The 57,671-nt window shown below is 70.0% G+C and carries 45 protein-coding genes and 12 pseudogenes (1 of these 57 running past the window's edge); 37 read left to right on the top strand and 20 right to left on the bottom strand.

Annotated elements, in window-relative coordinates:
- From ACFF45_RS08730 to ACFF45_RS08715, 4 genes and pseudogenes are all read left to right on the top strand, one after another.
- Positions 1–396 carry the 3' end of an LLM class flavin-dependent oxidoreductase gene (locus ACFF45_RS08730; protein WP_381344187.1) on the top strand. The gene continues 630 nt to the left of window position 1, outside the view, so 396 of the gene's 1,026 nt are visible here — the last part of the coding sequence; its start codon lies beyond the left edge, outside the window; it ends in the stop codon at positions 394–396.
- Between the two features lie 94 nt (positions 397–490).
- A complete protein-coding gene (locus ACFF45_RS08725) occupies positions 491–2,107 on the top strand; it encodes an AMP-binding protein (protein ID WP_381344185.1) in 1,617 nt (538 codons plus the stop codon).
- 148 nt (positions 2,108–2,255) lie between these two features.
- Positions 2,256–3,197, top strand: coding sequence for a hydroxymethylglutaryl-CoA lyase-like TIM-barrel protein (locus tag ACFF45_RS08720; protein ID WP_381344183.1), 942 nt, complete (start codon positions 2,256–2,258; stop codon positions 3,195–3,197).
- 154 nt (positions 3,198–3,351) lie between these two features.
- Positions 3,352–3,444 (top strand): annotated as a pseudogene (locus ACFF45_RS08715) (transposase family protein); the annotation flags it as partial.
- 62 nt (positions 3,445–3,506) lie between these two features.
- Here ACFF45_RS08715 and ACFF45_RS08710 read toward each other — a convergent pair.
- The 3 genes and pseudogenes from ACFF45_RS08710 to ACFF45_RS08700 form a co-directional block, all read right to left on the bottom strand.
- Positions 3,507–3,667, bottom strand: a pseudogene (locus ACFF45_RS08710) (IS630 family transposase); the annotation flags it as partial.
- A gap of 36 nt (positions 3,668–3,703) precedes the next feature.
- Positions 3,704–4,036: a glyoxalase superfamily protein gene (locus ACFF45_RS08705; protein WP_381344180.1), complete on the bottom strand. Its 333-nt coding sequence runs from the start codon at positions 4,034–4,036 to the stop codon at positions 3,704–3,706.
- Between the two features lie 120 nt (positions 4,037–4,156).
- Positions 4,157–4,987, bottom strand: coding sequence for a TetR/AcrR family transcriptional regulator (locus tag ACFF45_RS08700; RefSeq protein WP_381344178.1), 831 nt, complete (start codon positions 4,985–4,987; stop codon positions 4,157–4,159).
- A 294-nt stretch (positions 4,988–5,281) separates the two neighbouring features.
- Here ACFF45_RS08700 and ACFF45_RS08695 point away from each other — a divergent pair, with 294 nt between their 5' ends.
- The 5 genes from ACFF45_RS08695 (at position 5,282) to ACFF45_RS08675 (ending at position 12,810) form a co-directional block, all read left to right on the top strand.
- Positions 5,282–7,555, top strand: coding sequence for a CocE/NonD family hydrolase (locus ACFF45_RS08695; RefSeq protein ID WP_381344176.1), 2,274 nt, complete (start codon positions 5,282–5,284; stop codon positions 7,553–7,555).
- A 59-nt stretch (positions 7,556–7,614) separates the two neighbouring features.
- The gene (locus ACFF45_RS08690) at positions 7,615–8,172 is read left to right on the top strand and encodes a nuclear transport factor 2 family protein (RefSeq protein WP_381344174.1); all 558 of its coding nucleotides are present in this window, start codon (positions 7,615–7,617) and stop codon (positions 8,170–8,172) included.
- A 240-nt stretch (positions 8,173–8,412) separates the two neighbouring features.
- Positions 8,413–9,639, top strand: a complete 1,227-nt coding sequence (locus tag ACFF45_RS08685) for an acyl-CoA dehydrogenase family protein (RefSeq protein WP_381344171.1) — start codon at positions 8,413–8,415, stop codon at positions 9,637–9,639.
- A 422-nt stretch (positions 9,640–10,061) separates the two neighbouring features.
- Positions 10,062–10,406, top strand: a complete 345-nt coding sequence (locus ACFF45_RS08680) for a hypothetical protein (RefSeq protein ID WP_381344168.1) — start codon at positions 10,062–10,064, stop codon at positions 10,404–10,406.
- A gap of 37 nt (positions 10,407–10,443) precedes the next feature.
- Entirely contained in the window at positions 10,444–12,810 is a 2,367-nt protein-coding gene (locus ACFF45_RS08675; RefSeq protein WP_381344166.1) for an ATP-binding SpoIIE family protein phosphatase, read from the top strand.
- 251 nt (positions 12,811–13,061) lie between these two features.
- Here ACFF45_RS08675 and ACFF45_RS08670 read toward each other — a convergent pair whose 3' ends face one another.
- Complete coding sequence (locus ACFF45_RS08670) at positions 13,062–13,469, bottom strand: hypothetical protein (protein WP_381344164.1); 408 nt, start codon at positions 13,467–13,469, stop codon at positions 13,062–13,064.
- 486 nt (positions 13,470–13,955) lie between these two features.
- Here ACFF45_RS08670 and ACFF45_RS08665 point away from each other — a divergent pair, with 486 nt between their 5' ends.
- Positions 13,956–14,495, top strand: a complete 540-nt coding sequence (locus tag ACFF45_RS08665) for a DUF4396 domain-containing protein (protein WP_381344161.1) — start codon at positions 13,956–13,958, stop codon at positions 14,493–14,495.
- 141 nt (positions 14,496–14,636) lie between these two features.
- Here ACFF45_RS08665 and ACFF45_RS08660 read toward each other — a convergent pair whose 3' ends face one another.
- Entirely contained in the window at positions 14,637–15,251 is a 615-nt protein-coding gene (locus tag ACFF45_RS08660) for a TetR/AcrR family transcriptional regulator (protein WP_381344158.1), read from the bottom strand.
- Between the two features lie 104 nt (positions 15,252–15,355).
- Between ACFF45_RS08660 and ACFF45_RS08655 the strand changes: the two genes are divergently transcribed.
- Entirely contained in the window at positions 15,356–16,756 is a 1,401-nt protein-coding gene (locus ACFF45_RS08655) for an MFS transporter (protein ID WP_381344155.1), read from the top strand.
- A 201-nt stretch (positions 16,757–16,957) separates the two neighbouring features.
- On the opposite strand, the gene ACFF45_RS08650 is transcribed toward ACFF45_RS08655, so the two are convergent.
- On the bottom strand, positions 16,958–17,374 hold the full coding sequence (locus tag ACFF45_RS08650; protein WP_381344153.1) for a hypothetical protein: 417 nt from the start codon (positions 17,372–17,374) through the stop codon (positions 16,958–16,960).
- A gap of 461 nt (positions 17,375–17,835) precedes the next feature.
- The gene (locus ACFF45_RS08645) at positions 17,836–18,576 is read right to left on the bottom strand and encodes an AraC family transcriptional regulator (RefSeq protein ID WP_381344150.1); all 741 of its coding nucleotides are present in this window, start codon (positions 18,574–18,576) and stop codon (positions 17,836–17,838) included.
- 54 nt (positions 18,577–18,630) lie between these two features.
- Here ACFF45_RS08645 and ACFF45_RS08640 point away from each other — a divergent pair, with 54 nt between their 5' ends.
- Both ACFF45_RS08640 and ACFF45_RS08635 read left to right on the top strand, forming a co-directional pair.
- Positions 18,631–19,839, top strand: coding sequence for an MFS transporter (locus tag ACFF45_RS08640; RefSeq protein ID WP_381344342.1), 1,209 nt, complete (start codon positions 18,631–18,633; stop codon positions 19,837–19,839).
- Positions 19,840–20,397: 558 nt separating this feature from the next.
- Positions 20,398–21,279, top strand: coding sequence for an IS630 family transposase (locus tag ACFF45_RS08635; RefSeq protein ID WP_446697129.1), 882 nt, complete (start codon positions 20,398–20,400; stop codon positions 21,277–21,279).
- A gap of 26 nt (positions 21,280–21,305) precedes the next feature.
- Here ACFF45_RS08635 and ACFF45_RS08630 read toward each other — a convergent pair.
- A pseudogene (locus ACFF45_RS08630) lies at positions 21,306–21,691 on the bottom strand (transposase); the annotation flags it as partial.
- Positions 21,692–21,964: 273 nt separating this feature from the next.
- Here ACFF45_RS08630 and ACFF45_RS08625 point away from each other — a divergent pair.
- The 7 genes from ACFF45_RS08625 to ACFF45_RS08595 all read left to right on the top strand — a co-directional run bounded on the left by ACFF45_RS08625 (position 21,965) and on the right by ACFF45_RS08595 (position 29,727).
- Positions 21,965–22,264, top strand: a complete 300-nt coding sequence (locus tag ACFF45_RS08625) for a hypothetical protein (protein WP_381344148.1) — start codon at positions 21,965–21,967, stop codon at positions 22,262–22,264.
- 1,026 nt (positions 22,265–23,290) lie between these two features.
- Positions 23,291–24,250 carry an STM4015 family protein gene (locus ACFF45_RS08620; protein WP_381344145.1) on the top strand — a complete coding sequence of 320 codons (960 nt, stop codon included), beginning with the start codon at positions 23,291–23,293 and terminating at the stop codon, positions 24,248–24,250.
- Positions 24,247–25,407 (top strand): STM4014 family protein, encoded by a 1,161-nt coding sequence (locus tag ACFF45_RS08615; protein WP_381344143.1) that lies wholly within the window; start codon positions 24,247–24,249, stop codon positions 25,405–25,407. Before ACFF45_RS08620 ends, ACFF45_RS08615 begins: the two co-directional genes overlap by 4 nt.
- Positions 25,408–25,632: 225 nt before the next feature.
- A complete protein-coding gene (locus tag ACFF45_RS08610) occupies positions 25,633–26,463 on the top strand; it encodes an STM4013/SEN3800 family hydrolase (RefSeq protein WP_381344339.1) in 831 nt (276 codons plus the stop codon).
- A complete protein-coding gene (locus ACFF45_RS08605) occupies positions 26,460–27,833 on the top strand; it encodes an STM4012 family radical SAM protein (RefSeq protein ID WP_381344140.1) in 1,374 nt (457 codons plus the stop codon). Before ACFF45_RS08610 ends, ACFF45_RS08605 begins: the two co-directional genes overlap by 4 nt.
- 9 nt (positions 27,834–27,842) lie before the next feature.
- Entirely contained in the window at positions 27,843–28,715 is an 873-nt protein-coding gene (locus ACFF45_RS08600; protein WP_381344137.1) for an STM4011 family radical SAM protein, read from the top strand.
- Between the two features lie 658 nt (positions 28,716–29,373).
- Positions 29,374–29,727, top strand: a complete 354-nt coding sequence (locus tag ACFF45_RS08595; protein ID WP_381344134.1) for a hypothetical protein — start codon at positions 29,374–29,376, stop codon at positions 29,725–29,727.
- A gap of 35 nt (positions 29,728–29,762) precedes the next feature.
- Here the strand turns inward: ACFF45_RS08595 and ACFF45_RS08590 are convergent, their stop codons facing one another.
- Positions 29,763–30,374: a hypothetical protein gene (locus ACFF45_RS08590; protein WP_381344132.1), complete on the bottom strand. Its 612-nt coding sequence runs from the start codon at positions 30,372–30,374 to the stop codon at positions 29,763–29,765.
- Between the two features lie 28 nt (positions 30,375–30,402).
- Positions 30,403–30,657 carry a hypothetical protein gene (locus tag ACFF45_RS08585; RefSeq protein WP_381344129.1) on the bottom strand — a complete coding sequence of 85 codons (255 nt, stop codon included), beginning with the start codon at positions 30,655–30,657 and terminating at the stop codon, positions 30,403–30,405.
- Here ACFF45_RS08585 and ACFF45_RS08580 point away from each other — a divergent pair.
- Positions 30,652–30,795 (top strand): hypothetical protein, encoded by a 144-nt coding sequence (locus ACFF45_RS08580; RefSeq protein WP_381344127.1) that lies wholly within the window; start codon positions 30,652–30,654, stop codon positions 30,793–30,795. The two genes, ACFF45_RS08585 and ACFF45_RS08580, sit on opposite strands and share 6 nt — an antisense overlap.
- A gap of 51 nt (positions 30,796–30,846) precedes the next feature.
- On the opposite strand, the gene ACFF45_RS08575 is transcribed toward ACFF45_RS08580, so the two are convergent.
- A complete protein-coding gene (locus tag ACFF45_RS08575; RefSeq protein WP_381344124.1) occupies positions 30,847–31,773 on the bottom strand; it encodes an oxidoreductase in 927 nt (308 codons plus the stop codon).
- 93 nt (positions 31,774–31,866) lie between these two features.
- Between ACFF45_RS08575 and ACFF45_RS08570 the strand changes: the two genes are divergently transcribed.
- The 7 genes and pseudogenes from ACFF45_RS08570 to ACFF45_RS08540 all read left to right on the top strand — a co-directional run bounded on the left by ACFF45_RS08570 (position 31,867) and on the right by ACFF45_RS08540 (position 39,685).
- The gene (locus ACFF45_RS08570) at positions 31,867–32,442 is read left to right on the top strand and encodes a TetR/AcrR family transcriptional regulator (RefSeq protein ID WP_381344122.1); all 576 of its coding nucleotides are present in this window, start codon (positions 31,867–31,869) and stop codon (positions 32,440–32,442) included.
- 386 nt (positions 32,443–32,828) lie between these two features.
- A complete protein-coding gene (locus ACFF45_RS08565) occupies positions 32,829–33,602 on the top strand; it encodes a TnsA-like heteromeric transposase endonuclease subunit (RefSeq protein WP_381344119.1) in 774 nt (257 codons plus the stop codon).
- Positions 33,599–35,862: pseudogene (locus tag ACFF45_RS08560) on the top strand (transposase). Before ACFF45_RS08565 ends, ACFF45_RS08560 begins: the two are co-directional and overlap by 4 nt.
- Complete coding sequence (locus ACFF45_RS08555) at positions 35,840–37,108, top strand: AAA family ATPase (protein WP_381344117.1); 1,269 nt, start codon at positions 35,840–35,842, stop codon at positions 37,106–37,108. The pseudogene ACFF45_RS08560 and the gene ACFF45_RS08555 overlap by 23 nt, the downstream one beginning before the upstream one ends.
- A pseudogene (locus tag ACFF45_RS08550) lies at positions 37,101–37,541 on the top strand (TniQ family protein); the annotation flags it as partial. The gene ACFF45_RS08555 and the pseudogene ACFF45_RS08550, both read left to right, overlap by 8 nt.
- 283 nt (positions 37,542–37,824) lie before the next feature.
- Entirely contained in the window at positions 37,825–38,955 is a 1,131-nt protein-coding gene (locus ACFF45_RS08545; protein ID WP_381344114.1) for a hypothetical protein, read from the top strand.
- A gap of 19 nt (positions 38,956–38,974) precedes the next feature.
- Positions 38,975–39,685: a hypothetical protein gene (locus tag ACFF45_RS08540; RefSeq protein WP_381344111.1), complete on the top strand. Its 711-nt coding sequence runs from the start codon at positions 38,975–38,977 to the stop codon at positions 39,683–39,685.
- A gap of 494 nt (positions 39,686–40,179) precedes the next feature.
- On the opposite strand, the pseudogene ACFF45_RS08535 reads toward ACFF45_RS08540, so the two are convergent.
- Positions 40,180–40,950: pseudogene (locus tag ACFF45_RS08535) on the bottom strand (transposase).
- Positions 40,951–40,994: 44 nt separating this feature from the next.
- Positions 40,995–41,540 (bottom strand): hypothetical protein, encoded by a 546-nt coding sequence (locus tag ACFF45_RS08530; protein ID WP_381344108.1) that lies wholly within the window; start codon positions 41,538–41,540, stop codon positions 40,995–40,997.
- Positions 41,541–41,798: 258 nt separating this feature from the next.
- Here ACFF45_RS08530 and ACFF45_RS08525 point away from each other — a divergent pair, with 258 nt between their 5' ends.
- The 5 genes from ACFF45_RS08525 to ACFF45_RS08505 all read left to right on the top strand — a co-directional run bounded on the left by ACFF45_RS08525 (position 41,799) and on the right by ACFF45_RS08505 (position 44,668).
- The gene (locus ACFF45_RS08525; RefSeq protein ID WP_381344105.1) at positions 41,799–42,686 is read left to right on the top strand and encodes a GNAT family N-acetyltransferase; all 888 of its coding nucleotides are present in this window, start codon (positions 41,799–41,801) and stop codon (positions 42,684–42,686) included.
- Positions 42,687–42,891: 205 nt separating this feature from the next.
- A complete protein-coding gene (locus ACFF45_RS08520; protein ID WP_381344103.1) occupies positions 42,892–43,194 on the top strand; it encodes a DUF6233 domain-containing protein in 303 nt (100 codons plus the stop codon).
- A gap of 87 nt (positions 43,195–43,281) precedes the next feature.
- Positions 43,282–43,620, top strand: a complete 339-nt coding sequence (locus ACFF45_RS08515) for an endonuclease VII (protein ID WP_381344100.1) — start codon at positions 43,282–43,284, stop codon at positions 43,618–43,620.
- Positions 43,621–43,794 carry a hypothetical protein gene (locus ACFF45_RS08510; protein WP_381344098.1) on the top strand — a complete coding sequence of 58 codons (174 nt, stop codon included), beginning with the start codon at positions 43,621–43,623 and terminating at the stop codon, positions 43,792–43,794.
- Positions 43,795–44,065: 271 nt separating this feature from the next.
- Positions 44,066–44,668 carry an endonuclease domain-containing protein gene (locus tag ACFF45_RS08505; protein WP_381344095.1) on the top strand — a complete coding sequence of 201 codons (603 nt, stop codon included), beginning with the start codon at positions 44,066–44,068 and terminating at the stop codon, positions 44,666–44,668.
- Positions 44,669–44,697: 29 nt separating this feature from the next.
- On the opposite strand, the pseudogene ACFF45_RS08500 reads toward ACFF45_RS08505, so the two are convergent.
- Together ACFF45_RS08500 and ACFF45_RS08495 are read right to left on the bottom strand one after the other, a co-directional pair.
- Positions 44,698–45,527: pseudogene (locus ACFF45_RS08500) on the bottom strand (phytanoyl-CoA dioxygenase family protein).
- A gap of 71 nt (positions 45,528–45,598) precedes the next feature.
- Positions 45,599–46,769: pseudogene (locus ACFF45_RS08495) on the bottom strand (DUF8841 domain-containing protein); the annotation flags it as partial.
- 128 nt (positions 46,770–46,897) lie between these two features.
- On the opposite strand from ACFF45_RS08495, the gene ACFF45_RS08490 reads away from it, so the two are divergent.
- Positions 46,898–47,866 carry a hypothetical protein gene (locus tag ACFF45_RS08490; protein WP_381344093.1) on the top strand — a complete coding sequence of 323 codons (969 nt, stop codon included), beginning with the start codon at positions 46,898–46,900 and terminating at the stop codon, positions 47,864–47,866.
- Positions 47,867–48,040: 174 nt separating this feature from the next.
- Here the strand turns inward: ACFF45_RS08490 and ACFF45_RS08485 are convergent.
- Positions 48,041–48,526, bottom strand: a pseudogene (locus ACFF45_RS08485) (transposase); the annotation flags it as partial.
- A gap of 217 nt (positions 48,527–48,743) precedes the next feature.
- Here ACFF45_RS08485 and ACFF45_RS08480 point away from each other — a divergent pair.
- Positions 48,744–49,574 (top strand): annotated as a pseudogene (locus tag ACFF45_RS08480) (IS5 family transposase); the annotation flags it as partial.
- Between the two features lie 151 nt (positions 49,575–49,725).
- Here ACFF45_RS08480 and ACFF45_RS08475 read toward each other — a convergent pair.
- From ACFF45_RS08475 to ACFF45_RS08460, 4 genes and pseudogenes are all read right to left on the bottom strand, one after another.
- Positions 49,726–50,370 (bottom strand): annotated as a pseudogene (locus ACFF45_RS08475) (IS701 family transposase); the annotation flags it as partial.
- 141 nt (positions 50,371–50,511) lie between these two features.
- Positions 50,512–50,958, bottom strand: a complete 447-nt coding sequence (locus ACFF45_RS08470; protein WP_381344087.1) for a hypothetical protein — start codon at positions 50,956–50,958, stop codon at positions 50,512–50,514.
- A gap of 807 nt (positions 50,959–51,765) precedes the next feature.
- Positions 51,766–55,077, bottom strand: coding sequence for a GH92 family glycosyl hydrolase (locus tag ACFF45_RS08465; protein WP_381344337.1), 3,312 nt, complete (start codon positions 55,075–55,077; stop codon positions 51,766–51,768).
- Between the two features lie 629 nt (positions 55,078–55,706).
- Positions 55,707–55,964, bottom strand: a complete 258-nt coding sequence (locus tag ACFF45_RS08460; protein ID WP_381344085.1) for a hypothetical protein — start codon at positions 55,962–55,964, stop codon at positions 55,707–55,709.
- A gap of 898 nt (positions 55,965–56,862) precedes the next feature.
- Here ACFF45_RS08460 and ACFF45_RS08455 point away from each other — a divergent pair.
- Both ACFF45_RS08455 and ACFF45_RS08450 read left to right on the top strand, forming a co-directional pair.
- Positions 56,863–57,147: pseudogene (locus tag ACFF45_RS08455) on the top strand (ATP-binding protein); the annotation flags it as partial.
- A 92-nt stretch (positions 57,148–57,239) separates the two neighbouring features.
- A complete protein-coding gene (locus ACFF45_RS08450) occupies positions 57,240–57,617 on the top strand; it encodes a hypothetical protein (RefSeq protein WP_381344082.1) in 378 nt (125 codons plus the stop codon).
- Positions 57,618–57,671: the final 54 nt, after the last annotated feature.

Below are 57,671 nucleotides of genomic sequence, written 5' to 3'. Positions count from 1 at the left end.
ACCCCCTCGTTCTCCCTGTCGCTGCGGCTGTTCATCGCCGACACCGATGAGGAAGCCTGGCGCCAGGCCCGCGCCGCCGAACAGGCCGTCAAGGAGGCGTCCGGCTCCCGCGCCATCCTGCGCTCGGCCAGCACCGACACGTCTGTCGGCCGTGAGCGCCAGCTGGCCGCGACCGCGCAGGACGTGCACGACGACTGCTTCTGGACCGGCCTGGTGAGCCTGCTCGGCGGATTCGCCAACACCGCCGCCCTGGTCGGCACTCCCGAGCGGGTCATGCGCTCCCTGGCCGCCTACCGCAACCTGGGCGTGGACGCGTTCCTGCTCACCGGCGGCATCTACGGCATCTGGGAACCGGCCCTGGAGGACTTCGCCGCCCGCGTCAAGCGTGAGCTGTGAGCCGCTGACGCCACCTACCCGACCTGACATCCGACAGCCCCTTGCCCCGCTTGCCCGCCTGCCTTCCAGGCGCCCGTTGATGAATGGTGGAGATGTGAGCAGCACATACGACATGCGCGACCTGGGCGGCGGCACCATCGGCGGCCTGATGGCCGCCCGGGCCGCCGCCAACCCCGACCACCCGGCCCTGCTCTTCCAGGACCAGCGCTTCACCTACCGCGACCTCGATCAGCAGGCGACGGCCGTCGCCGCCGGGCTGCTCGCCGCCGGCCTGCAGCCGGGGGATGCGGTGGCCGTGTTCCTGGGCAATCGCCCCGAGTCCGTGACCACCCTCATCGGCCTCGCCCGTGCCGGGCTGGTCAACGTCCCCGTCAACACCGCCTACAAAGGCGGTTTCCTGCACCACGCGCTCCAGCATTCGGGCGCCAAGGCCGTCATCACCGAGACGGCGCTGGCCGGTGCGCTGTGGGCGCTTCAGGACTGGCCCCCCGCAGCCGGCACGGTGGTCTTCGTCGACGGCGTCCCGGACAAGGTGCCGGTTGCCAGGCTGCACCTGCTGTCGTGGGCGGAGCTGACCGAGCACGGCCGCGGCCCGGCCATCCTTCCCGAGGTCGTGCCCGCAAGCGCGTGTTCCATCGCCTACACCTCCGGCACCACCGGCCAGAGCAAAGGCGTGGTCAGCCCGCATCTGGCCGGAGTGACGATGGCCCGCGAAGCGGCCACCGCCTTCGACCTGACCACGAACGACCGCGTCTACACCTGCCTGCCCATGTTCCACGGCGCGGCCGCCGTCACCGCCGGCCTGGCCGCCTTCTACGCCGGCGCCACCTTCGTTCTCTCGCCACGGTTCTCGGCCAGCGGCTTCTGGGAGGAGATCCGCACCAGCGGCGCCACCCAGTTCAACGCGCTCGGCCCCCTGCTGCCCATCCTCCTCGCGCAACCACCCACCGCGGCCGACCGCGACCACGCGGTCACCCGCGCGTTCGCCGCGCCCGCACCACCGGAGATCCTGCACCGCTTCGAGGAACGCTTCGGCGTCCACATCATCGAAGGCTATGGACAGACCGAGATCAAAAACGTTCTCTACAATCCCCGCCACGGCCGCAAGGTCGGCTCCCTCGGCCTGCCCACCGCCTCCTCCACCGTCGCGATCCACGACGAGCACGGCAACGAAGTCCCGCCCGGCACCGTCGGCGAGATCGTCTACCGGCCCCGCCGCGCGCACATCATGCTCACCACCTACCTCCACGACCCGGCCGCCACCCTGGACGGCATGACCGGTCTGTGGTGGCACACCGGCGACCTCGGCTACCAGGACGAGGACGGCTTCTTCTACTTCGTCGACCGCAAGAAGGACGCCCTGCGCCGGCGCGGGGAGAACATCTCCTCCCAGGACCTCGAAGCCGCCCTGCTCACCTTCCCCGGCATCTGCGACGCCGCCGCCATCGCCGTGCGCAGCGACGTCGGCGAAGACGAGATCCTGGTCGTCCTGGACGTGACCGACCCGGCCGCCTTCGACTTTCACGCCCTCTACCGGCACTGCGACAGCGTCCTGCCCCGCTTCATGGTCCCCCGCTACTACCGCATCGCCCAGGGACTGCCGCGCACCCCCACCGGCAAGATCCGCAAGGTCGACCTGCGCACCGAAGGACTGACCGAGGACACCTTCGACGCTCACGCCGCCGGCCTCACTCCCACCCGCCAGATCTGACCCTCCGCCGCCCTGCCGGCCCGTCAGCACGTAAGCCGCCCTCGCCTTAAGACACACCCTCCGTCCAAGTGGCGGAGAAGGACTCACCGGGCTCCGAGCCCGTGGATTGTCCGTGCTGACGGCAGGCCCGTTTCTTCCGGAGAAGCCGATGGTGTCCGTGCGTATCCGCGACATCTCACCCCGCCTGGCCTTCCAGGCTCGCCCCGTCCCCACCGCCTGCAAGATCGAACTCATCGAGCGGCTCATCGACGTCGGCGTTCCCGCCATCGAGGTCACCTCCTTCGTCCACCCCGACCTCGTACCCGGTCTGGCCGACGCCGAGGAGGTCTTCAGAAGGCTCCCGCGTCCAGCCGGAGTCAGCTTCGAAGCCTGTGTCGCCAACGCCACTGGCCTGCGCCGGGCCATCGACGCAGGCGCCCACACCGCATGGTTCCTGCTGTCGGCCGACGAAGACTTCTCCCTCATGAACACCGGCCGCAGCATCGAACAGTCCCTGGCCCTGCTGGACGATCTGCAGGCCATCGCCGACGGCACCGACACCCGACTGGGCAGCTACGTCATCGCCGCCTTCGGCGGACCCCTCGGCACCGCCCGCACCCCCCAGGACATCCAGCCACTGCTCGACCGACTGACCACCCTCGGCATTCACGACTGGATCCTCGCGGACTCCTGCGGCTACGCAGCCCCACGGCAGATCACCACCATGATCGAGCACATCGCCCCGCAAGCCGGCGGCGCCCAGAACCTCACCGTCCAGATCCACGACAGCCGCGGCATGGGCATCGCCTGCATCGCCGAACTCGCCCGCCTCGGCGTCGGCACACTCGACTGCTCCCTCGCCGGATCCGGTGCCCACCCCGCGGCCCCCCAGGCCCGCGTCGGCGGCGTATGCACCGAAGACGCCGTACAACTGCTGCACCTGACGGGCATCCGCACCGGCATCGACCTGCCGGCACTCATCGACACCGCCAACTGGCTCGCCACCCAGCTCGGCGCAACACCTACCGGATACGTCCGCCACACCGGCCCGGTACCCACACGAGACCTCCAGGCCCCCAGCGCCTTGCCGCAGTCCTGGCACCCCGGCTGACGCCAGGTGGCGCGGGCGGCCGCGCGCACGGCCGGTACGTAGGCCGCCGCGTCGAACCGCGGGCTCGAGACGACCACGGACAGAGCCGTGACCACTTCCCCGCGTCGTGTACGGGTGCGGCGGCCGTCGTGCGCGGCGACCTGGGGTCGGCACGCCGGAGGACCGGGCGCTGCTGGTGGCGATGTACTGCCGCACCAACCTCCCCATGCGGCAGCTCGCGCAGTTGTTCGGGATCTCCACGGCGGCGGGTTGGGCGGATCAACGACCGGCACGGTCCGCTTCGGCGCCCGCGTCGACACCGGCCGGACCGACATCAACGATCTTCACCTCGGGCATGCCCTGCGCGGACAGCAGTACCATCTCTGCGCACGCCGCCAGGTCACCACCGACCCGCTGCCCCTGCGGATGACCCGCAGAAGCCGTCTGCCTTCGTCGTCCTCGATCCCAGGGACACGTACTCGCTCAGCCACCCGCACAGCTTCCCTGCCGCGCGCCGCCGGCGAGTGTCATTCCGTGGGCGTGCCGATCCGAAGCCGATTGCCGTCAGGGTCGCGCAGTTCGATCTCACGCGCCCACGGAGCGTCCTTCGCCTGCACGCCGAACTCGCAGGCGACGGCCTCGACATCAGAAACGCGGAGGTAGACCAACGTGTCGGGGCGGGCGTCGCCTACGTGCTCCGACAAGAACACCCGCACCCCGCCCCGGGCGACCTCGACGAACGCGGGAAGTCCCGGTTCGAAGCGGTGTTCCCACTGCTTGGCGAAACCCAGTCGCTCGTACCACGCGACCGCCGCCGCGGCGTCCTCGACGCGGAGCACGGGAATGACTTCTTCGTCCATGGAGTCATCGTCGCAGACCGCCCAGGAACGTTGCCTGATGCGGTGCTGGACACGACGGCGCCTGCCCGGACCCGCACCGGGCAGACACCTGCACCGCTGATCTCGCTCCGGCAAGCGGAGTCAGTCTTCGCCTTCCGGTGAGGGCAGGCAGACGGCTCGGAGAAAGGCCTGGGTGAACGTCTCGAGAGTTTCGTCCCTCGTCGGCAGGTCGGCCGCGCTCACCCGGCTCGTCACGGGTCGCAGCAGGAAGTGCAGGATGATCGGGCTGGTCATCCGCTGCGTGAGCAGGAGCGGGGGCAGGTCACGGATACGGCCGGCGGCGACCTCTTCGGCGAGCCAGGCCCCGAGCCCGGCCACTAGACGGGGGGTGACGTTGTTGAAGACCCTCTGGACGTTCTCGTCTCCGGGACGGGCGAAGACCTCCGCCAGAAGAGCGGGCAGAACGCGTGGCTCCCGCTCCAGAGCATCGGCCAGGAGCTGGTGGAACCGGCGGACCATGTCCTCCAGATCGCCGCGCGGCCCGGCGAGGAACGCTTCGACGTCGAGGATGGGACTGTAGCGCTCGAACACAGCGTGCATGAGTTCGTCGCGCCCGCCGAAGGTCCCGTAGAGGCTCTGCACAGAGCACTCGGCCGCCATCGCCACGCGTTCGAAGGTCAACGTCGCCAGTCCCTGTCGGCTGATGAGGGCGGCCGCGGCCTCGATGGCCCGCTCCCTCACCGGCTTCCGTCCCCCCAGTTCGACACCGGCGGCGCGCAGTGCCTCATCCAGGGCCTGCCGGGTGCCGCCCAGCCGACGCAGCAGTGTGCTGCGGGAGATGCCCGCTTCCCGTGCGATGTCGCGCAGAGTCAGGTCCGCCGCGGGTACGCCTCGCTCTTCCGCGGCTCGCAAAGTGGCTTCGACGATCTCTTGAGGTACGGGAGTCTCCGACAGTTCATTGACATCTGACATGGTTGTTAATGTACGGTCTAATCGAGTTCCAGTCCAGGTCGGCGGAACGACCGCCGCGCACTCACGGGCCGAGCCATGCCGTGGACTGCTCCAGCAGCACCCTCTTCGCGGTCCTGCCCCTGGCCAGGGGCGACCTCAGGAAGGACTCACCCATGTTCAGTTGCCCTTGCACCACAGCGGCACCCGTCACTGGCACTGAGCCTCAGCGCGGGGCGAGGCCCCTCGTGCAGCCCGCAGGGTGTGGAGCGGTCGAGACAAGAGACTTCGGTGCCCCGACTTCGAAAGCGGACATCCATGCTGCGTAAAGGAAGGTTCGCAGGACCCATCGCCGGCCTGCGGTTCGACACTCCCACCTGTTCGGGTGTCACCGATCAGGACGGAACCTTCGAGTACCGGGACGGCGAGATCGTCGCCTTCTCCGTGGGCTCCGTCCTGCTCGGTGCGGCACGGGGCTCCGAACGCCTCACCGTCGCCGACATCGTCGCCCGAGTCCACGGGAACCTCGACAAACTCGCCGACCCGGGCCTGACGAACATCGCCCGCTTTCTGCGGACGCTCGACCAAGACGGCAACCCCGACACCGGGATCACTCTGACGCCGGAGATCCACGCGGTGGTCGGAGACCGCGTCATCGACTTCCGCAACCAGACGACGCTCGCCCCCGGGCCGGCTGACCTCATCCAGGCGTTCACCGACGACCCGGTCGTCACGCAGTTGCTCGACGACCTGAACCGGGCGGAGGTCTTCACCGCCGCCACGCCACGCAAGCTCACGTCACCCGCCGCCGCGCGCAACGAGGTCCGCCGCAACATTCTCGGCATCCGGCGCCAGCGCGACGTCAGGATCCCGCTTCGCAACGGCTCGTTCGTCTACGCCGATGTCTACCGTCCGGACCACGACGATCCGGTCCCGGTCGTCATGAACTGCGGTGTCTACGGCAGGGCGTTCGTCCATTACTCCATCTGCGGCGAAGACGACGCCGAGAAGCACGAGCGCATGGAGGAGCGGTACTTCCTGGGCAACCCCGACGGATACGAGTACGAGAACCACGAGAGCATCAACACGGCGACCTGGATCCCGCGCGGCTATGCCCTCGTGCGCGTCGACGGCCCGGGGGCCGGCAAGAGCCCCGGCACCTTGGGTATCTGGGGAATCGACGAGGCGGAAGCGTTCTACGACGCGATCGAGTGGGCCGGAGTGCAGCCCTGGTCCAACGGGAACGTCGGCCTGTGGGGCATGTCGTACTACGCGGTCAACCAGCACGCGGTGGCGAGCCTCCGGCCGCCGCACCTCAAGGCGATGATCGCCATCGGGACGGACGCCGACCTCTACGAGGAGGTCGTCTACACCGGCGGCATCCTCAACGAGGAGTTCTTCCCCTTCTGGTTCCAGAAGGGCATCGCGCCCGCGATCTGCGGCGAGGTCGATGCGAAGGACTTCCTGGCGATGGCCAGGGCCAATCCCTTCAAGGACTCCGACCCCTCGGCAGTCTTCGGCCCCCGGTCCGAGGTCCTGATGAACCCGGACCTCAGCGGCGTATCGGTGCCGCTGTGGACAGTCGCGGTGACCACACACCCTGCCCACTTCCACCAGCTGGGCAGCAGCGAGACGTACCTGAACACTCCCACGAAGAACAAGAAGATCGACTTCTGGGAGGACTGGTTCATGAAGTCCTACTCCGCCGAAGCGGTCGAGGACCATGTGGCGTTCTTCGACCACTGGCTCAAGGGCATCGACAACGGGGTCATGGACAAGCCACCCGTACGCCTGGAGATACGAACCGGACGAGGCGCCTCCTACGTGCAGGAAGAGCACGAGTGGCCGGTCGCACGAACCGAGTACGTCAAGTGGTACCTCGACGCGTCGCCCTCCGACCTTCAGGGGCACATCCCCTGCGACAACACCCTGCGTCTGGCGCGCACGATCCCTGAGAACGAGCGGTCGACGACCTACTCGGCCGAGGTGGACCCGGCGGCCCCCGTCGTGGCGTCATCGCCCGTCGAGGGGCGGCACACCATGACCACCGCGCCCTGCAGCCCCGGTGCCACCTTCATCAGCGCGCCGCTGGAGGAGGACACCGTGCTCGCCGGCTACAGCAAGCTCGTGGTGTGGGTGGCGTCCACCAGCGAGGACATGGACCTCTTCGTATCGCTGCGCGTGCTGGACGAGGAGGACCGTGAAGTCGACTTCTGCGGTCCGGCAGTGATCCCCGGAGTCTCCACCCGGCTCTACCCGTTGGCCAAGGGATGGCTCAAGGTCTCGCATCGCAAGCTGGATACGGAGCGTTCGACCGACTTCCGGCCGAAGCACACCCACCTGCGGGCAGACCACGCCCCGCTACGTGAGGGCGAGATCGTGCCGGTGGAAGTGGAGATCATCCCGAACACGGCGCTCGTGCGGAAGGGCCACCGCATCCGGCTCGACATCCAGCCGTACACCGGTGTCGGCCACGGCAACCGGCACGCCTACGACGCGTCGTACCACGACGGGGCAGAGAACACGATCTATACGGGTCCGGAGTATCCCAGCTATCTGCAACTCCCCGTTCTGCCGCCTCGGCAGGCATGACGGCGGCACACCCCCTCACCGCACACAGCCCCCCAACTCACCATGACAAGGAGAGTCCGATGAACGTCGAGGAACTCAGCGCGCGAGCGGAGATACACGACGTACTGCTGCGTTACTGTCGCGGCCTTGACCGTGTGGACATGGACCTGGTTCGCGGTGCCTTCCACGAGGACGCTTGGGTCCAGTTCCCCGAGAGCCTGCACGTGGGCCCCGTCGATGGCTTCATCGAGTTCCTGACGGGTGAAATGCCGAGGTTCGTCCGCACCATGCACTTCCTCGGCAACAGTCTGATCGAGTTCGACGGACCTGACGTCGCTCACGTCGAGACGTACCTGAACGCCGATCACCAGGGCTCGGAACTGCATCACTGGAAAGGTGAGTACGTCAAGCTCTGGGCGCGCTACCTCGACCGGTTCGAGCGGCGGGACGGCAAGTGGCTGATCGCCCGCCGCCGACTGCTCGTCGACTGGATGTACAGGTACCCCACGGACAGGTGGTTCGACGATCACCCCGACGCCTCGGTGGGACGGCGTGACGGAACCGACCCCAGCCTTCAGAAGGTCGCCGGCTTCGCCGGCAGGCCGTCGGCCGACGGCACATGGCCTGTCCGGTCCTGAGCCCTCCGGCGGCCACAGGGCATCGAGGCCCGCGCCTCTCCTACCGGACGATCACGCGACACACCTGGGTGACCTCCCGGCACCCCGGCCTGCGGGCGAACGCCCCGCAGGCCGGGGTGCCGGGACGAGACGGGGACCGAGGGCCGCGAGAGACACACCAGCTTCGAGCACATCAGGCCTGCAGACCGGATCCGGGAACTGTGGCCGAAGCGACCTTGAGGAGGTCAAGGAATCATGGCGATGACTGCCAAGACGGACGTCGATCTGCCGCAAGCTCAGGAGATCCTCGCCCGCATAGCCGACATGCAGCCCTGGCTGCGCCGGCAGCAGGCCGTTGCTGAGCAACAGCGCCGCATTCCCCAGGAGAGCGTCGAGCGTCTGGACGCGGCGGGTGTCTTCACCCTGACCACGCCACGGCGATACGGCGGCGCGGACTTCTCCACACGTGAACTGCATGACATCTACCGTGCGCTCGGAGCGGGGTGCGGGGCGACGGGCTGGATGGTGTGGGCGGCCGCGGGCGGCAACCTGTGGAGCTTCTCCTTCCCCGACGACGTCATGGCGCCGGTCTACCAGTCGTCCTGGGTCGGCAACCGCACCTTCGCGGTCGGAGGTACGAGCCGGCGCATGTCCGGTACCGCGCGGCAGGTCGACGGCGGATGGCTGGTCGAGGGTACCTGGCCGTTCGCCACCGGCAGCGTCCACGCGTCGCACGGCTTCCTCGCCGTCTTCTACGACGAGACCGACGACAGCAAGGTCGGAATGGTTCTCGTCCCGAAGGACTCGCTCGTCGCTCGCGACGACTGGGACGCGATGGGCATGGCCGCCACGGGCAGCCAGACCGTCGCCACGGACGGTGAGCTCTTCGTCCCGGAGGAACGGTTCAGTACCCCTGCGCGGCTCGGGTCTCGTATCGCGGAACTCACCGGGCAAGGACTGGGTCCGCGACGGGGAGGGCTCGCCCGGTCGCTCGTGACGGGTACGGGCGTCGCGCTCGGCATGGCGGACCACGCACTGGAGCTGTTCCTCGGCGGGGTCGGAAAACGGAGCATCCCGTACTCGTCGTACGCCAAGCAGCTCGACGCGCCGATCACCCACCTCACCGTCGGTCGCGCGCACGCCCGGATCCGGGCGGCGGGCCTGGTGGCCGACGCCGCGGTGGCCGAACTCGACCGACTCGACACCGAGGGACGGGACCCCTCCGAGCGTGAGGTCCTGCAGTTCCACACCGATGTCGCCTACGTATGGGACGCCTGCAGCGCAGCGGTCGAGTCACTGTTCCACGCGTCGGGAGCATCGGCGATCACCAAGCGTCAGCCGCTGCAGCTGATCGCTCGGAATTGTCGGGCCGGCAGCCTGCATTCGGCACACAGCATCGACACGTGGATGGAGAACGCGGGACGCGCGCTGTGTGGCATTGAGGGCGTGGCCACATCGACGAGCGTGCTTGAGCGGCGGTCGGTGTAGGGGAAGCGGAACCGTCGGCTTCCTGGCGGTCCCGGACCGGGGGGTGCCCCACCTCCGAAGCAGGCATCAGCGTCCCCCGGCCGGCGCATGGCCGGGGGCGCCGGCTCGCAGGCGTCGCCTCGCGTCATCCACCGAGTTTCCCGCCTCCCTGACCGGAGAGGACCCCTGGGCACGTCCGTCTGCGAAGACAGAGTCCGCGCCGACGGCCGGCCAACCCTGCACCGCTCCGGACTGTGCCGGTGCGGCCGCCGTCACAGTTGGCGTGCCATCGCGGACCGACGCGGATGAGCCACGAAACTCAGCAGCTCATCAGCTCGCTCGTCCCGCATGTGCACGCCGTCGTATGGAGAACCATGTCACCTGGGACGACGAGTGGTCGGCCGGCGCGGACTTCCTCGCACGTCGGGGACAGTGGACCGGACATGGTCGCGACGAGCCGTTTCCTGCCCGCATTGATCACCATAGGTCTCGGCTTCGCACCTGTGCCAGACGAAGAGGGCCACCTGCGACGTCGACTCGGCGAGGCCGGCGTCGCCGCCGGCGTGAAGAACACCGTGCAGCGGATCGGCGGCTCCGTCAGCGCTGCCCTGCTGCCCACCATGGCCGTCAGCGCCATCCTCGACCTCGACGGGCACCGCAATGCCTCCGCGCCATCGCTGGCACAGCGCACGCCTACGTCTGTCAGGTCCTTCCCGATGTGGGCCGCCGTCGACGTGATCGCAGCGGCGTCTCTGCTGGAACGCGCGAGATCCGGCATCGCGGCATGATGGGATCAGCGGTCCATAGGGAGGCGGTGATCCCACCATGGACGTGAAAAGGGCGGGGAGTCGTACCCCGCTGGCGGAGGTCGCGGCCGCACTGGTCGACCACCGCGGCGTGGTGATCGGCTGGTCCCGCGCCGCGGAACATCTCCTGGGCCGACCGGCCGCGGAGGTAGTGGACCGTTCGATCCTCCGGCTGCTTGACGAGCCCGGTGCCACTGTCCCAGGGAAGTTGCCCGACAGTGGCGAAGCCAGGCTGCTGTGCGGCTCCGGAGAAGCGATCACGGTGTGCTATCGCGCCGATCCACTGCGCAGCCACGGGTTGTGGCTGCTCCAGGCCGTCGCCGCCGAGCGGGCAACCGAGGCCGCATGGGACGAAGCCCTGGCGCGAGCACTGCTCAGCCAGGATCGCATCGGATTCATCCTCCGGGACACGGATCTCAGAGTCGTGCGGACCAACCTGGTACGCGACGCGTTCGCCGCACTGCCGCTCCCCGTGGGCAGCCGACTCACCGATGTGATCCACCCGGCCGATGCCGCATCCATGCAAGCGGCATTGCGGGGCGTACTGGAGACCGGCGAGCCCCTCGCCGCGCGCGAGCAGCGCGTCAGGTCCGCGCGGCCTCCGTACGGCGAGTGGTCACTCTCCGTCTCCGCCGTACGGACGGAGGACACCCGCGGACGACCCACAGGCGTAGCGGTCCTGTTCACCGACGCCACGAAACACTGGAAAGCAGAACGCCGACGCGAACTGCGTCACCGGGCGGCAGCGGGAATCGGCGGCACGCTCGACACCAGCAGGACGGCTCAGGAGATCGTCGAGACATTGGTTTCGGGCTTCGCCGACGTCGCCTGGGTCGATCTCGCCGACGCCGTCCTCCGGGGAGACGAACCGCCGAAGTTCTTCGGCGGGGGCGATCTCCGCCTGCGCAGGGCGGCAGTGCGTATCGCGCATGGTCCGTGGCCGCCCGAGATGCTCCAGGTCGGCGAATCCATCCCGCCCTTCCCCGACCTGCCCAGGGTGCGTGCACTTCAAGAGGGACACACCGTGGTGGTCGACCGTGCGACCGTGGAACGGGGCCTGCCAGGTCCGGCCCACGTCCGTCTCGCGGTACCCGATGGCGGTCACTCGATGGCAGTCGCCCCTCTCTGGGCGCGCGGCCTGATACTGGGAGTCGTGGTCGCATGGCGTACGGACCGCACTGAGCCCTTCGACGAAGAGGACGCCGACTTGCTGACCGAGGTCGCCGCTCACTCGGCCCTCGGGGTGGACAACGCCCGCCGCTACACCCGCGAGCACCGTGCCGCCACGATTCTCCAGAAACGTCTGCTGCCACAGGAGTTCACCTCCTCCCCAGTGATGGAGACCGCGGGCGCGTACGTACCCGCCGCAGGCGGCGCGGAAATCGGTGGTGACTGGTTCGACGCGATCGCCCTTCCCTCGCTGCGGACCGCCCTCGTCGTCGGAGACGTGACCGGGCACGGTCTGTACGCCACCGCCAGCATGGGACGTCTGCGTACCGCGGTGCAGACACTGGCGGACTTGGAGCTGGCGCCTGACGAACTGCTGACCCATCTCGACGACCTGGTGGTCCGCCTGGCCGACGAGGCGGAGCCGGCACAGCGAGACGCGGTGGGCGCCACCTGCCTAGTGGCCGTGCACGATCCGGTCGAGGGCCGTTGCACCATCGCCGCAGCGGGCCATCCGCCGCCGCTGCTCGCCGCCTCGAACGGTGGCGTCGACCCGGTTGCGGTGCGGCCCGGACCACCCTTGGGTGTCCACGGCCTGCCGTTCGAGACCACCACCATCGATGTGCCGCCCGGCAGCATCCTTGCTCTGTACACCGACGGCCTGCTCCAGGGATACGGCCCCGACCTCGACCGCTCCACCCGTGACCTCGCGGACCGGTTGGCGCAACTCCGACACTCCGAAGCTGATCTCTCTTCTCTGGCGCGAGCCCTCATCAGCGGCGTCGGCACGCACCCACTGCGTGACGACGCAGCCCTCCTGCTCGCCCGTACGTCCGTGCTATCGGCATCCTCCGTCGCCCGCTGGGAGTTCCCGGCAGACCCGCAGGCCGTGGCATCGGCGAGAGAAGTGGCGCGCGACAAGCTCGCGGAATGGGGACTGGAGCAACACACCTTCGTCACCGAATTGATCGTGAGCGAACTCGTCACCAACGCCGTACGTTACGCGGGCGGCCCCGTTGGACTGCGCCTGATCCACGACAAGGCCCTCCACTGCGAGGTCACCGATCCCAGCAACACCCAGCCCCGCCTGCGCCGCGCCCGCACCACCGACGAAGGTGGCCGAGGCTTGTTTCTGGTGGCTCAGCTCTGCCGCCGGTGGGGGAGCAGGTACGGGCAGACCGGCAAGACCGTCTGGGCGGAGCAGGAACTGACCGTGTGAGACCGTGACGTTCGTTCTCGATCATCGATCATGTCCACCCGCCGGGGGACGCGACGCGCTACTCAGCCCTTGTCCGGTGGCGCGGGCCTGTAAGCGGTCAGAGCGTCATCCGTGTGACCACTCCAGTCACGAGACGTGGATGGTCGAGCGGCCCTGTGGCTGACACGTGCTCAACCGCCGCTTGGCGGGCGACCGATAAGACGTCGCCCAAGGGGGCTGACAAGGGGCTGACAAGGGGGGCCGCCGTCGTGTCAGGGGCGGGGGAGTGGCAGGCGGGGCGTACGCGGGTGCAGCGCGTGCCGGCGGGCGAACGTTGCCGGGCCCGGGCGCCGTGCGTCGTCGTAGGCGGTCCGGTCGGTCTCGATCCGCTGCCACAGCCGCACCGGTCCGCTCTCGCGGACCCGCCACCGCCCGTCCGCCGGGGTGGGGGTGGCGGCGGAGCCGGTGGTGACGTCGACGAGGTGCACCGTATTGTCGACGGTCCTCATCCGCGCGTCAGGTGCGGCGCACTGGGCGAGGAACCGGAGGTGGAACGCTTCCTCGGTGGCAGCGGTGATTCGCTCGGGGCTGTGCCGGGCGGTCCCCGCGGCCGCGGGGAGGTCCGCGGCCCAGTGGGCGGGGTTGCCGTATGCCGGCGCGGCGTGGGTGCGCGCGGACATGAGGCCGGACGGAGGACTCCGGCCGCCTCGCCGCAGAGCACTGACCGCCCGAGACAACGGTGCGGCCGGCGGGCAGCCGTCGGCCGCACACCCGTCTTTCCCCGGCACCCGACGGGCAGCACTCCCGTGACGACACAAGAGACATCCGGATACCGCGAGGAGTGCACCGCCCGTCCCTCTCGCCGGACCGCTCTCACCGATTCCTCGTCCAGCTCACCCCGACGGGCCTGCGCAACCCCCGCTGAGAACCTGCGGACAGCCCGGCTCCGCGGCCGGACCGCGCACACCCTTCGTCGGCGCCGTGCCCGCCCATTTCACGCGGCTCGCGCTTTGGTTCCCGCACCCCACGGTCCGGGAGAAACCGTCGATCAACCGAAAGCAGATCAACCGGAGAAAAGACTCTCGCCATATACCCCCTAGGGGTATATGGTTGGAGTGTGGGGTCGGCGGGCCCACACTGAACGAGGCGAGGAAGAGGCGAGAGCAATGGACCACTCCGCTCATCACACGGACGCGTCCGCGCACGAGCACGCAGGGCACGCCCACCAGGGCGTGCACGCGCACCACGCCGGTCACGGTCACGCCGGCGGAGGGGCAACCTGGTCGGCAGCCGCAAAGGCGACCCTGCACTGCCTGACCGGATGCGCCATCGGCGAGATCCTCGGCATGATGATCGGCACGGCCCTGGCCTGGAACAACGCCCCCACCATGGTCCTGGCCATCGCGCTGGCGTTCTTCTTCGGCTACTCCTTCACCCTCTACGCCGTCCGCAGGGCCGGCCTGAGCCGGAAGGCGGCGATCAAGGTCGCCCTGGCTGCCGACACCGTCTCGATCGCCGTCATGGAACTGGTCGACAACACCATCATCGCCCTCACCCCCGGCGCGATGGACGCCCACCTGGACGAGGGCCTGTTCTGGTACGCGATCCTGGGCGGCTTCGCCGTCGCCTTCGTGATCACCACCCCGGTGAACAAGTGGATGATCGGCCGCGGCAGGGGCCACGCCGTGGTCCACGCCTACCACTGACCCGCGGACTCATCGTGCGCGGCACCTCATGCTGAGCAGGCCCACTTACCCGTACCGCTCGGCTTCGGCCGCCGCCAGGACGCCGGCGTCCGGTGGCTGACGCTCCCTCTCGTGCCGAGCTCCTCACGCATGCCGTCGGCGTTACGCCCCGCTGCCGGCCTCGGGCACCGGGGTGCCCGGGGATGTGAAGGCGGCGAGCACCGTGGCAGTGATGTGGTCGGCGGCACGGTCAGGGGCGAGACGGCCGGCGCGGATCTCCTCTGCCGCGCTGTGCATGACCGCGTGCAGGACATTGACCATCCAGGGGATCGGCAGGTCCGTACGGAAGGCGCCCTCGGCGCGGCCACGGGCGACCAGCGCCTCGACCCGGGCGGCGGGGCCGGCGTGCAGTTCGAGGATGCGTCCCGCGGGAAGTTCCCGCTGCGCGGCGGCGAGCAGCGCCCGCGCCTGGTCCACCAGGTGCCAGCCGGCCTCGATGTACCGCGCCAGGGCGAGCAGCGGATCACCGCTCAGGTCGACCGTGTCCAGCACCTCGTTGCCCCGGGCGATGGCGTGGCTCATCGCCGCGTCGACCACCTCCGCGCGGGAGGCGAAGTGCGCGTACAGCGTCACCCGGCCCACGCCCGCGGCCCGGGCGATCTCGCTCAGGCTCGCCTCCGGGTTCTGCCCGAGGCAGTGGGCCGCGGCCTGCACGATGGCCTCGATGCTGCGCAGAGCGTCGGCGCGCTTGGCGGTCGTGGAGTTCTTGCTGCCCATGCGTCCACCCTACCCAAACAATCCGTACAACCCTGTTTGGCTTATGCCTCGCGGACGTATAACGTGAACAGCTCTGTACGACTTAGTGATGAGGTGTGATCGTCGTGAGCGACACGGAAACCACCACCAGGACACGCGCAGCGGATGCACCGCATCCGCTGCGCTGGCCGATCCTGGGCCTGCTGGGGCTGGCCCAGTTGATGCTGATCCTCGACATCACCGTCGTCGCGATCGCACTGCCCGACATGGGTGCCGAGCTGGACCTGGACCGCGCGGCACTGACCTGGGTGGTCAGCGGATACGCCCTCACGTTCGGAAGTCTCATGCTGCTCGGCGGCCGGGCCGCAGACCTGTTCGGCCCGAAGCAGGTCGTCCTGACCGGGCTCGCCGTGTTCACCGCAGCGTCCCTGGCTGCCGGACTCGCCACCGGCGCCCCGCTGCTGCTCGCCGCACGCGTCGCCCAGGGGGCGGGCGCCGCGCTGCTCTCGCCCGCCGCGCTGTCCGTGGTGGTGCGGCTCTTCGACGGCGACGAACGCAACCGCGCGCTGGGTGTCTGGTCGGCGCTCGGCGGCGGGGGTGCCGCGCTCGGCGTGCTGCTGGGCGGGCTGATCACAGCAGGCCCAGGCTGGGCCTGGGTCTTCTTCGTGAACGTCCCCGTCGGCCTGATCGTCCTCCTCTCGCTCGCCCGGGTCCTGCCCCGCCTGCCCCGCGCGGCCACCGGCTCCCTCGACATACCCGGCGCCGTCCTGGTCGCCGCTGCAACCGGGGCCCTCGTCTACGCCCTGATCCAGGCCGGCGACCACGGCTGGCTGTACGTCGGCACCGTTGCTCTGTTCGCCGCGTCAGCAGCCGCCTACCTGGCTTTTGCCCTCTGGCAGCGTCATGCGGCGGCACCGCTCATCGACCTGCGTCTGCTGGGCCGACGCCCGGTGGTGGCCGGCACCTTCGTGATGGCCGTCACCACGGCGCTGATGGTGGGGGCCTTCTTCCTGGGCTCCTTCTACCTTCAGAACCGCCAGGGGCAGGGTCCGCTGATGACCGGCGTACTGTTCCTGCCAGTGGCACTGCTGACCATGGCCGCCGCCGCAGCCGCCGGCCGCGTGATCGGCCGCCTGGGAGCACGGCTGCTGGCTGTGGTCTCCCTGGCCGTCGTGGCCGCCGGTTTCCTCCTGCCGGTGCTCTGGTCCGGAACCACCGCGATGGTCACCGGCGTGAGCGTCGCGGGGGCGGGACTGGGCGCCCTGTTCGTCGTCGCCTCCGCCACCGCACTCGCCGGCGTCGCCCCCCACGAGGCCGGTGTGGCCTCGGGCACCGTCAGCACCTTCCACGAATTCGGCGCTTCGGCCGGTGCCGCGGCCGTCTCCAGTGCCGCCGCCACGAGCATCGCCACCCACACCGGTGCCCACAACGCCTCCGGTTTCGACGATGCGTTCCTCGTCGCCACCGGCATGGCCGCGGTCTCCGCCGTCATCGTCCTGTGGCTGATCCCCGCCAAGCAGCAGTAGGGGCCCACGCACCAAGGCCCGCAGGGACCGGCACCCCAGCACTCGACGCAGCCGAAGCTGACGCGGGCCTGCTCACGATTCCCAGCGGGGCCGGCCGCCGTCCTCCGCCGCGCCTCCCGACCGACATCTGCCGCTCCGGCAACGGCAGCGCGTTCCCGGCGCATCCCCGCGGGACGCGCCCCCCTTCGAGGCGGGGTGCGGTCAGGCGCCCGCTGTGGGACCGCCGGGCGTCCGCGCCTCGCCGGGCGCCACCTCGCGAGTGAACCGCCACGGCCGGTGGCCGTCGGCTTCGCAGACGGTCCACAGACGCACCGGCGCATCCCGGCACTGCTCGCGCCATCGCTGTTCCCCGTCGGCGCCCTCGTACCAGGTCGGCCGCAGGGTCGGGTCGGTGGCGAGCCGGGTTTGGTCACCGGGTTCGAGCCGAAACGTCTCCACCGTGCGGCCCAGGCCGTCTGCTCCGTCGATGCCCGGCCGGAAGCGCGGTGAACCCCGGATCACCTGGGCTCGCATCTGCCGGCTGACGCTGCCGGCCGGCTCGGGATCGTCGGAGCGGTCCCGGTCATCGCGTACCTCCAGCCGTACGCGCACCGGTCCCAGCGAGTCCGGCGGTCGCATGGTTCCCCCGGCGCGCAGCCTCCACCACCGGGGCCGACCAAGTCGACGAGACCGCCCCGCAGTGAAACCGAGGATCCCGGCCACACCCTTTTGCTGCGGCCCGTCGCGGACAGGCCGCAGCGCGAACTGCTTTCTCCCCTCCCAGCTGCCGGGCGCCGCGCCGACCAGGCGCGAGACCCCGGACGCGTCGGCCTGCCGGTCCCTTGGGGCCGTGCCGGCCGGTGGCCTCGAACTGGGTGAGTCGCTTGCCTGCCCGGCCAGTGCGTCCGCCCCGCGCCTCGGCAACGGCCTGGATGCCTCAACGACGACGGGGGTGCTCGAGCACGGCCTCGCTGCCCGCCGCTACCTGCCCCGAACCTCGGCCACCCGCTCACCAGGCGGGAGCGGCTCACCCCTCTCTTCGCAGATCCGAGCAGCATCCGCGAGGGGGTGTCGGGGCTCAAGCGCCTCGGCCGGTCGGGTCATCGGGAGTGCGCACCCGGGGTACTACCGAACGCACGGCGGAACACATCGATGAAGGCGCTGGTGGACGACCATCCGCACTGATGCGCGACCTTGGTCACCGGCGTCTTCTCGGCCAGCAGGATCAGTGCATGGTGAAGCCTCAGTTGGGTGCGCCACTGGGGAAACGTCATGCCGAGGTCGCTGCTGAACAGCCGGGAGAGCGTGCGGTCGCTCGCCCCGACCTCCCGTCCGAGTGCGGCGAGGGTGCGGTTGTCCGACGGGTCGGACTGCAGGAGGTCGCAGACCGCCCGCAGCAGGGGACTGCTCGGCGTGGGCAGATGTGTGGGCTGCTGCACCGAGGTCCGCAGCTGATCCAGGAGCACCGCGCGCAGCCGCATCCGCTCCGGGCCGTCGGCGCCCTCGGTGCGGGTGAAGGCGATGATGAGCTCGCGCAGCAGCGGACCCACCGCGAGCACGGTGGGGGCGTCCAGGCGCAGGGGGTTCTCCCACGCGGGGAGTCCTACCAGGTGCAGTTCGAGATCGCCGTGCGCTTGGTGGGCATGGACGGTGCCGGCCGGGACCCAGATGGCACGGGTCGCCGGAGCGACCCAGGAGCCGGCGTTCGTGGTGACGGACAGCACGCCCCGGCCCGCGTAGACGATCTGGTGGTCGTCGTGCCGGTGCGCCTCTATCTCCGCACCGGACGCCAGTCGCTGAGTGCGGGTGGGGGCCACGGGCGCGTGGCGGACTTCCATCATGACCTGGCAGATTATCGCAAGCGCGACACGGCGAACACCGTCCACGATGACAAGGTGCGGAGAAATTACTCGATCACACTCTTGTCCGTCGGGCACGGCTGCGTCGATGTCTATCAGGGCGCCGTCGCCTCCCTCGTGCCCTTCTTCGTCGCCGAGCGCGCGTACAGCTACGCCGCCGTCTCGGGCATCGTGCTCGCGGCTTCCGTGCTGTCATCGGTGGCCCAGCCGTTCTTCGGTATGCTGACCGATCGCCGTGCGATGCCCTGGCTGTTGCCGGTCAGCACCCTGGTCGGAGGAGCGGGCATCGCACTGGGCGGGGTGAGTGACTCCTACGCGGTGACGCTGGTGGTCGTTGCGGTGTCCGGGATCGGTGTGGCCGCGTACCATCCGGAGTCCGCGCGGGTGGCCAGACTCGCCAGCAGCGGCAGCCACAGCGCGATGGGATGGTTCTCGCTGGGCGGCAGTCTCGGCTTCGCGCTGGCCCCTGTGATGGTCGCTGTCGTGGTCGCTGTCCAAGGGCTGCGCTGGACGCCGCTGCTTGTGCTGCCGGCCGTGGTCGGCGCTGCGCTGTGCCTGCCCGTGCTGCGCGCGTTGGAGACCCGGCTGTCCGACGCGGCCAAGGCGCCCGTGACGGGCAAGGACGACAGAGCGTCGTTCGTACGCCTCTCGCTTGCCGTGGTGTGTCGCTCCATCGCATTCATCGGCCTGAGCACGTTCGTCTCGCTGTACGCCACCGAGCGCATGAACGGCGGCTATGCCGCGGGCACGGCGGCTCTGTTCCTGCTGTACTTGGGCGGCGCGGTGGGCAGCGTGCTGGGTGGTGCGCTGGCGAACCGCTGGGACCGGGTACGGGTCTCTCGCTGGTCGTATGTGCTGACGGCCGGATCGACCGCCGGTCTGGTCTTCGTGCCCGGACCGGCCCTCTACCTGTTCGTCATCCTCACCTCAGCCGGTCTGTACATCCCGTTCTCGCTCCAGGTCACGCTGGGCCAGGACTACCTGCCCTCGCGGATCGGCACCGCCAGTGGTATCACGCTCGGTCTCACTGTGAGCATCGGCGGCCTGACCAGCCCGGCCATCGGCACTCTCGCCGACAGAACTTCACTGCAGACCGCCCTGGCCCCGCTGATTCTGATGCCCATCCTCGCCTGGCTGCTGTTCCAGACCCTGCCCGAACCCACTGTCCCGGTGTCCGACGACACGGCACCGAAGGGAGAAGACGCCGATGTCGAACACTCTCCCGTCCAACCCGGTCTCCGCTGAGAAGCCTGCGCCTCCCTGCCGTTCGGCTACGGGGGTGGTGGATGATCCGGCGCTCCGGCCGGCTCGTGAGGAATGTCCGCTGCTGGACTGGGGCTGTACAGCCACCGTGAACACACCGGCTTGGAGGCTGCTGTCCGTCCACTCGACGTCGAGCGGCGAGGTCGAGTACTGCACGTGCAGCTGCAACGCCATCGTGGTGCTCTGCCGCGGCGAGGTGATCGCGTTCATCGGCCTTCCGCGCGGTGACGGACCCGGCGCAGGCAGGGGAAGAGAGTGAAGGCCCTGAACGGCGTGATAATTACCTGTTGCGGCGTGACGTCCACCCAGGTACGCACATAAAGGAAACACAAATCAGCACCCTGCGAAATCGACATTTGAGAGACGAGAACGTCGGCCTTCCGATGGAGTTGACGAGAAACAAGCGCTGATAGATCCGAGTAAGCCCTGGCCTTCTTGGTCAGGAATTCTGTCCAGGCGCGCAGGGTTGCTCGGTGGCGCGTACTGGGCGGCGAAGGCCGAGTTGATCCTGTCGGACGAGGAGCGGGCTGCGCTGGAGGGGTGGATGCGGCGTCGCTCCACGCCGCGGGCGTGGGCCCTGCGGTGCCGGATCATCCTGGCCCGCGCGGCGGTGCGTCCAACAACGATGTCGCGGCACGGTTGGGCTCGACGCCGCATGCGGTGGGCCGGTGGAGGGCGCGGTTCGTCGAGCACCGGATCGCCGGGCTGGGCGACATGCCGGTCCGGGGGCCCGGAACGGTCACCGACGAACAGGTCGCCGCCGTGGTGAAGCGGACGCTGGAGAGCACGCCGAAGAACGCCACGCGCTGGTCGACGCGGGTGTTGGCCCAGGAGATGGGCCTGTCGCAGTCGACCGTGTCACGGATCTGGCGGGCCTTCGGCCTGCAACCGCACCGCTCGGAGACGTTGAAGCTGGCCACCGGCCCGTGCTTCATCGACAAGGTCCACGACGTGGTCGGCCTGTATCTCGATCCGCCCGAGCGCGCTGTGGTGTTCTGCGCCGACGAGAAGTCGCCGATCCAAGCGCTGGACCGCTCGCAGCCAGTGCTGCCGATGATGCCCGGCGTCCCGCAACGGATCACCCACGGCTACGTGCGTGCCGGCACCACCACAGTGTTTGCAGCAGTGGAGGTGGCCACCGGCAAGGTGATCGGTTCCCTGCACCGTCGCCACCGCGCCGAAGAGTTCGGGTTCCGGGCCGAGGGCGACGACCTGGTCCGTGATGCCGTAGGTGACGCGGTAGGCCAGGACCTGGATGGCGAGGTCCATCCATTGCCGCGTCTTCGCGGCCGTCGGCACGGGTCCGAGGACGGTGACGAACCACATGGGCGGCAGGGCCCGGTCGCGGATTGCGTCGGCCAGACGGTCGCGCGGCAGCCGGTCCAGCCTCCGCTCCGCCCGATTCGCCGTGCTGGGGCGTGAACGGGACGCCGCGCGCGCATCCTCGGTGGCTTCGGCAGTCGCACCTCGCGGTCGGAGCGGACCCGGCCGACCATCTCGGCCGGCAGGTCGCGCAGGACCCGGGCCAGGCGGGTGACGTCGTAGCCGCCGTCACCGACGATCACGATAGGCGGGTCCCCGGCCTGCCGCTGGCCGCGGTGATGAGCCGCTCGACGACACGTCGCAGCTGGGCGGCGGTGATCGCGGTGGCGTCGTCCGCCGGGCCCAGCCGGACCGCGTCCAAGATCGCGGTCCAGGAGGTGGCTCCCGGCTCCAGCACGGCCACGAAGGAGTATGGCCAGCCCGCAATGAACCGCGACGCTGTCCTCGCGCGGCCGTAGACGCGGCAGAACAGTCGCTCCGCCACCACCGGCGCCGGTGGGAGCCACCTCGATCGGTGACTCCTGCTCCGTTTGCGTCAACTTGCGAGCGCCCGCGGGGCCGAGCGCGGGCGGGTGGAAAGGTGCGGCTTCCCGGGGCCGTTCGGGCTGCGTCCCTGACAGACGTGGCGTGAGAGGCCCAGGTTTTTCATGCCGGATTTTCCTGTTGGCCGAGATGCGATCACCCGATCGGAGTCACGTCGCATGGAAGGCCATCGGGGTGATCAGAGTCTTCACTGGCTGTCGCTGACGGCCAGCAGGGAGTCTTTGGACAGGAAGGATGGGCGATGAGCCTGATCCAGACCGGCAAAATCAACCTGAACTCGACCAACGCGGTGGAGACGACCGGCGGGGACACCTCGACCTTCACCAGGGTCACCTTTCCCACACCGTTCCCGCAGGGATCGCAGGTCGTGGTGTTCCCGCTGACCCAGACCTTCAACGGGCCCGAGACGCCGGGCATCCGCATCCACGACGTCACCGAGACAGGCTTCCTGATCCGGCTGAACGAAGTCCTCGCGGGAGCCGTCAAGAGCGACGGCACACACACCACCGAAACCATCGGCTGGCTGGCTGCCACCGTCTGATGCACGTGGGCCGGGTGGGGGCGTACCGCTGGAGCCGGGCCGCCCCCACCCGGCTCGATCAGGATGGGCCCGTTCAGGCAGCGGCTTCACATCCGGCGTCGGCCGTACACAGCCTGTGACCGGACTGTAGACCCTGCCGAGCCACGCGAAGCACGGGACCAACGGGTTGTAGAGCAAAGCCGCCATAGCTCGGGCGTGGCTGACCACGCGGGGCGCAGTCGCACATGGCAGAAGTCGATCGCAGAATCAGCGCCCCGGGATCCGGAAGAGCGGTCCCTACCTGTTGCCCGAACGTCCGGAGATCGTGGCGAAGGCCCAGCGTTCGCTTCGACGGCGGCACCAAGCGCTGTTCGTGGCCCAGCGGCCTGAGGCCGACGGCGCGAGGGTCCGTGGGGTGCTCGACGGCCTGACGACCACGCGGACGATCAAGAACATGAAGCCAGACGTGCGACGTCCCGGCGGTGCCGGAGACCGGTGACGGCCTGGACCCGCCGGCGCTCTTCATCGGTCAGGGCGGCAACATCGCGAGGTGTCGACGGTCGACGGTCAGGGCCGCCCTCGGACGGCGACGTCCGATCCGGCACGCTTTCCCTGCGCGAAGCCGGCCGGGGAACTCAAGGACGAGTGGGTGGAGTTGACGGAAGACGGCCGTTACGGTCCGGCCTCGGCGACGCACTACCGGCAGACCGAACACCGCGCGGGCGTGCCCGGTGACCTCCCCCAGCGCGAGCACGGGCCGCCCGCAGCCGTCCCGCGGCTCCCGGGGCGCGTTCGCGACTCGCGCCGGAACCGCCATGTGGGCAACCGGCACGATCAACACGTCTGCCTGCCGGTACACGGCAGTCTCCCTCCCGCCGGTGCCGACGCACCGGTCCGTCGAGGCAGACAGTAGAGGCCGCCACTGACAACCTCCGGGCTGTGCCGCGCACCCACCGCACAACAGCCCCCTCCGTGCACCGCTGTCAGTCCCTGTTGGTAGAACTGCGGTCACCACGCAAGGCCTTCCCCTGCCCCAGGAGCAGCCGCATGACCATCGGTGACCACCTCAACTCGCTGTACCGGCTGCCCGCGTACACGTTTCCCGGACCCGACTCCTCCACGGACGACCTGCCCGAGGCGGACGAACACGCCTGGCGCATAACCAGCGACGTGTACGACGCCGACGAGGAGTGGACGCAGGCCTTCGCCCGTTTCTGCGAAGCTGTGGACACCACCCGGGTCCGGGCCCTGATCGTGGGAGCGTGGCAGGACACCTACGAGACCGGTCCGGACGCCATCATCGAGGCACTGGTGGCCGCGCGCGACCGGTTCCCCGCGCTGCGGGCCGTCTTCGTCGGCGACATGGTCATGGAGGAGAGCGAGATCTCCTGGATCACCCAGACCGACGTCACACCCCTGCTCGAGCATTACCCCGCTCTGGAGGAACTGGGCGTCCGCGGCGGACAGGGCCTGCGGTTTCCCGCGCTGCGCCACACCGGGCTGCGCAAGCTCGTCATGGAGACCGGCGGGCTGCCCGCCGAAGTGGTGCGCGGCGTCGCCGCCAGCGATCTGCCCGCGCTGGAGCACCTCGACCTGTGGCTGGGCACCCCGGACTACGGCGGCGACAGCGAGGTCACCGACCTGGAGGGCATCGTCTCCGGTGCCCGGCTCCCGAGCCTGCGCCACCTGGCCCTGCGCAACAGTGAGATGCAGGACGCCGTCGCCGCGGCTCTCGCCTCCGCTCCCGTGGTGGCCCGCCTGGAGGTACTGGACCTGTCCATGGGCGTACTCACCGACGAGGGGGCGTCCGCACTGCTCACCGGACAGCCGCTCACCCACCTCAAGCAACTCGACCTGCACCACCACTACATCAGCGAGCCCGTCCTGGAGCGTCTGCGGAGCACCCTGGAAAGCGCCGGCGTCTCTCTGGACCTCGACCGCGACGACGCCGACGAGGACCAGGACGACGGCGGCACGGTATGGCGGTACGTCGCCGTCGGGGAATGAACGGGCACACCGTGCGCACCGGCCGCACCCTCCCGGGCCTCCCCGCGCGGTTCGCGGTCGTGGGCAACCCCGAGAACCGCCGTGTCGCGCTCTTCGCGGAGGCCGTGCGCGCGGCGGGCCTGCCCGCACCCCGCGTGGTGTCCTGGACGCGGGTCCTCCGCGCGGGTGGCGCCGACTTCGACGCGAGGGAACTGGTGCGCGTCGACTCCCCCGGTGAGAACGCCGGCGTCGACCGGATGCTGCGCGGCGCCGCCGATCCCACCCGGGTGGAAGGGTCGGCCCGCTGGTACGCACGGTTCACGGCGGCGCTGGGAGGCCTGCGCGGCGGCATCCGGCTCGCCGACCCGGCAGACCTCGGTGTGCTCTTCGACAAGCGGCTCTGCCATGGCGTACTGCACGCGGCGGGCGTCCCGGTCCCCGCATCTCCCACCTCGGGCCCGTCGGCCGCCGTGGTGGGCGGCTGGGACGATGTGCGGGAGCTGATGCGGTGTCACCGGATGCCCCGGCTGTTCGTCAAACCCGCGCACGGCTCGTCGGCTTCCGGAGTGCTCGCCGTGGAATTGGGCGGAGCGGGCCGGATCCGGGCCACCACATCCGTGGAGCTGGCCCCGGACGGACGCCTGTTCAACTCGCTGAAGGTACGGCGCTACCACGACGAACGGCAGATCGCCGCCGTCGTCGACACGCTCGCCCCCGACGGGCTGCACCTGGAGCGCTGGCTGCCGAAAGCGTCCCACCACGGCCGCGCCGCCGACCTGCGCGTGCTCGTGGTGGCGGGCCGGGCCACCCACGCAGTGGTGCGTACCAGCCGCGGGCCGCTGACCAATCTCCACCTCGGGGGCGCACGCGGCGATCTGGACGAGGTGCGGCGTGCCGTGGCGGAGGCCGGCGCCCGGTGGACGGACCTGCTCGATGTGTGCGAGCGGGCCGCCGCCTGCTTCCCCCGCACCCTGTGCGTCGGCGTCGACCTGCTGCCGGCCGTCGACTGGCGGCGGGCGGCGGTCGGCGAGGTCAACGCCTTCGGCGATCTGCTGCCCCGGCTGACGGGCCTGCCCGGCAGCGGCGCCGAGGGCATGGACACCTACGCCGCGCAGGTCGCCGCCGCCCTGCGACGGTACGCCCGTGGTCCGGACACCACCCGAGACGCCGCCTCCTGAGCCGACCGCGCCCCCACCAGCTCGCGCCGCCCCCTACCGAACCCCCCGCACCCCCGCAGCACCTCTCGCCCCCTACCGAACCCCCCGCACCACCGCAGCACCTCGACAGCAGCATCACTCGCACCATCGCGCACCACTGCACCACGACGCCTCACTCGCACACCAAGTAACAGGAGCACCATGCCCCCGCCGGACCCGACGCCTCCGACCGCCGCACAGCCGGACATGAACATGATCGTCGGAAGCCACGACCTGCTCCTGGTGACCCTCGACACCCTGCGCCACGACGTGGCGGCGGAGCTCGCCGCCACGGGCCGCACCCCCAACCTGGCCCGGCGCCTGCCCGGCGGCCGCTGGGAGGAGCGGCTCGCCCCGGGCAGCTTCACCTACGCCTCCCACCAGGCCATCTTCGCGGGCTTCCTGCCCACGCCCGCCTCACCCGGCCCGCACCCACGCCTGTTCGCGGCCGCCTTCGCCGGCAGCGAGAGCACCGCCGAAGGCACGTTCGTCTACGACACCCCGGACCTCGTCACCGGCCTGGCCCGCGCGGGCTACCGCACGGTCTGCGTCGGTGGCGTCGGTTTCTTCAACAAACGCGGCCCCCTCGGCACGGTCCTCCCCGCTCTGTTCCAGGAGTCCCACTGGGCCCCTGAGTTCGGCGTCACCTCTCCCGCCTCCTTCGAGAACCAGGTCGCCTGCGCCGAACGCGTGATCGCGCGGCTCCCGGCCGACCAGCGGGTGTTCCTGTTCGTCAACGTCTCCGCCCTGCACCAGCCCAACTGGTTCCACCTGCCCGGCGCCACCCGGGAGGACGGCGACACCCGCGCCACCCACGCCGCGGCACTGGAGTACGTCGACCGGCACATCGGTCGTCTGTTCGCCGCGGCGAGCAGCCGGCGTCCCTGTTTCGCCGTCGTCTGCTCCGACCACGGCACCGCCTACGGCGAGGACGGCTACACCGGCCACCGCCTCGGACACCCCTCCGTGTGGACCGTGCCCTACGCCCACTTCGTCCTCGACCCGGACGACACCGACCCGAGAGAGGCCGCCCGGTGACCACCCCCGCCCTTCCCGCGCCGGCGACCGGCCCCTACCGGCATTACGTCTACGCCTACCCGCACAAGACGGCCTACCGCGCCTTGGAGGACCGCCCCCACCTCGCCGGCCTGTGGGCGGACGAACCGAAGGACGCCCTCTCCCTCTATCTGCACATCCCGTTCTGCGAGATCCGCTGCGGCTTCTGCAACCTCTTCACCCGGGTCGGCGCCCCGGACGGTCTTACCGGTGCCTACCTCGACGCGCTGGACCGCCAGGCGGGCGCGGTACGCGAGGCGCTCGCCGGCACCGGGGAGGTCCGCTTCGCCACGGCCGCCTTCGGGGGCGGCACTCCCACCTTCCTCACGGCCGCCGAACTGGACCGCCTCTGCGACATCGCCGAACACCGCATGGGCGCCGACCTGCGGGCGGTGCCGCTCTCCGTGGAGGCATCACCGGCCACCGCCACCGCCGACCGGCTCGCGGTGCTCGCCCGGCGCGGCGTCACCCGGCTCAGCCTGGGCGTGCAGAGTTTCATCGACTCCGAGGCCCGCGCCGCGGTGCGCCCGCAACGCCGCGCCGACGTCGACACCGCCCTCGGCCGTGTCCGTGAAGCCGGCATACCGGTCCTCAACATCGACCTCATCTACGGCATCGACGGCCAGACGCCCGTCACCTGGCTGCGCTCCCTGGACGCAGCCCTGGCCTGGCGCCCCGAAGAGCTGTACCTCTACCCCCTCTACGTCCGCCCCCTCACCGGCCTCGACCGGCTCGGCGGCCACCCCGACACCGCCTGGGACGAGCAGCGACTGGCCCTGTACCGGGTGGGCCGCGACCATCTCCTCGCCCATGGCTACGTGCAGCGGTCCATGCGCATGTTCCGCCGCGCCGACGCCCCGCCGGAGGGTGCCGGCGACTACGCCTGCCAGACCGACGGCATGATCGGCCTCGGCTGCGGCGCCCGCTCCTACACCACTACGCTCCACTACTCCTTCGACTACGCCGTCGGCATGAACCGGATCCGTTCGATCATCGACGACTACGTGACCCGCCCGGCGGCCGCCTTCGCCCACGCCGAGTACGGTCGTGCCATGGACGCCGACGAAGCGCGCCGACGTCACCTGCTCCAGTCGCTGCTCCAGGCCGACGGGCTCGACACGGCGGACTACCGTGCCCGCTTCGGCACCAGCCCCGCCGACGACTTCGGCCGCGAACTGGACCGCTTCGCCGCTCTGGGCTGGCTCACCGACACCGCCGCGCCGGGCGCCCCGGCAACGGTCTCCGGAACCCTCCGCCTGACGCCGGAGGGACTGGCCCACTCCGACGCCATCGGCCCCGACCTGTTCTCCCCGGCCGTCCGCGCCGCCATGGCCGCGTACGACAGGAAGTGACCGGACACCGTGGACCTGACCCTGCTCTACCGCGGCCCTCTCGCCTCCTGCGACTACGACTGCCCGTACTGTCCCTTCGCCAAGCGGCGCGACAGCACGGCACAACTGCGAGCCGACCGCGCCGCCCTGGAGCGTTTCGCCCAGTGGGCCGCCGCCCGCACCGAGGACCACCTTTCCCTGCTGTTCACCCCCTGGGGCGAGGGCCTGGTGCGCTCCTGGTACCGACGCACCCTCGTGGACCTCTCCCGGCTGCCGCACATCCGCCGGGTGGCGATCCAGACCAATCTCAGCTGCCGCACCGACTGGCTGGCCGGAGCCGACCGGGACACCCTCGCCCTGTGGTGCACCTACCACCCCGGGCAGACCCCCTACGACCGCTTCCTCACCAAGTGCCGCGATCTGACCATGCGCGGCATCCGGTTCAGCGTCGGTGTGGTCGGCCTCCCCGGCCACCTCGACGTGGCCCGCCGCCTCCGCGCCGACCTGCCCGCCCACGTCTACCTCTGGATCAACGCCGCCGAGGGACACACCTACACGGACGCCGAGGCCGACCGGTGGACGGCCCTGGACCCGCTCTTCCCGTACAGCCGCCATCCGCATGCCAGCGCGGGGCTGCCCTGCCGGACCGGCGTCTCGGTGGTCTCGGTCGACGGTGACGGCACGGTCCGCCGCTGCCACTTCGTGCGCACCCCACTGGGCAACCTCTACGACGGTTCCTACCTGGACGCCCTGCGTCCTCGCCCCTGCCCGCTGGCCGCGTGCGACTGCCACATCGGCTACGTCCACCTGGAGACGCTGCCCCTGTACGACATCTTCGCGGGCGGGGTCCTCGAACGGATCCCGGCACCCGCCCGGGCGCCCCGCGCGGAGCGGGCGCTCTGAGCCGGCCGCACCATCGGCGGGGGCCGACGGGCCGTCGACAACGGGTGGTGCCTCGGTCGTGCCGGCATGTGGGTCACCGTCCGTCCCCGTGCTGCGTGGCCGGGCTCCCGCCCCGACCGGGTTCAGGCCGCGGGCCGGGCCCTGCGCGCCAGTCGCCCTGCCGGCGCGATCAGCTTCGCTCGTACAACTGGTCGGCGTCTGCCGTGCGGCGCCCAGTGAACCGGCCTCGGTACTGCTGGGCTCTCCTCCTCGCGGATCTGGGCGACCCGGCCAGCCTGCACACCGCGTTCGCCGGTGTGCGCCAGGTCTTCCTCCACGCTCACCACGACGGTACGAACGGTGTGATCGCTGCTGCCCGCGCCGCCAACGTGGAGAAGCTCGTGCTGATGTCCTCGGGCAGTTCGACAACTTACGTGTGTGGAACGTGGAAACCCTGATGGAGTCCGGGGCACGGCCCGGTAAGCCAACCGCAAGGAAGGCCCAATTCTCCAGCGGGGACAGGATGGCCCAAAAAGCGAATGCCGGTAGCTCGAAAGACCAGAGGAAACCCGGAGGCGATCTTCACACCTCTTGCTGAAATCGCCGGATACGGGTCCTGGTGATCAGGCCTGAAAGGGTGCCCACGTAAACCAGGTGAGCCCTTGCAATATCCCGAGTAATGAGCCAGAACCTGGCGGACAAGTCGGACGCGAAGGAGGAGATCACAGGTGGAGTTAACCAAGCCTGTTCGACCGTCCATAGCGAACGGACACCAGGGGGGCACTTCGACTGGCACAGTATCGGCTGGGCCGGAACCGAGGAAAACGTACGGCGTCTGAGACACAGGATCTTTCAAAGCGGCGGCACAGGAGGGGGACCTCAAGAAAATCCGCAATCTGCAAAATTTCATGCCAAGCTGAACGCGATCGCGGCGAAGATGACCCGCCCGCCCAAGCAGCAGACCCGGCCGCTCGCGCAGCTGCGCGAGGACTGGCAGGATAGTTCCGTACTTCGCGGATGGCAGTCGATTTGAATTCCGGCGGCAACGCGCAGTTGTCTGGCCCGGCGTTATTGGCGACCGTCTCGTTTTCGCTCGCTGCGCCGCAGTGCGCGGCGCTGCTTTCCCGGCAGGGTGGCGGCCAGCTCGCCCACCAGGGAGACGTCGTGGCAGTCGCCGGCCCGGCTGCCCCGGCACCACCACACCGGTGGGCCGGCCGCGTCCGTTTCGCCCTGGTACCAGTCGTCGGCGGTCCCTGCGGGACGGGGATGCATTCCGATCTTGTGTTCCCGGCAGATCGGCCAGGCCTGCGAGAGCAGCTCGGTGATGGTCTCCTGCGCCGCATCCGCGACGACGGCCAGGACCGTCGTCGGATCGTCCGGCTCCGGCGGGTCGCCCTCCTCCGGGTCGCACGCATTGACCGGGTTGCCGTGCCAGCGGCCGTCCGGCATCGCCACGTAGACCTGATCCCTGTCGATCCCGCTCGGGGGCAGAGGCTGCCAGGACGGGGCGACCATCAGTATCAGCGGGTCCTGGCCCGGCAGGGTCGCCGTCAGGTCGCGATTGACCACAGCGAGTGCGGCCTCCAGCATCGGCCACTGGCCGGGCTCGGCTTGCCTGGGTTCCGGGAGATGCTGCCGGTCATGACCAGGGCCGGGGCTGAGATACGAGAAGTGGTTCACCAGGGCATCGTTGCAGCCGTGCCGTCCTTCACCGGCGGCCGAGGGCGGAGTCAGATCCCTGCTCCGGGGGCAGTTCGTTCAGGGTCTGCGGCCAGCGGGGTGGTGTGGGTTCCAGGCCGAGAAGGTCGAGCAGGTCGAGCAGGTCGAGCTGGATGCTGCGGGTGATGGCGACGACGGGTGGGTCGGTGGCGCTGGTGACCCGTAGTCGCAGGTCGGACAGGTGGTAGAGGATCATCCGGCCGGTGGGCCGCACCTTCTGGCTGCCCGGATCCAGGCCGTGCATCTTCTGGTCGCCCCCGAGTGCCCGGCGGACTCTGAGACGGCCACCGTGGTGGACTACATCCCGGCCCGCGACGAGGACGCCCCCCTCGCGCAGCGCGAGACCTACCGGGTCCTGGAAGACACCCACCGGCTGGGGTGACGGCGAGGGGGCCCTTGAAGTCGCCGTATCTGCGCTCGACTCACGGCAAGGTCAGGTCTGCAGAACCGGAAAGGTGACGCCGGCCAGCCGTTCGCTCTCACGCCACAGCCAGGCTCCCAGGTCGGGGTCGTCAGCCCCGGCGGGCAGCCGGACCGGCTTGGGCGTGCCGGAGGTCTGGTCGCGTCCGGCCGGGCCGAGGTAGGCCCCGCTGACGACCTCGGGGTGGGTCGCGGCATACAGGGACGGCCAGGCCGCGCCGTCGGCAGAGCCCATCAGTGTGCGAGAGGCGAGGGCCACGAGCAGGCGCCCCATTCGGCGGGTGGAGGTGTGGCGCTGCAGGTTGGTGACGGCCGAGCCCGGATGGACGACCACAGCGCGGTGCGCACTGCGGGCGAACCGGCGGGCGAGTTCCTGGGTGAAGACGACGTTGGCGCGCTTGGACTTCGCGTACGCGCCCATCGGGCGGTAGCCGTGTTCGCTCATCAGATCTGCGAGATCACCGGAGCGCCAGGCGGCGGCGACGGCGCTGACCGTGACGACGCGGGCAGCCGCGGAGCGCTCAAGGGCCGGCATCAGGTGCGCTGTCAGCGCGAAATGGCCGAGGTGGTTGGTGCCCACCGTGAGTTCCAGTCCATCGCGGGTGAGCCGGCGCTCCGGGACGTCCATCACGCCGGCGTTGTTGATGAGGAGGTCGAGAATCTCGCCCGCGGCGAGCGGGGCGGCCGCCTCGCGGATCGCGGCAAGGTCGCCGAGGTCGAGTTGTACTGTCTCCAGGCGGGCACCGGGCACGTCCGCGCGCAGGCGGCGGGCGGCATCTGCCAGGGAGTCAGGGCGCCGGCCCGCCAGCAGGATGCGGGCACCGTGCTCCGCCAGCACCTGGGCGGTGCGGTAGCCGATGCCGCTGGTGGCGCCGGTGATCAGTGCGGTCCGGCCCTTGAGATCCGGGATGTCGGCCGGGGTCCAGTGCGAGTCGTCCACGTCACCCTCCTAAATGAACGTTCATTTACTACGTTCAGCATGCGGACGTCGATCCGAGTTGTCAAATGAACGTTCATTAGGAAGGCTGAGCGCATGGCAACACGTGACCCCGACCGCAAGCGCCGGCAACTGATGGAAGCCGCTCTCGCCGAGTTCGCCGAGTTCGGCGTGGCAGGAGCCCGCGTGGACCGGCTCGCACAACGGGCCGGCATCAGCCCTGGCCTGGTGTACTCCTTCGCCGCCGGCAAGGAGGGCCTGTTCGAGGCCGTCTACGAAGCGATCGCCGAGCAGACCGTGAACGCGGTCCCCATCGACGCCGACGACCTGGCCGAATACGCCGGCCGCCTGCACGACGCCGGGCAGCAGCACCCCCAGGTCATGCGCTTCCTCACCTGGTACGCACTGGAAAGCACGGAACGGCCGGCGCCCGACATCGTGGCCCGCTCGATGCAGGACAAGATCGCCTCCATCGAGGCCGCCCAGCAGCGCGGCAGCGTCCGGCGGGACAAGCCGGCCGCGGAGATCCTGGCGCTCGTTCTGGCGCTCGCGAACATGTGGCAGCATCACACCGAGGACGTCAACGCCCTGGTCCCACCCGCACGTCAGCGCGCAACAATCACTGATGCCGTACGCCGCCTCGTCACCCCGGACTGGCCCGCTGATCGCTGACGGCGTCACCGCAAGCCCTCGACATCCCGCCATTCATGACCGCGCACATGATGTTGCATAACTGGCCAGGTGTCGCACCCACCGGCCAACTGAAGCGCTCGGTCACAATATGAGCCGAAGCTCAGGAGTTGTCACCAACAGGACCGGCTGAGCTGGTCAACCGGGGCGGTCGAAGCAACCCAGTTGTCACCAACGAGGCATCCGACTTGTCACAGGCGCTCATTCAGCAGTCTTTCTGTCACCAGAAACGAAGATCGGGAGCCTGAGGTTCTCCCCGGCGCTTCCATGGACTCATGGCCGCTGCACACGCCGGGTCGGGAAGAGTAGTCGACGCCGCTGACACTGGGTCCGTCTGGTCGCATCAGTGCAGCTGGGAGGACCTTTTCGTGCCGACGGACGTCGACGCGGGCAGGTCCGGTCTGGATCTGGGCGACGGCTGGACGGGACGGTGGGCGGTCTTGTGGCGGGCCGGCGGAGACGATGCGTCCTGCTCGGTGCACGATCTCGTACAGGAGCCGGTGCTCACGAGCGACCCGATGCGGCACTTCACCTGGCGCCGGGACCAGCGGCACCGTCCTGGCCTGCAGTTCATGGCCAGCACCGGCCGGCACCACGGCGCGGAGAGCCTGGGGGAGAGCCGGGTGCTGCTGGCCCTGGACTTCGCCGGCGACGTGGTCGATGTCGTCTCGCAGCCGCTGAAGATCTCCTTCGCGACCTGCGGGAAGCGCCGGGCCCACACCCCTGACTACCTCGCGGTGACCCGCCGCGGCGTCTGGCTGATCGACGTACGCCCCGAGTCTTTGATCAAGGAGTCGGACCGGGAGTCGTTCGCCGCGGCCGCCGCGGCCGCCGAGGTCGCCGTCGCCTGCGGCTGGCGCTACGCGGTGGCCGCCCGCTGGCGCGAGCACGCGTTCGCGGGCCTGGACGCGATGGCGTCGCGGCGCCGGTTGAGGTCCGATCCGCTGGGGCTGCGGTCGGTGCTGCTCGCCGAGGCCGGGGGTGGGCGGAGGTTCGGTGAGCTCGCGGCGGCGACGGGCTGTGAGCCGGTGGCCCGGGCCCAGTTGCTGCATCTGCTGTGGTCCCGGCAGCTGGGTGTCGACTTGGCCGGCCCGCTGCAGGACCGCTCGCTCGTGATGCCCGCCGGGGAGGCGGGCCGGTGACCGCGGCGGCGGTGCTGGACCTTTCCCCCGGCGCCGGGCTGGTGCTGGACGGGACGGAGTGGACGGTCGAGCGGCGCGAACCGCACCTGGGCCGGGTGCAGTTGGTGAAGGACGACGGCACCCGCGAGCGGATGACCTTCAGGTTCCCGGCCAACCATCCGCAGTGCCGGCCATCGTCACGGGCGTCGGCGGCGGGGGCCGACCGGGGCCGCCAGCGCAAGGCGTCCGAGGACCTGAATGCGGGCCGGTTGGAGCTGACCGAGCTGCGGATGGCCCACCTGCTGGAAGTGGCGACCGGGTTCCGCTCCGGTGACCCGTTCCACCCGGGCCCGGGTGAGCCGAGAGCCGAGTACGACCCTGCGACGACGACGCTCACCGAGCGCCGGCACGCGAAGGTGGCGGAGCTCGCGGCCCTGGATCCGCAGCACGCGCGGCTGCTGGGGCTGGGCTCGGTCGGCTACCGCACGCTGATCCGGTGGGAGAACGCCCGCCGCCGGTTCGGGCTGGTCGGCTGCGCGGACGACCGGTGGCTGCGTCGCAGCGGCGGAACTCGGACGGTTTCCGAGGAGGTGAGGGAGGCGGTCCTGGCGGTCCGCGAGGAGACGCAGCGGATGGCGAAGGTGTCGATGCGGACCAAGGACCGCATGATCCGCCAGTACGTCCGCGAGGAGTTCGGGCCCGAGACGAAGGTGCCCAGCTACGACACCCTGCGCCGGCTCTGGCAGGAGTGGTTCGGCCCCGGCGGCGCCCGGCAGCGCTATGCGAGATCGGCCGATCTGCCGGAGTCGCAGGGGCACGTCCTGGTGCACCGGCCGGGCCAGGTCGTCGCGCTGGACACCACGGTGCTGCCGGTGATGGTCCGCGAGCACGTCTTCGGCGATCCGGTGAAGATGCACCTCACCTTGGCCCTGGACGTCTGCACGCACTCGCTGGTCGCGTTCCGGCTGACGGTGGTCTCCGACACCTCGGTGGATGTCGCGATGGTGCTGCGGGACGTGACGATGCCGCTGCCGATGCGGGCGGACTGGGGCGAGGATCTGGAATGGCCCCACCCCGGCCTGCCGGCCGCGGTGGTGGCCGAGTTCGCCGGGCACGCGGTGGCCGGCCTGCCGTTCTTCACTCCGGAGACGGTGACGACCGACCACGGATCGGTCTATCGCAACCACCACCTGGTCGAGGTCGAGCGGGTGCTGGGCTGCCAGGTCCTGCCCGCGCGGGTGCTGCGGCCGACCGACAAGGCGGCCGTCGAGCGGGCGTTCGGCGTGATCCGGCAGCTCTTGTTCGAGCACCTGGTCGGCTACACCGGCGTCGACGTCGCTGACCGCGGGGCCGACCCGGCCGCGGACGCGGTGCTGACGGCCGACCAGCTCGAGCACCTGATCGCGACCTGGATCGTCGGCGTCTGGCAGAAGCGCAAGTTGGGCGAGTACGCCCCGGCCTGGGATCCGGACGGCTCGCACAGCCCGAACTCGCTGTTCGCGGCGTCGTTCGCGCAGACCGGCTTCGCGATGGACATCCCCTCCCCGGAGCTGTTCTACGAGCTGTTGCCCGCCCACTACGTCCGCATCGACAAGCGCCGCGGGGTGAAGATCCGCGGACTTTGGTACGACGACCCGGACGTCCTGCGGGACTACCGCGGCGAGCTGTCGACGCGGGGCGGCAAGCACAAGGGCAAGTGGCTCATCCGCCGCGACCCGCGGGATCGGCGCCAGGTGTTCTTCCAGGACCCGATCAGCCATGACTGGCACCCGCTGCCCTGGACGGGCATGCCCCAGGCCGGGCAGATGCCGGCCTTCGGGGACGCGCGGGCCAGCGCTTTGCTCGCCAAGGCCGCGGCGGCCGGGCTGAAGCCGCAGTCGGACGCCGAACTGCTGCCGGTGCTGCTTGAGCTGATCGGCTCGAACATCCCCGTCAGCAAGTGGCCGACCCAGATGAAGAAGTCCCAGCGCACCGAGCACGCCCGCGAGACGCACCAGGCCAGGCCGCGCAGGCCGACCGGCCGCCGAGCACGGCGGCCGCGGCCCCACCACCCGCCCCCGCTCCTGCTGGGGAGGAAACGGCGAGGGTGCTGAGCTGGCCGGGCCGGGCCCGCCAGACGCAGGAAGCGGTCGCCGGGGAACGGCGCCGGCGGCGGGAGGCCGTCCGGCCCGCTTCCGTCCCACCGCCCGAGCTGGGCCACAGCTTCCGAGCCCGCAGCGTGTTCGTCCTGCCCGAGGACGACTTGGAGGAGGACCGTGGTGGACCAGACGACGCCGGATGAGCACGCGGTCGTCCCGTTCCTGCGGGCCGGCCCGCCGCCGGACCGCACACGCTGGGAGGGCTGGCAGCAATGGCGCAAGATCCGCGGCACCTTCGTGCCCGCGCCGCGGCTCACGCCGGCGGACTACCAGAGCCTGAGCCCGCGGCGGCGGGCCCTGCACGACTTGCACCGCACCGCGACGCACGTCAACATGCGGCTGCAGGAGACGCCGATGAGCGCGCGGGTCGCGAACCTGATGCGCGGGCGGCTGCAGAACAACGCGGTGAAGTTCATGCCCGGCACCCGCGACGGCCTGATGATCAACGGCGGCGGGTTCCAGGGCAAGACCGAGACCGCCTGCGACGCGGCCGCGTCCTTCGAGGACGTCTGGCGCGAGGTCCACCACCAGCTGCTGCCCGGTCCCACCCCCGGCACCCGGGACGTGTTCGTGCCCGTCGCCTACTGCCGCCTGCCGGTCCGCGCGACACCCAAGGGCCTCTGCAAGGCGATCTTGAACGTCTACGGCAACCCGCACCCCGGAACCCTGGACGACCTGGTCAGAGCAGTGCGGGACGCGATCCGGGACCATCACACCATCGCCCTGCTGATCGACGACATCACCCGGCTCCGGCTCCACCGCGAGGACGACCAGGACACCCTCGACCTGATCCGGGAGCTGATGGACCTCAACGTCACCCTGATCCTGATCGGCGTGGACATCCCCGGCTCCGGACTCCTGCGCGGCGCCTACGTCGACCAGCGCACCGGACAGTGGATCTTCCCCGACAACGTGCGGGGCGGGCGGCACAGCACCGCGGCCGCCACGCAGACGGGCCGCCGGTTCGACATGGTCGATCTCGACCCGTTCGACTACTCCAACCCGGCCGGCATCACCGCCTTCCTCGACCACCTGGCGGGCATCGAGGACCAGCTGCGGCTCCTGCGGTCCTTCGAAGGCATGCTGACCACCGGCGAGATGCCCGAGTACCTCTTCGGCCGCACCCGCGGCGTCGTCGGCCTCCTGCGGCGGCTGATCGAGGACGGCTGCACCGACGCGATCCTCACCGGCGAGGAACGCCTCACCCCCGAACTGCTCGCGCAGACCACGATCCACCTCGGCAACCTGAACGACCTCGACCCAGGCGCCGGCGAAGTCCCCGACATCCCACAGGCCACCGCCCCGCCCACGAAACCCAAGAACCGCCGCCGGCGCGGCCGCAACACGGTCCTCGACGACCGCGGAAACAGGCCGGCCGCCGGTGGCTAACACGACCGTGGGCGCCGGGCTGCGGCCCTTCGGACTCAGCCTCGACCCGCTGGAAGGCGAGTCCCTGGCCGGCTTCGTCCTGCGTCTGGCCCACCGCCTGCACATCTCGCCCCACGAGCTCGCCCGGCAGACCGGCCTGACCGAACAGGACCGGCTCAGGCGGGCCCGCGCGTCACTCTCGACGCGGCTGACCCCCGCCGAGACCAAGGACTTCGCTGCCACCACCCGCTTGGACCCCCGCGAGGTCCGCGCGATGACACTGGAACCTCTCGCTTCCCGCTATCCGCCGGCAGCCCGCAGCGTCGCCAATGCCCGGGCCGGGAAGGTTTACTCCACGCACGCGGACGGCTGGTTGTTCCCCACAACCGCCCGTTACTGCCCCCGCTGCCTCGCCGGTGACGGCTCCGACATCCAGAACGCCCACGGCGGGCCCTGGAGGATCCTCTGGCGCCTGCCCGTCGTCTTCGCCTGCCCGCAGCACAAGATGTTCCTGGAACACCTCTGCCCCCACTGCCACAAGCCGATCAACTTCAGCAGCAGGACACAGTTGGTCCCCCGCCCCGCCGCCGCTAGGGTCCACCCCGCCCACTGCCGGTCCTCACCGACCCAGGACGTTCCGACCAGCCTGCCGGGCGCCCCCTGCGGGGCGCCGCTTGCGCACGACCCACGGCACCATCAGCCCGGGCCCGCTCTGCTCGAGCTCCAGCGCAAGATCCTTGGCCAGCTCGGCCTCCACCGGGCCCAAACGACAAGCACAGCAGTACTTCACCGAACTCATCCTCCTCACCGGCCTGGTCATGATCTGCTGGCCGCGCATCCAGCCGGTCGGCACCACCCGCCCCCTCGCCGCCGCCGTCGACCGGCACCTCGCCATCCACGACGGAGTCGACTCCCGCCCCTACCGCTCCACCGCGGCACCCGTCGACGCGCTCGCCTGCGCCGGCCTCCTCCAGGTCACCGATCGCATCCTGAGCGCCGACGATCTACGCGAAGCGCTCTCCCCGCTCGCACCGGAGGAGAACCGAAACCGCACCGGAATCCCGCCCACACGGCACCTGATCTGGGACAACGTCTTCAAGAAACAGCGCAGCGCATGCTCCGAGCGCTTCCAGCAGGCCGCCGACACGATCGTTCCCACCTTCCGACGCACCGGCAAAGGCGGATTCCGCCTCCCCGCCACCGGCGTCGGCCTGCGACCCGAACACATCCCCGCGTGCTTGCCCCAGGAACTCGCCGACCGCCACCTCGGCTTCCTCTCGGACACCACGCCGAAGATGCGCCGACGCGCGGCCGCGGTCTTCCTCGTCCGGCGCGCACGCGGCGGCGGCCTGGACACAGCCGCCCAGTTTCTCGGGATCAACCCCGAGAACAAGAGGATGGGCTACACGCAGCTGCTGAACCGCCGCCTCCGCGCCAGCGGCAAAGCCCGCGACTTCGAACAGGCCCTCGACGCCATCACCGCCGAGCTCCTCAAAGGCCCGGTCATCGACTATCAACACCGACGCGAGGTCCTCGCCACCTGGACGTTGGAACCCGAGGACTGGCAGCACATACTCACCCGGCTCCCGGACCTCACCAGCCACCGAAAACCCCTCAGCGACGACCGCCGACGCCTGGCCGTCAGCGCCTACATCTGGACCCGCGTCACCGAAGGCGAGCCCGACTTCGCCCCCTGCCCGCCGCACATCGCCCCCGACCCCGCACTACGTGCCGTCTGGACCCGGGAGCGACACAACGTCTTCCACTGGCTCCGCACCACCGACCACCAGCCCTACTACGGCGCCCTCAAGCCACTACTCGAAGCCCACGCCGAGCACCTGGCCAAGGCGATCGACCACTGTCAGTGACGGCATGCAGAATGCGTTCATGAGCCACGACTACAGGCCCGGTGACGTGCTGTTGCTGGAGTGCCAGTTCACTGAGACCACCGTTACCGGGGTCACCCGTTACCACGTGTCCGTGCGGTGGCCGTGGTTGGAAGTGGACCCACAGGCCGAGAACTTCAGGTGGAATGGCCAGAGGGCGCTTCCAACGCCCGCGGCCCGCGAGTGGGAGATCTTCCGGACGGAGCCGGCGGAGACCGCACTGAAGCCGGGCGATACCTGCCTGGTGGGAATCCCCGCGACCGTGGTGCATGTTCAGGCAGTCCACCGCTTCGATCCGCCCCTGGTCACCGGCATGCTGCCCCGGCCCGCGTCCTACCTTGAGGTCCTACAGCAGGGTGAGACCCACGACCCTTCCCTCGAGGACCAGGGCTACACGATCGATCCGGCCGGCGGCGAACCCATACGCATCGAGCTGGTCTTCCGTCCGTACGCCTTCCTCGAACTGGGTGATGAGGTTGCCGACCGGGACGGGCGCGCCTGGCGGTTCGATGCCGCCTGGGACTGGCACCCCTTCGACGGCGAACAGTCGGGCACTCCGGCCTGGCCGCTGAAGTTGATCACCCGCCAGGGTGAACCGACACCGAAGGAAGCCGAAGAGGTCGCCCAGGCAACAGCAGTCGGCAGCCACTTGGACGAACTGGAGCGGTGGAGCGCACTCACTCACGCGCGACCAGCCGCCTATCAGCAGTAGGCCCCGCCGGTGACAAGAAACCTGCCTATGTGACAGCTATCTTGCTTCGGCTCACAATACGTTTTTAGCAGGCCCCGAATTCGACCGTGCCAGAAACCGGAAATCTATGGACTGGACGTGTGTGAAAATGGCGCGCAGGCCAGCAGCGCGGGTGCCCTGTTCCATGAAATGCGACTCGATGACGGCCTCAGCGACGATCGGATGCAGGTCTTCTTCCGTCGCACCGGCCTCCTGGAGTCCGAGAATCTGCTTCGCGCAGGCGGGTGAGACCGGGGTGGTGATGGTGCGGATGCGGCCGTCGCCCGAGCTGCCCGTGCAGGTGAACCCAGAGAAGGAATCTCACCTGTGCTCTTGCGGATCTCGGCGCGGGGCGGGTGAACACCTTCCGCCGGACCAGCCCTATGCAGGACTCCAACGTGCCCGCGCTGGACTAAGCCTCGTCCCGTGTATGACCTCTTGAGTCGTCGCCTGGCGTACCGCTCCCAGGCTTGCCTCTATTCGGTGAGGGCCAGGTGGTGTAGGCGTGCGATGCCGAGCATGGCGTGGTGGACACCATCGCCTTTCGGGCGGCAGTCGCGAAGGATCTTCCAGCTCTTCATGCGGGCAAAGACGTGCTCGACGCGGGCTCGGACCTTGCGATGGAAAGTGTCGTGTTCCTCTTTCCAGGCTGGGAGTTCTGCCCGGCCTGGTTCGCGGCGGTGAAGGATGACCGGGCCGGTGCCCCTGTAACCGCCGTCCGCGGTCACGGTGGTACGGCCGACGGAGGTCCTCGCGCCGGACAACTCCCATGCCTTGCAGTCGTTGCGGTTCCCGGACACAGGCCGTCCGACCACAACGACCATCCGTGTGTCTGCGTCGATGACCACTTGGTGGTTGGTGGAGTACCTGTAGTTCGTGGACTGCTCAGCGGCGCTGTGATCGCGGGTGGACACGAGCGTGCCGTCGGCAATGAGCACGGTGCCGGCGCGGAAGCGTTGCCGCTGCTTGAGCGCCAGCAACGGTCCAACGTGGTCGATGATGCGGTCGGCAGCTGACTTGGAAACGCCGAACAACGGGGCAAGCCGGCGCAGTGTCAGAATGATTCGCCAGTACGCCGTGACCAGCAACACCCGGTCTTCCAGCGGCAGTGACCAGGGGCGCCCCCGGCGAGTCAACGCAGCACCTTCTCGGCGCAACATAGCGCTCAGCCTGCGGAAGTCGCTCGGTTACAGGCCGCTGAACGGGGCTATCCAACGCGGTTCCGACGCCGTGATCACACCAGCCACGTGGAGAGGTAGTTCCACACCTGTGGACCTCGGAAAGCCGGGACTCAGCCGCAGTGGCTCTCCCGTTGCTCCACGGAACCCACCTGTTCCATGCGCCGGATCTCGCGCTCTGCCGCTTCCAGGTGCCCGAGGTCGAGGGCCATCGCAGCACGTCCGGCGACGTAGAAGATGTCCTGTCGGGTCCGGCAGTCCAGCCCCGGTTGGCGACACAAGGCCAGGAATCCCACTTCGAGACTGAGTTCGATGCCGACCATCCGGTCCCGAACGCGGACGGGGAGTGCGGCGTGCCGGAGGTCCTTCGCGTAGTCACGCGTCTGCCGATCGGCCTCGTCCGGCCGGGCCTCCACAGGACGATAGGGGTGATCGGCCCACTCCGTGTCAGCCCACCAGACGAGTTCGTCCAGGTGCTCCGAGGCGACCGACAAATCCGGGGGCGAGGCGGAGAGGGCCGCGTCCGCGTCAGCAACCAGCTGGGCGAGACGGCGTCGCGCGTCGTCGTCCCCCGCCACGCACATCGCGATGAAGCCCGACAACACGTCGAGCCGGCGCGACACCTCTGCCCGCTGCCAGATCTCGTACAGTCCCGCCATCTACCGTTCCCTCTCCGCCGACCGCGTCTCGTGACCCGAACCCTATGACGCGCTTCCACCGGCGGGTCCAACGGTTTTCCCAGGCTCAGCGAACGAACTTCATGTCGGCTTGGTGCGGCGCACAGTCGCCTCTGACAGCTCGTGGGTCCACGAACGGGGGCTCCTTGATCATCGCGGGACAGCCCGTAGGGGGACGGTTCGTGGCGGAAAAGCGTTGAAGAAACGGCCCCGGGTCGAGGCCGTACGGGATCATGAAGCATGCCCCTGGATGACTGGCACCTCACCCAAGACGTCGACGACTTCCTTGCTCAAGCCGGGGACTTCCTGTCATCGCGCGCCGCCCTGCACAACACGCCGCTGACGGACATCGAGAAGCTGCGGATACAGAGCGCGGCTGATCACGACGAGCAAGCTGCCGTGTTCGGCCGGCTGGAGTCACAGAGCGAAGTTCGCGCGATCTTCTATCTCACTCCCCGAGGACGCCTGGGCCTCACGCCTCTCTCCGTCGCGCAGACTGACGCCCTGGCTGCCCACCTGGCCGGCCTCGGCTACTCACCGGCCCACGTCATCGCGGACCACGACACCGCTGGCGCCTTCGCCGAGTCATGGCAGCAGCACACGGGCGCGGCCCCGGAAAGGTTCTGGAGGACGCATCTTTACCGTCTCGGCTCGCTCACCCCACCGCAGCCGCGACCGAAAGGCCAGGGGCGCCTCACGGATGGGAAGGACCGTGAGCAAGTCGTGCGCTGGTGCCGTGAATTCTGTGCCGACGTCGGGGAGCAGCACTCCATCGACTTGATCGACGCCGGTGCATGGGACGACTCGCGTTTCGGCGACAGGCACTTCACGATCTGGGAAACCCAGGAGGGCGCCCCCGTCTCGATGGCAGCCGCGACCTCGGTCATCGGCGGCATGGTCCGGATCGACCCCGTCTACACCCCCGCCCACCTCCGCGGCCGCGGCTACGCGGGAGCTGTGACGGTCGAGGCGAGCAGGCGCGCGCTTGCCGCGGGGGCAACGGACGTTGTCCTGTTCACGGACCCGGACAACCCCACGAGCAACGCCCTCTACCAACGCATTGGGTATGTCCACGTCGCCGACTTCGCCGGGCACAAGTTCTCCTACAGCGCACCGGAAGCCGGTTGACGGGCACCCCTGGGCAACGGGTCCAGGAAGGCTCGCCGGGCGCCCCCGTACCGGCGATACGACGGGCTGTGGGCACCATCTGTCGCAGGCCACTGCACGAATAGTGCAGGGATCGAATACCGCCTCTTCACCAGTATGGCGACTCGGTAGAGCCTGCCGAATACCGCGCCGCGTCTGGGTGCGCGCTCCTGACCATGTGCGGCCCGTGGACGGCGTCTCGTACGATGCTGTACCCACCGAGTACCTGAAGCCGTCCTCGCCCGTCCAGGAGGCGCTGGTGCGGCGGCGGCCGTCCGGCTGGGTACTGGCGAGGGCCGGCGGCCGCGGTCCCGGTCGGGGCGGTGTCGTGCACGCCGTCGACTGCGAAGAGGCGCCGGCGGGGGCGCCGGTGTTGCCGCTGGACGCAGCCGAGCAGCCGGGGGTGCGGCTGTGCTCGCTGTGCGGCGCGGCTGCCGAACCGGACCCCGTCCTCAAGGGCTTCGAGCACGGCTTCCAGGACGGCGAATAGACCTGCACTCGCGCGCCTTTACGGATATCCGCTCCCACGTGCGAGTACGCAGGGGACGCTGTCAGACCCCGCTGCCACCATCCGGGCATGGCCCAGATCAGCCCCCGGCTCGCCCGCACGTACTTCGCGGAGATCTCCGCCGCATCCGCCCTCCCGCTCGACCCGGACGACCTCGTGCACATGGTGCGGCTGCGCCAGCACGGCCACGTCGTCATCGGCGACATCGCGATCCGCTGCTACAAGAACAGGTCGAAGTGGACGTACGACGAACGGGACATCCGACGCGCTGCCCAGGCATTCGCTGACTTCCGCCTGGACCTGGGCGACGTCGTCGAGTTCCAGGTGCCGCCCTACCGCGAGCGTGACGACCAGGACCCGGAGGAGCGGGGGTGGGCCGACTGGCGGGAGAAGATCGCCTCCTCCTGAATGTACTGGCACGCCCGCCAGAAGCACCAGGAGCAGCGGCACTACGACGACGGGAACGACAGCTGGCAACGTATCGGCGCCCAGGGGCTGCCCGGTGACCTGACCCGGGAAGAGTTCATGGCGGCCTCCAGCGGACGCCGCCGAACATCGCTGACACCCGGCCGCTGGAGCTGATGACCCGCTCCGGCGGCAGCCTGCTCCTGCCGAGGGCCTACGCCTAACTCCTCGACCGCCGCGAGCAGGTGACGGAGGACCTGGTCGCCGTGGCCGGCCCCGCCCGCCGCGGCCGGGGCCGGCCAGGACGGAGCCCGGACCTGTAGCCGCTGCCGCGCCCAGGGCCCGCGCTCGGGGTGCCTGGCGCACACCAAGCCCTCTCGGCTACGTCACCCTGTGCCCGCCGTGCTCGGGAGCCACCTTCCAGCGGTACACCGGCCACCTGCGCGGCGTGCTGTACGAGTCGGCCCGCACGCGCAGCACCCGCGCCGACGGTTACCTGTGCCGCCTGTGCTCGGAGGCTCGGGCAGCGGTCCGGAATCACTGCCACGACCACGACCACGACCACGGCCTGGTCCGCGGCCCGCTGTGCGGCAGCTCCAACACCTACGAGGGAAAGAGCACCGCGCACTCCTTCCTTCGGAACAAGGCGGGTGCCGCCCTGCACCTGCTGGAGTGCCGCGGCTGCCTGGAGCGACGCACTCTGCCCGCCCGGTACCACGCCGCCCCCGCCCGGATGCACGTGGAGGCGACGCAACGCCACATCATCCGCACCCGCCGATGCAGGCACGTGCCATGGATCGAGCACGTGGAGCTCGCCCATGGCGCGTACCGATTCGAGCTGTCCTGCTGGTGGCACAAAGCGACGTGGACGAAGGACGTCACGGTCGCTCAGACGGCGACGCTCTTGAAGAGTTCGTCGAACAGACGCTTGCCGCCGAGCAGGCCGGCATCGTCGTACCAACCCCACGCAGCCCGGATTCGGACACCACGCTCCAGGCGTGACGTCGTTCCCGGTACGCGAGCGAGCCCGGACCGCATCGGTCCGGTGTGACCGAGTGCGCGAGTCGGCGGATGAGCGCTTTACTTGGCGGAGCCGAGCATTCTGGTTGGGGGTCCGGTGTCCTCCCCGTCAGGACCGGAGGTGGCCTTCCCCAGGCCCCGGCGGATTGCGATCTCCACGGGTGAGTACGCGCCGTCGGCCCGCTCCAGTTCGTACGGCGTGGCTGGCATCAGCGGCGGCTGGGCCATGAAGCGCGGTCGCGCCCCGTGGTGCGGCTGCGCTGCGTGCACCAGGAACGGATGGCACAGGAAGACGTCACCTGGGGAACCGGTGGCGAGGGCGAGCGGCCGGTGGGCGGATGCCGCCACGAGGTCCGGCGCGATGGCCAGGCCGCTCGCGCCCTCCTCCCCGTACGGCTCCGACACCCTCGGCACGTCGAGGTGGGAGCCGATCCGGATCCGAGTCGGGGCGTCTTCTTCCCCACCTCGCTGAACAGAAATAGCATCAGCAGGGCCCTGCCGTGTGAGCGGAGATTGGTGAAGGACCAGGTCTCGCCCTCCACCGCATAGCTGCCCTCGATGTGCCAGCCCGCGTCGTCGGGCTCCTCCTCGTGCGGAAAGCGCAGCGGGAAGGTGCCGAGCGAGTAGCGCGGCTCCCAGCGCCCGGCACCGACCAGCAGGTCCTACGCCCGGTGCAGGGCCGGGGAGTTGGGTGCAGCGGCGAACGGTCCCTGTGCCATCCCGCCGACCCAGCGCACGGGCTGCGTCCACGTCTCCGGGTCGTCCGGGTCGCAGCCCGTCTCCCGCCACAGCAGCTGCGCGCAGCTCGCGGCCACGCGGGGCGCGACGGCGCCCTCCAGCTTGACGAAGCCGTTGAGGAGGAAGCGGGATACCAAGGTCGTGTCGTCCATGCCTCCATCGTGCGGCGCCGCCCGTCCCGGTCACCCGACACTTGCCGCACCGCTTTTATCGGGTGCGGCGTTCAGGGCCGCGCCTGATTGAATCGATGGTCGGGATCTTGGAGGCGAGCGTGCTGGAGCGGCTCAATCAGGCCATGGAGCACATCGAGCGGCAGCTCGACAGCTCCGTCGACGTAGGCGAACTGGCGCGGGTGGCGGCCACCTCGGAGTACCACCTGCGGCGGATGTTCTCGGCGCTCGCCGGGATGCCGCTGTCGGAGTACATCAGGCGCCGTCGGCTGACCGTCGCGGGCGCTGAGGTACTGGCTGATGAGTGGTTCCCATCGAACCCGTAGACGACGCAGTCGGACAGGATGGCGATGGGGTGCTGGCCGGTGAATGCCGCGTGCTTGACGATCTTGCGGTGCAGGTTGATGCGGGTGCGGGAGATGACCGCCGCGCGGATGTCCGGCCGCCACGTCGGGCGGGACAGGGCGCGCCACGGCCGCCCGGGCCTCCAGCCCTCGCCGCGCGGCCGCTCGCGGAGCTTGCCCAGGCCGCCCTTGACCGTCGCCTTGATCGCCGAGACGACGATCGCCAGGTCCGGGTCGCGGTCGGGTGCCTCGCACGGCGCCGGGTCGACCGGATCCTTGCCCAGCGAGCCGGGGTTGTGCTCGGAGTGCCGCTCGCCGTCGGCGTCCCGCTCGGAGGCCCGGGTCGCCGGGTGCAGCGCTGTCATCAGCTCCAGGCCGGTCACGGCCGTGGAGCCGCGCGGCGTCATCACCCGGGACGCGTACACGCCCAGCACGCGGGCGAGCTCCGCCGGCGGAAGCTGCCCGGCCTCGCCCAGTGCCGCGTGTCCAGCGCCTGCCACGACGGGATGCACAGCTGCACGCAGGCCCGCTTCCAACCGGTGGCCGGGCGGTAGATCCGCGCCCACGGCCCGAACCCGCGCTTGGTCAGCTTCCACTCCGCGCGGACCAGCTGCTTGATGACCTTGTGGCCCTCCGGCAGGCGCCCGGCGAGCCGCTCCTCCTCGGCGAGGGCGACGGGGAGGCCGTAGCGCTCCAGGGCGGCCTCGGTGACCACGAGCAGCGGGTCAGCGTCCTTGCCCGGCCCGGACAGCTTCGGCTGCCCGAGCTTCCCCTCACCAAGCGTCCAGTCCACCAGGGCGGGGATGCTCCTGGCGGATACGTCCAGGACCAGGCCGCCGGTGCAGTACGCCAGCACCCTCCCGTCCTCGACGTCGACGACCGGACGACAGGAGTGCGGGGGTGGGTCATTCGATCCCGGCCAGGGAAGGGCTGGAAACCATCGCGTCACGCGAAGTCCATGTGGGGAGATACGAGCGGTCGCATCACACAGGGTAGCCAGGAGGTCACGTGAGGTGGAAAGACGCGTTCGGCGACGCGATGAAGGAACTGACGGCGATACGGCAACAGCTCCTGCGTCTCGACCGTCTCGACGATCCGACGGTCGGAATGACCGCCCTGCACGGCGAGGTCGCCCAGAGCCGCCTGAAGATCCTCGAAAAGATCGAGGGGGGCGTTACCGGACTGCGCGAGGAGAACCGGGAGGTACGCCGACGCCAGGACCGGATGATCAGCGACCTGAACGACACGCGGGCCGAGCTCCGACAACTGCTGGACCTGGCCGACGTCCTCCGCCCCCTCGCGCTGGCAGCCACATCCGGCGATGCCACGCAGACGGGCCATGAGGAGACTGCGCCCCAGGTGACGGAGTCGGGAGCGGAGGCCGGCTCCGGCTCCACCAGCGCGACCTCGGCACATCCGGCCGCCTCGTCCGACACTCAGGGGGGAACCGTGGAGAACGCTGAACGCCAGCCGCAGTCCGAGGCCGCGAGCCAGGAGCAGGACCTCGCTCTCAAGAACGCCATCGAGGCCGCTTACCAAGGGGGCACGGGCGCTTCCCGCGCCCAGCCTCCCAGTGCCACGCCACAGGCGTCCGCCGGCGCGGAGGACCCACAAGTCGGCCACGGTGTACTTCTGCTGAAGGCCGCCGGTGTGGCCTCCGCGGAACTGATCGCGCACCGAGACACCTGGGAGTGGCTCGCTGCCCTGGCCGTCGACCACAGCCACTTCCGCACCCCGCCCGCTGTGGAGGACTTCAAGGAAGGCCGCGTCCGGACCGTACTGTCCGGGCGCTCCCTCATCGCCCTGCTGATCGAGCTGTGGAACACCCGCTCCACCGCCACTCCGCGGGAGGGCGACTGGGCGATGGCTGTGACCTCCTACCACCGCATCGCGGCCCGACTCGCCGGCGTCGCCGGGCAAGGCGAGACCATCCGCATCGTCCTGGACGACGGCCTTCCCCACGCAACGGAGGACTGACCAGCAACTTCCACCGAAACAAGGGACGGGCCCGCGCCGGACACCGGTGCGGGCCTGCCTGCGAGCGGCTCAGGAGTGCTCCTCACAGAGGCTGCCACTCAATGACACCATCACGGGTGACGCAGATCCTTCCGGAGCGGTGCCAGTCATGGAGCATCTCGATCACCGCCTGCTCGTATAGGGGCCGACGTCCAGCGGCCGGTTGCGGAATGCGGCAACCTGCTCGTCCAGGTGCTTGGCCATCGCGCTGACCTGGGACTTCGACAGCTGGGTGACCCCGAGGGACTCGGCGAGTTTCTCGACCCTGCGGGTGCTGGCGCCCAGCAGGAAGGCGGTCGCCACCACCGAGATGAGGGTCTGCTCGGCCCGCCGACGCCGTTCGAGAAGCCAGTGCGGGAAGTAACTGCCCAGGCGCAGCTTGGGGACGGCGAGTTCGACCGTTCTCGCCCGGGTGTCCCACTCGCGCGGGCGGTAGCCGTTGCGGTGGTTGACGCGTTCGTCGCTGACCTGGCCGTATTCGGCGTTGCAGAGGGTGTCGGCCTCCGCGGACATGAGCGCGTCGGTGAACGTTTTGACCATCGCGCGCAGCAGATCGGGACTCGCCGCGGCGAGGTTGTCTTCCACGAGGGCGTGCAGGGGCGGACTGTCGGGTGCGGTCATCGTGCTGATCTCCTTCGAGCTTCGACATCTCGAAGATCAGCCGGTGGCCGTTCGTCTATGCGGGCGCCATCCTGATGCCGGAGCAAACCCCCGGATCAGGTCGAACCCGTACACCACTTCCCTGGACGCAACCGACGCCCGGCTTTTGCGGACGTGTGCTTCCGTTGTTGTCGCTGTGCGCCTGGGCGCACTCGGTCCGCGGCGGTACGCCGGAAGCATGCCGACGCGACGCCCGTATCCGAGTGATCTGTCCGATGCCCGCTGGGAGTTGATCGAGCCGGTGCTTTCGGCCTGGGGCTTTGAGCGCCGCGGCAGGGCCCTGGACTTCGGCCGGCCGCCGGAACATGACCTGCGCGACATCATGGATGCGATCTTGTACGTGGACCGCACCGGGGTCCAGTGGCGCTGCTTCCCGCACGACTTCCCACACTGGAACACGGTCTACGGCTACTTCGCCAAGTGGCAGCAGGACGGCGTGTTCGCCCAGCCCAACGGTCCGCTCAGGCAACCCCTACGGGAAAAGGAAGGACGGAACGGCGAGCCATCGGCCTGCGTGATCGACGCCCAGAGCGTCAAGACCTCCACCAGCGTCCCCGCCTCCAGCCAGGGCACCGATGCCGGGAAGAAGATCGTGGGACGCAAGCGGAGCATCGTCACCGACACGCTCGGACTCCTGCTCGCGGTGCTGGTCACCGCGGCAAGTGTGCAGGATTCCGTGGCCGGCACCCGTCTCCTGGACCAGGTTGCCGCCGAGCACCCCGGCATCCGCAAGGTCTGGGTCGACGGCGGCTACCGCCAGCACCTCGTTGAACATGCCGCCACCCTCGGCATCGACATGGAGATCAGCGCACGCACACCCGGGACCAAGGGCTTCACCACGATCCCGAAGCGGTGGGCGGTCGAGCGCACCTACGGCTGGCTCATGCTCCACCGTCGCCTCGCCCGCGACTATGAAACCCTGCCCGTCCGCTCCGAAACCATGACCCACCTCGCCATGACCGACCTCATGGCCCGCCGCCTCACCAGCGAGAACACCATCTCCTGGCGCGACCCGACACCACAGATCAAACAGCCGATTCTGGATGAAACATCGGGCGAAAACGACCTCTATGTTGCGGTGGCAGGTGGGGCAGGCGCCGGTCCAGCACAGCAGCAGGTCCGGCAGGGTCTGGAGGACCTGGGAGAAGGTCAGGCCGGCGTGTGGGCCTTGGGTCCAGGCGCCGGAGGGTGAGGAAGGCGTGGGCGGCGGTGACGAGGGTGACGTGGTGGTGCCATCCGCGCCAGGTGCGACCCTCGAAGTGGTCCAGGCCCAGACCGTGCTTGAGCTCGCGGCAGTCGTGTTGGATCCGCCAGCGGATCTTCGCCATGCGGACCAGTTGCCGCAGCGCGGTGTCGGCGGGCAGGCTGGTCAGCCAGTAGTCGGTGGGCTCATCCTGGTGCGCTGGCCACTCGGCGATGAGGGTCTCGGTGGGCAGAACGCCGTCCCATCCGGCACGGCCACCAGCACCCTCGCGCGCTGCCTTCGTCGCCGCGACACCGGCGGGGCGGACCTCCATCACGATGAACCGGCCGGCCATCGAGCCTTTGCTGCCCTGCCGCCAGATGCAACGCCGCAGCCGGCCCCGCCCGGCGGCCGTGACCAGATCCTTCAGGGACCGGGCCCGCCCGCGGTATCGGGGCAGCCGCGGGGCGCCCATCCGCCCCTCTCGCTCCGGCGCGGTGGGCACGGCCTCGCCGGGGTGGGCGCTGGTGTCACCGCGGACCGCCACTACGTAGTCCAGACCGCGATCGGCCACAGCGGCCCGGAAGGAGTGCATCTGGCCGTATCCGGCATCGGCCACCACCCGGCCGGCCACACATGGCGGGCCGGCCGCGCAGCCCGCGCCGCGCGAGCGGGCGGAGAACAACGCGCCTTCGCGCCGCTGGCTCTGTCTCCGGAAGCGTCAGACGCTCAGGCATGGTCCGGGCTGCTGTCGGCCCGCTGCTCACTCACCTGCCGTGTCCGCTCCGGTTGCCTTGCTCAGCTGAGCGGCGAGACGGACGGCGGTCTTCTCCCCAGCTCGCTGCCTGATCAGACCCTCTTTGGCAGCTGCACGAAGCCAGACCTCCGAGGCGGCCTCATCGGCCTTCAGCACCCGCGCCGTCACCACTACGGGGTTCAGACCGCCGACACCGCCGCTGGCGACAACGCGAATCGTCTCGTCCTCGCCAGAGCCAACTGACACGGTCTCGACTGCGCGGCCCGCGCCCCCGAGCACACCGGAGACGCGCTTCACCGCATCGTCGAACGGCAAGGGAACAAGTAGATCGATCTCATGGACGTCTTTCCTCATCAGCTTGGCCACCACCCGAACCAAGCGACCACTACCCCCGCTCACCGCGCCCAGAGCAGCAAGCTCCTCAGCCAAGATCTGGTCTTCGATCTGATCCACGGACTCTACCCTCACCGATAGGTCGCCCTGCCAGGCCGCCACATGATTTTCCGCCGGGCAGTCCATGTTGACGTACGCCGATCGATGAGGTGCGACCCCACCTTCCGTCACCCGGGTCGGGCAGACGACTTGACTTGCTAATCCTCTGAGATGTCTTGTCACGGCCGCAGTTGGCCGAGGCGCGGCGTGTGCGGGCAGCCGAGGCGTTTGAGCAAGGACGCACCCGGACCCGCTTGCCGATCAGGCGCGCTGCCGAAGGGACGAACGTCCTCGCTTCGCCATACGCACCCGCTCTCATTCACCGCTGCGCACCCAGAACCGTCAAGGCGCTCCAGGCCACCACGACGGCCGAGGCGGCGCCACAACCCACCAGCATGGGAGCCAGCCAAGCGGAGGCCATTGCACGGCGCGCGGTTTCACCTGGTATGCCCTGCGCTGACGGAGTGCAGTGCGGGCCGGCGAGGGCGGCGCATCACCCGGCACCTGTAGCCGGGTGTCACGCGTGGCCGTGATCCTGGCAGGCTGTGTGGCGCTTCGCAGGCCGCACCCTGTGCTCCCGGGTGTCACCGTGTTGCGGGGGAGCGGCAGCAGCACGCGTTTCCTTCCGGGCTCTGCGACGTACGTACCGGTGCTGCACCGGGGCCTCCACGTCAGCGTCGCAGCCTCGGGCCGACATGTACGTAGGAGCAGCGCTTCGTGACCGGCTTCAGGACGGCGACTTTCAGCGGGCTCTGGGCTGCCGCCTCGATACGAAAGAGCCAGGCCCGGCCGTGAGGGGGCCCGGGGCCGGTCCCCCTCACGCGCGTCTCAGTCCAGCGTGATCGCGTAGACCTCGATCCGCCGGTCGTCCGGCAGACTCAGCGACCGCACCGTCCGGTCGGCGGCCAGCGCAGCCGCCGTCGCGAACAGCCGCACCGACGGGCCGTCGACGCCCTGGCCGCGTCGGATCCGGTGGTCCATGTCCAGTGCGACGGTGCTGCCCGCCGGCGCGGAGCCCGCCCAGTCGCCCACCGTGACGGGCAGCTCGGCGCTGGTGCCGTCGGTGTAGCGGACGGTGAGCGTCGTGGACACGGTGCCGCTGTGGGCGGCCGCCACCAGCCGCAGCGAGCCGTGCCTCCCGCCCGGCAGCAGCAGCGACTGCCCGCGCGCCTCGGTGAAGTTGGCCGCCGTACCGGACGCGTCGGGCGCCTGGTAGGTGACGCCGCCCCACGTCACCGGGCCCGTCTTCGGCAGCAGCGCGGCGTCGTAGCTCCAACCGCCGCCGTCGAAGTCACCCTCACCGGACGCGGCCACGGTCGCGGTGCCGTCATGGTTCGCCTCGCGTGCGAGGTCCACCGCGCACTGACCGCCCGCCTGTGCCGCGCACGAGCCCGGCTCGCGGACCTCCACGGTCGCCTCACGCCTCAGACTGCCCGCGCCCGTAGCCGCGATGTCGAACCGCACCGTGTAGGTGCCCGGCGCCGTTCCGGCCGGTACGGTCACCTCGGGCTCCACCGTGCGCTGCACGGGCAGCCGGCGGGAGTCGAGGTCGAACGCGGACGGCATCCGCACCTGCCACCCCTCGGGCGCCGTCGCCCGCACAGTGACCCGCAGCGCGCCGGGCGCCTGGCCGAGCACGTCGAGCGCAAGGTGCGCCGTCTGCGCGGTGTCGCTCTTCGGCACCACGTCGGAACCGGCCCGCAACGAGGCGTCCAGGTGCCGGCGGGAGTCGGCGGCCGCGTGGTTCACCGACGGCGGCTCCGCCTCCTTGCCGGTGCCCCAGGAGGACGGCTTGTCCCCCAGCTCGTGGGCGAGCGTGCCGCCGCGGGCGAGCGCGTCCCACTCCAGCCAGGTCCGGCGCAGATCCCTGCCGTCGAAGGCCGAGCGCTGGATGTAGCGGGTGGTGTCACTCGCGTCCGGCGCCTCGATGGTCAGCGTGCCGCCCTGCTGTGTGCCGTACTCGCCGATCCTGACGACGGCCGACGAGAACTGCGGGCTGGAGACGGCGAGGAAGTCGCCGCCGCTCATCGTCGGATACAGGCCGAGGGAGGAGAAGACGTACCAGGCGGACATGGTGCCGAGGTCGTCGTTGCCGGTCATGCCGTCGGGGCCGTTGGTGAACAGCGTCATCGCGGCGCGCACGACGGTCGCCGTCTTCGCGGGCGCCCCGGCCCACAGGTACATGTACGGGGCGTGCAGGTCGGGCTCGTTGTTCGGGTTGTACGTGGGCTTGCCGTAGTAGTCGTACGGGGCGGAGATCCAGTCCTCGCGGGCGGTGCGCTCCGGGTCGGTGAGCAGCTTGTCGTACGCGAAGAACCCGTCGAGCCGCTTCTCGGTGGCCGCCCTGCCGCCCATCAGCGAGACCAGTCCGGCCGGGTCCTGCGGGACGAGCCACTGGTACTGGTGGGCGCCGCCCTCGTGGAACTGGTGAGCCGCCTCGACCGGGTCGTAGGGGGTGAGCCAGGTCCCCTCGGCCGTCCGGGGGCGGAACTGGGCGATCTCCGCGTCCCACAGGTTGCGGTACCACTGGCCGCGCCCCGCGAACATCCGGGCGTCGGCGCCATGGCCGAGCGCGTCGGCCATCAGTGCCAGCGACGCGTCGGCCGCGGCGTACTCGAGCGTCGCGGAGGCGGGGTGCTTGCAATCGTTGTCGCCGCCCTTGTCGGCGCAGTCCCTGCCGAGTTCCAGGCCGGAGGGGACGTAGCCGCGCGCCTTGTAGTGCTCCACGCCGGAGCGGCCGTTGTACGGCGAGCCGGCCGGCGGAGTGCTGGTGGCGTTCTCTCGCAGCAGCGCGTACGCCTCGTCCTCGTGACCCTCGAGAAGCCCCTTGGACCAGGCCTCGACGAGGAAGGGGGTCACCGGGTCGCCGGTCATGATGTTGGTCTCGCTGTTGGCGAGTGCCCAGCGCGGCAGCCAGCCGCCGTCGCGTCCGGCGGCGACGACCGAGAGCGCCACGTCGCGGGCCACCGTCGGCTGGAGCAGTTCGAGCAGCTGGTTCTGCGGCCGGTAGGTGTCCCACAGGGACAGGTTCTGGTAGGGCGTGAACCCGTCGGCGGTGTGCACCTTGCCGTCGAAGCCCGCGTACCTGCGGTCGACGTCGCCGGCGACGTTCGGGTGCAACTGGGCGTGGTAGAGCGCGGTGTAGAAGGCCCGCTGCCGCTCGAGTGTGCCGCCGCCGACCTTCACGGAGCCGAGCTGCCGCTGCCAAGTGGCGTGGAGGGCGGCGCGGGTGGCGTCGAAGTCGTACGAGTCCCCCGTCTCGGCGGCCAGGTTCTTCCGGGCGCCGTCCGGGCCCGTGTACGACAGGCCGACCTTGACGACGACATCCCGGTCGGCGGCCGCGTCGAACGTCACCCAGGCGCCGTTGCCTCCTTCGCCTGCTGCGTCGCGGCCGCCGGGGGTGCGTGTGTCGCCGCGCCAGGTGCCATGGGACGCGAAGGGACGGTCGAAGGTGGCGGTGAAGTAGACCGTGTGCCGGTCCTTGCCGGCGCAGAAGTTGCCTGCCTCGACGCGACCTTCGACGGTGCGGTCGCCGACGACGTGCACCTCGGAGTCGTACACGCGCTGGTTGGCCTTGCCGGTGTTGAACAGGACGTTGGCCGCGCCGGTCGCGGGGAAGGTGTAGCGCTGCCAGCCGGTACGGGGCGTGGCGGTGAGCTCGGCGCCGATGTCGTACGTCTTCAGGCCGACGCGGTAGTAGCCGGGTTCGGCCTGCTCGTCGTCGTGGGCGTACGTGGAGCGGTACCGGGCCGGGTCGACGGTGTCGACCGGGCCGGTGGTGGGCATCAGCGGCAGTTCGCCCGCCACGGAGCAGCCGACGCCGGAGAGATGGGTCTGACTGAAACCGTGGATCTTGTCCTGCTGGTAGTCGTAGCCGCCCTGGCCGCCGGTGTCGGGGCTGACCTGCACCATGCCGAACGGGGCGCTCGCGCCGGGAAAGGTGTTGCCGAAGTTCTCTGTGCCGACGAAGGGGTTGACCAGTGCGGCCGGGTCGTCGGCCACCGGTGCGGCGGCCTGCGCGGCGGAGGCCGGTACGCCGTACGCGGGGGCAAGCAGGCCGCCCCAGGCGATGGCGACGGCAATCGGGACTGCGGCGGCCCGCGTCGTACGCGCCCGGATTCTCCTCAGCAGTTGGTGCATGGGCATCATCGGCGTCCCTCTCCTGAATCCGTGAACCAGCGCGGAGACTTGACCACGCATCTGACATCGTTGTCAACGCCTTGGACCGATTTCCCGTTTCGGGAAACCGCTCCATGGCCCGCGATCAGCGCGACGCGGTGAGCGGCGGCGCCAGCCGACCGTCCGTCCGTCTTGGCGACCGTGTGGTCCATCCGTTCCAGATGCGCCCCGTCGTGCGTCACCAGCATCGCCGCGGTGGACCGCTCGTAACGCTCGGCGGGGGCTTGTCGGTGTGTGGGGTGGTGGCTGGCGGCCGACTTGGAGGAGGGCGGTGGTTTTCCCGGCTGCGGCGACTCCGGTGTTCATCAGGGAGGGCCGGGCGGTGGCCTGCTGATGGCGGCCGAGGATCATCAGGGTGCGGACCTGGGCGGCGAGGGTGCTGATGGCGGGGGTGCGGATGGTCACGAACGCGGAGTGGTAGGCGAGGCGTTGTCGCGGCTGCGGGCGGGTTTCGGGCTGGGGGGGAGCGGGCGGGTCGGTGGTGGCGAAGCGGTGCCAGCCCTGCCAGGTGGCCAGGGGCCAAAAGGGCTCGGCGGTAACGTCGTGTTCGCCGTCGGTGGCCGTGCTGTGTGCGCTCTGCGGGCGCGGGCTCACCATTTGTCGGCTTCCTCGTCTGCGTCGTAGAGCCCGAAGCCGGTGGAAGCGGCGGGCCCGGTGTCTTCGTCGGGCAGGTCGTCGAGGTCGTCGATGCTGTCGTCCTCGTCTTCGGCATCGTGCTGCGCCAGCCTGTCGGCGCTTGGGCCGCTGTCGTGGTCCGGATGGCGGGCTGCGGGGAGCGGGATTGCGGCGGTGCGGGCCAGGAGGACCTGTTCGGTTTTGGTGACGTGGCCGCTGTGGACGCGGCGCATGGGGCTTCGCTTATGGCCTTGGCAGACCACGGTGCCGGCCGTCGGCGAGGCCGGGACTGGGGGAGCGGTACGGCGAGCGGGCGGAAGGGTCGTCTCCGGGCAGGGACCGGGGCCGGGGAGACGCTCGTGGTGGCGGCCGTGAGCATCGCGGCCGCCACGGGCAGGACACCAAACGCTTGCGAGCCGGCACCGGCGTGAATCGCATCGTCAGTGCCGCGCCGTAGGGTGCCGGGGCACGGCCGCACGGTCGTCGCCGCCACCCCGACGGAGAGCAGATCCCGCGTGTTTTCTGAGACGCCCATCTTCGCCGTTGCGGTCGGCCAGCCGCCCCGCCCACCCCGCCGATGGCACCATGCCCACGCAGACCGACCTCCAGCCAGCGGCGAAATGCCCGCGGCGTTAGCCAACGGACCTCGCTGGTCCGCCCGTTCTTCACCCTGGCCGTCGGCACCAGAACACGCTGGCCGCTCCGGCCGACGACCGACCGCATGAGCACCGGGTTGACCGGCACGTGATCGCGCCGCGCCGCCCACTCGTACAGCCGGGTCAGCGCGGCCAGCCCGGGGGTCCACAGTGCCCCACCCACCCGGCGCGGATTGCGCAGCGAGCGGGTCCGCCAGTCCTCGCAGTCCCACAGATCGTCTGCTGTGGCGTCGCGCCATGTCTTCCCGCGTCCCCACAGGAGAACAGGCAGTAGTCGTCCGTGTAGTTCCGCTTCGTCTCCTGCGCGAGACGGGCGAACGACAACCGGCACAGATACCGGCCAAGCGCCTCATCGACCCGTGGTCCGGAGAAAGAAGAATCGGATCCCAGGATGAATCCCAACTCGATCCGCCGATGACCCCGGACCGGTGGAACGGCGTGCCCGATATCTGACCACAAGCCCCAGGTCCGCGGTGTCACCCTCGCCCCGCGCACCGACGTGGACGGCGAGGGCGACGTGATGGTGCCGTGCCCGCGCGACGACGAATGCACCGGCCGAGCCTGGGCGCCCGCCTGCAGCGTCACCTGCCTGTACCGCGCGCTGAACGGCGACCTGGACGACGACGAGGACGTCGTCTGCACCGTCCATGGTGGCCCCGACGACGTCGACCAGGAGGCCGACGACCACGACCTCCAGGGCGACGACCCCGAGGGCCGCGCCGACCTGGAAGCGCAGTACGCGGACGCGGTTCGTGCGTGAGTCGTACCGTCGACGCTTCGCCGAACAACCACAACCCGCCGCGACCCGGCCGCACCGGGCGCCCGCTGTTACCCCGGGAAGGACACCCACTCATGGGTATCACGATCACTAACATGTACGGCACCGCGCACAACGTCAGCGAGACCAACCTGGCCCAGGTCATCAGCTGCGACTACTACCGGCTGCCCCTCGTCGGCACCATCGCCCCCGGCAACCCCGGCTACGAGGACATGGTCGAGACGCTGCGGGACAACGGCCACGACACCCGCCTCGAGGGGTACGGGCTGATCTTCCTGGAGTCCGAGCAGTTCAGCGCGACGTACTTCGGATCGATCGAGCAGATCGAGCAGTACCAGCGCGAGAACGTCGACGGCAAGGCGACCTTCGACGCCTCGCAGGGCAAGGCGCGCGGGTTCCAGGATTCCTGGACGTCAAGCAGTAGGAACTCGTACGCGACTACTGGACCCTAAGGGCTTGCAGATCATCAAGGTGTTGCTTCCCGTCCCATGGCTCGTTGATGTGGT

Source organism: Streptomyces cinereospinus (assembly GCF_042430725.1).
Taxonomy (GTDB): Bacteria; Actinomycetota; Actinomycetes; order Streptomycetales; family Streptomycetaceae; genus Streptomyces; species Streptomyces cinereospinus.
Note: the sequence above shows the minus strand (reverse complement) of the source record. Positions and strands in the feature narration are given on the sequence as shown.

Coding starts and splice junctions, on each gene's coding strand:
- ACFF45_RS08695 (WP_381344176.1), top strand. CDS start 5,282: ATGCTGCGTAAAGGAAGGTTCGCAGGACCCATCGCCGGCCTGCGGTTC.
- ACFF45_RS08665 (WP_381344161.1), top strand. CDS start 13,956: ATGGACCACTCCGCTCATCACACGGACGCGTCCGCGCACGAGCACGCA.
- ACFF45_RS08595 (WP_381344134.1), top strand. CDS start 29,374: ATGAGCCAGAACCTGGCGGACAAGTCGGACGCGAAGGAGGAGATCACA.
- ACFF45_RS08570 (WP_381344122.1), top strand. CDS start 31,867: ATGGCAACACGTGACCCCGACCGCAAGCGCCGGCAACTGATGGAAGCC.
- ACFF45_RS08720 (WP_381344183.1), top strand. CDS start 2,256: ATGGTGTCCGTGCGTATCCGCGACATCTCACCCCGCCTGGCCTTCCAG.
- ACFF45_RS08650 (WP_381344153.1), bottom strand. CDS start 17,374: ATGCGACCGCCGGACTCGCTGGGACCGGTGCGCGTACGGCTGGAGGTA.
- ACFF45_RS08510 (WP_381344098.1), top strand. CDS start 43,621: ATGTACTGGCACGCCCGCCAGAAGCACCAGGAGCAGCGGCACTACGAC.
- ACFF45_RS08700 (WP_381344178.1), bottom strand. CDS start 4,987: ATGTCAGATGTCAATGAACTGTCGGAGACTCCCGTACCTCAAGAGATC.
- ACFF45_RS08660 (WP_381344158.1), bottom strand. CDS start 15,251: ATGGGCAGCAAGAACTCCACGACCGCCAAGCGCGCCGACGCTCTGCGC.
- ACFF45_RS08680 (WP_381344168.1), top strand. CDS start 10,062: ATGGTCGCGACGAGCCGTTTCCTGCCCGCATTGATCACCATAGGTCTC.
- ACFF45_RS08515 (WP_381344100.1), top strand. CDS start 43,282: ATGGCCCAGATCAGCCCCCGGCTCGCCCGCACGTACTTCGCGGAGATC.
- ACFF45_RS08685 (WP_381344171.1), top strand. CDS start 8,413: ATGACTGCCAAGACGGACGTCGATCTGCCGCAAGCTCAGGAGATCCTC.
- ACFF45_RS08610 (WP_381344339.1), top strand. CDS start 25,633: ATGAACATGATCGTCGGAAGCCACGACCTGCTCCTGGTGACCCTCGAC.
- ACFF45_RS08645 (WP_381344150.1), bottom strand. CDS start 18,576: ATGATGGAAGTCCGCCACGCGCCCGTGGCCCCCACCCGCACTCAGCGA.
- ACFF45_RS08585 (WP_381344129.1), bottom strand. CDS start 30,657: ATGCACGGCCTGGATCCGGGCAGCCAGAAGGTGCGGCCCACCGGCCGG.
- ACFF45_RS08460 (WP_381344085.1), bottom strand. CDS start 55,964: ATGCGCCGCGTCCACAGCGGCCACGTCACCAAAACCGAACAGGTCCTC.
- ACFF45_RS08625 (WP_381344148.1), top strand. CDS start 21,965: ATGAGCCTGATCCAGACCGGCAAAATCAACCTGAACTCGACCAACGCG.
- ACFF45_RS08620 (WP_381344145.1), top strand. CDS start 23,291: ATGACCATCGGTGACCACCTCAACTCGCTGTACCGGCTGCCCGCGTAC.
- ACFF45_RS08690 (WP_381344174.1), top strand. CDS start 7,615: ATGAACGTCGAGGAACTCAGCGCGCGAGCGGAGATACACGACGTACTG.
- ACFF45_RS08530 (WP_381344108.1), bottom strand. CDS start 41,540: ATGGCGGGACTGTACGAGATCTGGCAGCGGGCAGAGGTGTCGCGCCGG.
- ACFF45_RS08670 (WP_381344164.1), bottom strand. CDS start 13,469: ATGTCCGCGCGCACCCACGCCGCGCCGGCATACGGCAACCCCGCCCAC.
- ACFF45_RS08705 (WP_381344180.1), bottom strand. CDS start 4,036: ATGGACGAAGAAGTCATTCCCGTGCTCCGCGTCGAGGACGCCGCGGCG.
- ACFF45_RS08450 (WP_381344082.1), top strand. CDS start 57,240: ATGGGTATCACGATCACTAACATGTACGGCACCGCGCACAACGTCAGC.
- ACFF45_RS08465 (WP_381344337.1), bottom strand. CDS start 55,077: ATGCACCAACTGCTGAGGAGAATCCGGGCGCGTACGACGCGGGCCGCC.
- ACFF45_RS08615 (WP_381344143.1), top strand. CDS start 24,247: ATGAACGGGCACACCGTGCGCACCGGCCGCACCCTCCCGGGCCTCCCC.
- ACFF45_RS08540 (WP_381344111.1), top strand. CDS start 38,975: ATGAGCCACGACTACAGGCCCGGTGACGTGCTGTTGCTGGAGTGCCAG.
- ACFF45_RS08525 (WP_381344105.1), top strand. CDS start 41,799: ATGCCCCTGGATGACTGGCACCTCACCCAAGACGTCGACGACTTCCTT.
- ACFF45_RS08675 (WP_381344166.1), top strand. CDS start 10,444: ATGGACGTGAAAAGGGCGGGGAGTCGTACCCCGCTGGCGGAGGTCGCG.